The 57671-nt window shown below is 50.5% G+C and carries 54 protein-coding genes; 14 read left to right on the forward strand and 40 right to left on the reverse strand.

The annotated features are described in order from the left end of the window. A partial coding sequence (locus ACFRAM_RS05730) for a hypothetical protein (RefSeq protein ID WP_379464938.1) occupies positions 1–276 on the forward strand: 276 nt, incomplete at its 5' end. Position 277: 1 nt separating this feature from the next. Here ACFRAM_RS05730 and ACFRAM_RS05735 read toward each other — a convergent pair. Then, positions 278–532, reverse strand: coding sequence for an AbrB/MazE/SpoVT family DNA-binding domain-containing protein (locus ACFRAM_RS05735; RefSeq protein ID WP_066374154.1), 255 nt, complete (start codon positions 530–532; stop codon positions 278–280). Positions 533–950: 418 nt separating this feature from the next. Between ACFRAM_RS05735 and ACFRAM_RS05740 the strand changes: the two genes are divergently transcribed. Further along, on the forward strand, positions 951–1514 hold the full coding sequence (locus ACFRAM_RS05740; RefSeq protein ID WP_379464939.1) for a nitroreductase family protein: 564 nt from the start codon (positions 951–953) through the stop codon (positions 1512–1514). A 120-nt stretch (positions 1515–1634) separates the two neighbouring features. Here the strand turns inward: ACFRAM_RS05740 and ACFRAM_RS05745 are convergent, their stop codons facing one another. From ACFRAM_RS05745 to ACFRAM_RS05760, 4 genes are all read right to left on the reverse strand, one after another. After that, positions 1635–2639, reverse strand: a complete 1005-nt coding sequence (locus ACFRAM_RS05745) for a CapA family protein (RefSeq protein WP_483875008.1) — start codon at positions 2637–2639, stop codon at positions 1635–1637. Between the two features lie 165 nt (positions 2640–2804). Continuing rightward, positions 2805–3464 (reverse strand): class I SAM-dependent methyltransferase, encoded by a 660-nt coding sequence (locus ACFRAM_RS05750; protein ID WP_379464941.1) that lies wholly within the window; start codon positions 3462–3464, stop codon positions 2805–2807. Positions 3465–3701: 237 nt separating this feature from the next. Continuing rightward, positions 3702–4724: an SDR family oxidoreductase gene (locus ACFRAM_RS05755; protein WP_379464942.1), complete on the reverse strand. Its 1023-nt coding sequence runs from the start codon at positions 4722–4724 to the stop codon at positions 3702–3704. An 84-nt stretch (positions 4725–4808) separates the two neighbouring features. Further along, positions 4809–5831, reverse strand: coding sequence for a S66 family peptidase (locus ACFRAM_RS05760; RefSeq protein WP_379464943.1), 1023 nt, complete (start codon positions 5829–5831; stop codon positions 4809–4811). A gap of 145 nt (positions 5832–5976) precedes the next feature. Here ACFRAM_RS05760 and ACFRAM_RS05765 point away from each other — a divergent pair, with 145 nt between their 5' ends. Next, complete coding sequence (locus tag ACFRAM_RS05765; protein ID WP_379464944.1) at positions 5977–6861, forward strand: glycosyltransferase family 2 protein; 885 nt, start codon at positions 5977–5979, stop codon at positions 6859–6861. Positions 6862–6981: 120 nt separating this feature from the next. Here the strand turns inward: ACFRAM_RS05765 and ACFRAM_RS05770 are convergent, their stop codons facing one another. From ACFRAM_RS05770 to ACFRAM_RS05780, 3 genes are all read right to left on the reverse strand, one after another. Continuing rightward, a complete protein-coding gene (locus tag ACFRAM_RS05770; protein ID WP_379464945.1) occupies positions 6982–7170 on the reverse strand; it encodes a hypothetical protein in 189 nt (62 codons plus the stop codon). Then, positions 7167–7682, reverse strand: a complete 516-nt coding sequence (locus ACFRAM_RS05775; RefSeq protein WP_379464946.1) for a hypothetical protein — start codon at positions 7680–7682, stop codon at positions 7167–7169. The genes ACFRAM_RS05770 and ACFRAM_RS05775 overlap by 4 nt, the downstream gene beginning before the upstream one ends. Before the next feature lie 137 nt (positions 7683–7819). Further along, positions 7820–8299 carry a hypothetical protein gene (locus ACFRAM_RS05780; protein ID WP_379464947.1) on the reverse strand — a complete coding sequence of 160 codons (480 nt, stop codon included), beginning with the start codon at positions 8297–8299 and terminating at the stop codon, positions 7820–7822. Between the two features lie 207 nt (positions 8300–8506). On the opposite strand from ACFRAM_RS05780, the gene rfbG reads away from it, so the two are divergent. Genes rfbG through ACFRAM_RS05805 form a run of 5 tightly spaced genes read left to right on the forward strand, consistent with a single transcriptional unit; the run spans position 8507 to position 12793 of the window. Then, positions 8507–9610 carry a CDP-glucose 4,6-dehydratase gene (gene rfbG, locus ACFRAM_RS05785; protein ID WP_379464948.1) on the forward strand — a complete coding sequence of 368 codons (1104 nt, stop codon included), beginning with the start codon at positions 8507–8509 and terminating at the stop codon, positions 9608–9610. Then, the gene (rfbC, locus tag ACFRAM_RS05790; protein ID WP_379464949.1) at positions 9610–10164 is read left to right on the forward strand and encodes a dTDP-4-dehydrorhamnose 3,5-epimerase; all 555 of its coding nucleotides are present in this window, start codon (positions 9610–9612) and stop codon (positions 10162–10164) included. The genes rfbG and rfbC overlap by 1 nt, the downstream gene beginning before the upstream one ends. A gap of 16 nt (positions 10165–10180) precedes the next feature. Continuing rightward, positions 10181–10951, forward strand: a complete 771-nt coding sequence (locus ACFRAM_RS05795; protein WP_379464950.1) for a glycosyltransferase family 2 protein — start codon at positions 10181–10183, stop codon at positions 10949–10951. 21 nt (positions 10952–10972) lie between these two features. Continuing rightward, a complete protein-coding gene (locus ACFRAM_RS05800; protein WP_379464951.1) occupies positions 10973–11653 on the forward strand; it encodes a GNAT family N-acetyltransferase in 681 nt (226 codons plus the stop codon). Between the two features lie 12 nt (positions 11654–11665). Next, positions 11666–12793, forward strand: coding sequence for a DegT/DnrJ/EryC1/StrS family aminotransferase (locus tag ACFRAM_RS05805; RefSeq protein ID WP_379464952.1), 1128 nt, complete (start codon positions 11666–11668; stop codon positions 12791–12793). 224 nt (positions 12794–13017) lie between these two features. Here ACFRAM_RS05805 and ACFRAM_RS05810 read toward each other — a convergent pair whose 3' ends face one another. Both ACFRAM_RS05810 and rfbF read right to left on the reverse strand, forming a co-directional pair. Next, positions 13018–13998, reverse strand: a complete 981-nt coding sequence (locus ACFRAM_RS05810) for a glycosyltransferase family 2 protein (RefSeq protein ID WP_379464953.1) — start codon at positions 13996–13998, stop codon at positions 13018–13020. A gap of 5 nt (positions 13999–14003) precedes the next feature. Then, entirely contained in the window at positions 14004–14774 is a 771-nt protein-coding gene (gene rfbF, locus ACFRAM_RS05815) for a glucose-1-phosphate cytidylyltransferase (RefSeq protein WP_379464954.1), read from the reverse strand. A gap of 246 nt (positions 14775–15020) precedes the next feature. On the opposite strand from rfbF, the gene ACFRAM_RS05820 reads away from it, so the two are divergent. Beyond that, on the forward strand, positions 15021–15320 hold the full coding sequence (locus tag ACFRAM_RS05820; RefSeq protein WP_379464955.1) for a hypothetical protein: 300 nt from the start codon (positions 15021–15023) through the stop codon (positions 15318–15320). 105 nt (positions 15321–15425) lie between these two features. Here ACFRAM_RS05820 and ACFRAM_RS05825 read toward each other — a convergent pair whose 3' ends face one another. After that, positions 15426–15941 (reverse strand): MFS transporter, encoded by a 516-nt coding sequence (locus tag ACFRAM_RS05825; protein WP_379464956.1) that lies wholly within the window; start codon positions 15939–15941, stop codon positions 15426–15428. A 62-nt stretch (positions 15942–16003) separates the two neighbouring features. Between ACFRAM_RS05825 and ACFRAM_RS05830 the strand changes: the two genes are divergently transcribed. Both ACFRAM_RS05830 and ACFRAM_RS05835 read left to right on the forward strand, forming a co-directional pair. Continuing rightward, complete coding sequence (locus ACFRAM_RS05830; protein WP_379464957.1) at positions 16004–16339, forward strand: TetR family transcriptional regulator C-terminal domain-containing protein; 336 nt, start codon at positions 16004–16006, stop codon at positions 16337–16339. 161 nt (positions 16340–16500) lie between these two features. Next, complete coding sequence (locus tag ACFRAM_RS05835) at positions 16501–16836, forward strand: potassium channel family protein (protein WP_379464958.1); 336 nt, start codon at positions 16501–16503, stop codon at positions 16834–16836. Positions 16837–16990: 154 nt separating this feature from the next. Here ACFRAM_RS05835 and ACFRAM_RS05840 read toward each other — a convergent pair whose 3' ends face one another. The 21 genes from ACFRAM_RS05840 to ACFRAM_RS05940 all read right to left on the reverse strand — a co-directional run bounded on the left by ACFRAM_RS05840 (position 16991) and on the right by ACFRAM_RS05940 (position 42935). Next, complete coding sequence (locus tag ACFRAM_RS05840; protein ID WP_379464959.1) at positions 16991–18730, reverse strand: hydantoinase B/oxoprolinase family protein; 1740 nt, start codon at positions 18728–18730, stop codon at positions 16991–16993. Then, on the reverse strand, positions 18727–20778 hold the full coding sequence (locus ACFRAM_RS05845) for a hydantoinase/oxoprolinase family protein (RefSeq protein WP_379464960.1): 2052 nt from the start codon (positions 20776–20778) through the stop codon (positions 18727–18729). Before ACFRAM_RS05845 ends, ACFRAM_RS05840 begins: the two co-directional genes overlap by 4 nt. Before the next feature lie 165 nt (positions 20779–20943). Beyond that, positions 20944–21903 carry an ABC transporter ATP-binding protein gene (locus ACFRAM_RS05850; RefSeq protein WP_379464961.1) on the reverse strand — a complete coding sequence of 320 codons (960 nt, stop codon included), beginning with the start codon at positions 21901–21903 and terminating at the stop codon, positions 20944–20946. 7 nt (positions 21904–21910) lie between these two features. After that, positions 21911–22891: an ABC transporter ATP-binding protein gene (locus ACFRAM_RS05855; protein ID WP_379464962.1), complete on the reverse strand. Its 981-nt coding sequence runs from the start codon at positions 22889–22891 to the stop codon at positions 21911–21913. A 15-nt stretch (positions 22892–22906) separates the two neighbouring features. Continuing rightward, positions 22907–23821 carry an ABC transporter permease gene (locus tag ACFRAM_RS05860; RefSeq protein ID WP_379464963.1) on the reverse strand — a complete coding sequence of 305 codons (915 nt, stop codon included), beginning with the start codon at positions 23819–23821 and terminating at the stop codon, positions 22907–22909. A 41-nt stretch (positions 23822–23862) separates the two neighbouring features. Then, positions 23863–24888 (reverse strand): ABC transporter permease, encoded by a 1026-nt coding sequence (locus ACFRAM_RS05865; RefSeq protein WP_066374109.1) that lies wholly within the window; start codon positions 24886–24888, stop codon positions 23863–23865. Between the two features lie 4 nt (positions 24889–24892). Further along, positions 24893–26524 (reverse strand): ABC transporter substrate-binding protein, encoded by a 1632-nt coding sequence (locus tag ACFRAM_RS05870; protein WP_175374219.1) that lies wholly within the window; start codon positions 26522–26524, stop codon positions 24893–24895. 42 nt (positions 26525–26566) lie between these two features. Beyond that, positions 26567–28123 carry a hydantoinase/oxoprolinase N-terminal domain-containing protein gene (locus ACFRAM_RS05875; RefSeq protein ID WP_175374218.1) on the reverse strand — a complete coding sequence of 519 codons (1557 nt, stop codon included), beginning with the start codon at positions 28121–28123 and terminating at the stop codon, positions 26567–26569. Continuing rightward, a complete protein-coding gene (locus tag ACFRAM_RS05880) occupies positions 28120–29217 on the reverse strand; it encodes an S-methyl thiohydantoin desulfurase family protein (protein WP_379464964.1) in 1098 nt (365 codons plus the stop codon). The genes ACFRAM_RS05875 and ACFRAM_RS05880 overlap by 4 nt, the downstream gene beginning before the upstream one ends. Before the next feature lie 96 nt (positions 29218–29313). Further along, entirely contained in the window at positions 29314–30894 is a 1581-nt protein-coding gene (locus ACFRAM_RS05885; protein ID WP_379464965.1) for a hydantoinase/oxoprolinase N-terminal domain-containing protein, read from the reverse strand. Further along, entirely contained in the window at positions 30891–32000 is a 1110-nt protein-coding gene (locus ACFRAM_RS05890; RefSeq protein WP_379464966.1) for an S-methyl thiohydantoin desulfurase family protein, read from the reverse strand. The genes ACFRAM_RS05885 and ACFRAM_RS05890 overlap by 4 nt, the downstream gene beginning before the upstream one ends. Before the next feature lie 257 nt (positions 32001–32257). After that, positions 32258–33973, reverse strand: coding sequence for a sigma-54 interaction domain-containing protein (locus ACFRAM_RS05895; protein WP_379465523.1), 1716 nt, complete (start codon positions 33971–33973; stop codon positions 32258–32260). Between the two features lie 318 nt (positions 33974–34291). Next, entirely contained in the window at positions 34292–34651 is a 360-nt protein-coding gene (locus ACFRAM_RS05900; RefSeq protein WP_175374213.1) for an MmcQ/YjbR family DNA-binding protein, read from the reverse strand. Between the two features lie 516 nt (positions 34652–35167). Further along, positions 35168–35737, reverse strand: coding sequence for a manganese catalase family protein (locus ACFRAM_RS05905; RefSeq protein WP_066374095.1), 570 nt, complete (start codon positions 35735–35737; stop codon positions 35168–35170). 48 nt (positions 35738–35785) lie between these two features. Further along, positions 35786–36052: a spore coat protein CotJB gene (locus ACFRAM_RS05910; RefSeq protein ID WP_066374093.1), complete on the reverse strand. Its 267-nt coding sequence runs from the start codon at positions 36050–36052 to the stop codon at positions 35786–35788. A 3-nt stretch (positions 36053–36055) separates the two neighbouring features. After that, positions 36056–36271 (reverse strand): spore coat associated protein CotJA, encoded by a 216-nt coding sequence (locus ACFRAM_RS05915; protein ID WP_379464967.1) that lies wholly within the window; start codon positions 36269–36271, stop codon positions 36056–36058. 238 nt (positions 36272–36509) lie between these two features. After that, positions 36510–37862 carry a hemolysin family protein gene (locus tag ACFRAM_RS05920; protein WP_379464968.1) on the reverse strand — a complete coding sequence of 451 codons (1353 nt, stop codon included), beginning with the start codon at positions 37860–37862 and terminating at the stop codon, positions 36510–36512. An 18-nt stretch (positions 37863–37880) separates the two neighbouring features. After that, the gene (gene yfkAB / locus ACFRAM_RS05925) at positions 37881–39020 is read right to left on the reverse strand and encodes a radical SAM/CxCxxxxC motif protein YfkAB (RefSeq protein ID WP_379464969.1); all 1140 of its coding nucleotides are present in this window, start codon (positions 39018–39020) and stop codon (positions 37881–37883) included. A 282-nt stretch (positions 39021–39302) separates the two neighbouring features. Continuing rightward, positions 39303–40379 (reverse strand): HD-GYP domain-containing protein, encoded by a 1077-nt coding sequence (locus ACFRAM_RS05930; RefSeq protein ID WP_379464970.1) that lies wholly within the window; start codon positions 40377–40379, stop codon positions 39303–39305. A gap of 198 nt (positions 40380–40577) precedes the next feature. Continuing rightward, a complete protein-coding gene (locus ACFRAM_RS05935; RefSeq protein WP_379464971.1) occupies positions 40578–41405 on the reverse strand; it encodes an undecaprenyl-diphosphate phosphatase in 828 nt (275 codons plus the stop codon). Between the two features lie 90 nt (positions 41406–41495). Continuing rightward, positions 41496–42935 (reverse strand): bifunctional metallophosphatase/5'-nucleotidase, encoded by a 1440-nt coding sequence (locus ACFRAM_RS05940; RefSeq protein WP_379464972.1) that lies wholly within the window; start codon positions 42933–42935, stop codon positions 41496–41498. 432 nt (positions 42936–43367) lie between these two features. Between ACFRAM_RS05940 and ACFRAM_RS05945 the strand changes: the two genes are divergently transcribed. Together ACFRAM_RS05945 and ACFRAM_RS05950 are read left to right on the forward strand one after the other, a co-directional pair. Beyond that, positions 43368–44405, forward strand: a complete 1038-nt coding sequence (locus ACFRAM_RS05945; RefSeq protein ID WP_379464973.1) for an HD-GYP domain-containing protein — start codon at positions 43368–43370, stop codon at positions 44403–44405. A gap of 565 nt (positions 44406–44970) precedes the next feature. After that, positions 44971–45219 carry a DUF7667 family protein gene (locus tag ACFRAM_RS05950; RefSeq protein WP_379464974.1) on the forward strand — a complete coding sequence of 83 codons (249 nt, stop codon included), beginning with the start codon at positions 44971–44973 and terminating at the stop codon, positions 45217–45219. A gap of 1121 nt (positions 45220–46340) precedes the next feature. Here ACFRAM_RS05950 and ACFRAM_RS05955 read toward each other — a convergent pair. Then, positions 46341–48200 carry an ABC transporter ATP-binding protein gene (locus ACFRAM_RS05955; RefSeq protein ID WP_379464975.1) on the reverse strand — a complete coding sequence of 620 codons (1860 nt, stop codon included), beginning with the start codon at positions 48198–48200 and terminating at the stop codon, positions 46341–46343. A gap of 4 nt (positions 48201–48204) precedes the next feature. Then, positions 48205–49965, reverse strand: coding sequence for an ABC transporter ATP-binding protein (locus ACFRAM_RS05960; RefSeq protein WP_379464976.1), 1761 nt, complete (start codon positions 49963–49965; stop codon positions 48205–48207). Positions 49966–50401: 436 nt separating this feature from the next. On the opposite strand from ACFRAM_RS05960, the gene ACFRAM_RS05965 reads away from it, so the two are divergent. Next, on the forward strand, positions 50402–51034 hold the full coding sequence (locus tag ACFRAM_RS05965; RefSeq protein WP_379464977.1) for an HAD family hydrolase: 633 nt from the start codon (positions 50402–50404) through the stop codon (positions 51032–51034). A gap of 307 nt (positions 51035–51341) precedes the next feature. Here the strand turns inward: ACFRAM_RS05965 and ACFRAM_RS05970 are convergent, their stop codons facing one another. The 6 genes from ACFRAM_RS05970 to sufC form a co-directional block, all read right to left on the reverse strand. Continuing rightward, positions 51342–52265: a copper amine oxidase N-terminal domain-containing protein gene (locus ACFRAM_RS05970; RefSeq protein ID WP_379464978.1), complete on the reverse strand. Its 924-nt coding sequence runs from the start codon at positions 52263–52265 to the stop codon at positions 51342–51344. Between the two features lie 183 nt (positions 52266–52448). Next, the gene (sufB, locus tag ACFRAM_RS05975) at positions 52449–53846 is read right to left on the reverse strand and encodes a Fe-S cluster assembly protein SufB (RefSeq protein ID WP_175374200.1); all 1398 of its coding nucleotides are present in this window, start codon (positions 53844–53846) and stop codon (positions 52449–52451) included. 26 nt (positions 53847–53872) lie between these two features. Next, on the reverse strand, positions 53873–54301 hold the full coding sequence (sufU, locus tag ACFRAM_RS05980; protein ID WP_066374069.1) for a Fe-S cluster assembly sulfur transfer protein SufU: 429 nt from the start codon (positions 54299–54301) through the stop codon (positions 53873–53875). Further along, positions 54288–55511, reverse strand: a complete 1224-nt coding sequence (locus ACFRAM_RS05985; RefSeq protein WP_379464979.1) for a cysteine desulfurase — start codon at positions 55509–55511, stop codon at positions 54288–54290. The genes sufU and ACFRAM_RS05985 overlap by 14 nt, the downstream gene beginning before the upstream one ends. After that, complete coding sequence (gene sufD / locus ACFRAM_RS05990; RefSeq protein ID WP_379464980.1) at positions 55508–56809, reverse strand: Fe-S cluster assembly protein SufD; 1302 nt, start codon at positions 56807–56809, stop codon at positions 55508–55510. The genes ACFRAM_RS05985 and sufD overlap by 4 nt, the downstream gene beginning before the upstream one ends. A 27-nt stretch (positions 56810–56836) precedes the next feature. Further along, on the reverse strand, positions 56837–57619 hold the full coding sequence (gene sufC, locus ACFRAM_RS05995) for a Fe-S cluster assembly ATPase SufC (RefSeq protein ID WP_379464981.1): 783 nt from the start codon (positions 57617–57619) through the stop codon (positions 56837–56839). Positions 57620–57671: the final 52 nt, after the last annotated feature.

Below are 57671 nucleotides of genomic sequence, written 5' to 3' on the forward strand. Positions count from 1 at the left end.
GTTGGTGTTGGTGTTGGTGTTGGTGTTGGTGTTGGTGTTGGTGTTGGTGTTGGTGTTGGTGTTGGTGTTGGTGTTGGTGTTGGTGTTGGTGTTGGTGTTGGTGCAAATGTTGAGATTAAGTTGATGTTCATGCAAATATTGAGGTTGAGGTCAATCCATCAAGGGAGCACCCTGATATCCCTTTTAGAGCATGACAAAAGGCCGGTCAGCAAGCACAATATTGTGCTGCGAACCGGCCTCTTTAGGCTGAACATTCCCGGACTGGCCGGAAACTGAATTAGATTCTGTCGAAACTTGAAATTAGCTCATCGAGAACATCTTTGCTGACCATTTTACCTTTGAAGTTGATCAGGTTTTCCGCACTGCCGGAGAAGATGCAGGTAGGCTCATATTTTCTGAGAATGATCTTTTCGCCATCAACGAAGATTTCGAGCGGGTCTTTTATGTCAATTCCCATTGTTCTACGCAGTTCAATTGGAATTACGATACGTCCCAGTTCATCTACTTTTCTTACAATTCCTGTTGCTTTCATCTTAAGTATCCTCCCTTGAAATAACACCTAAATAATCACTAGAGTTAAAAGCTATCAAAGCTTCTATAAAGTAGTAATGATTACGCCATATCTGCATTGTAAGGTGCTATTTCTTTCCTGTCAATTTTATTTCTACATTTTTTGATATTTATCGACAACATTTTCGACAAAGATACGCGTTTATTCGACAAAGTTAAGATTTCGTAACTTATTTTATATGAAAATAGCTTTCATTGAAAGCTATTTATGGAAAATATATAAATTGCTCATACATCATTTACATTGCACTAGATAAATCTATTAAAACTGGATCGCTATCCATCTACTTCTCTCTCCGGAACTTTAGATCTCAAACCAATTCCTATAGTATAATTGAGAGAATCACTTTTATTACACGGGCATACAGGAGGCACAGAAAATGAATAACTCCCCCGCTTCTCCCGTTGCACAAGCGATCCGGGAACGTCGGAGTATCCGGCAATACAAGAGCACGCCTGTTCCACAGGAGCTGCTGCTCTCGCTAATGAACACCGCCAACTGGGCGCCTAATCACGCGCTACGGGAGCCTTGGCGATTTATCCAATACAAGGGCGCTGCCCGGGAGACCTTTACGGAAGCCGTGCTAGGCGCCATGTCGAAAGAAGAACGGCAGAAATACGAGATTCAGCGGCGGAAGGAGTATATGACGATCCCGGTTCACCTCATTGTCGTCATGCCGGAAGACCCGCGGGATAAGCAATGGACAGAGGACTTCGGCGCCGTGTGCAGCTGGATTCAGAGCTTTCAGCTCGCCGCATGGGAGCAGGGGCTGGGCGTCGTCTGGAAGACCAACCCCTACATGTTCTCCCCTTTCTTCCGGGAAGCCGTCGGCGTTGCTCCTGGCGAGAAAATCGTAGGCGTGCTGCATATCGGTTACCCTGAAGTGATCCCCCCAGCCAAACCGCGTACTCCCGCAGAAGCTCGGCTCACGGTGCACGAATAGGCACTCCAGCCGTAGAGCTGCTCGTACCGAGCAAAAGGGTGTCTCATCACCATTTATCATGGTAAATGAGGCACCCTCTTTGTCATTGCCGCTATAGTCCAAATTCCAGAGCAAAAATCCTTACTTCTCCCTTACCTCGCCTGACGAATCAATCTTCGCATTGTAAGAAAGTTTGTTGAGGCGCTGTATCGTCTGAGCATTGTAATCCGGCCCCATAAAATTGGGCTGACCCGCGATTATCTTCACGGGAGTGATCCGCCCCGTCATATCCGAGCCCTTGAGCTCAATGTTCAGCAGCATGGAATGAAGCGTCTTATCTCCTCCACGGGTGGAACGGTTAAACACAAAGTTGCCTAACGAATAATAGATGGGCTTGTGCTTGTAATACTCAATGCCCATCAGACAATGACTATGTGCGCCTACAATCATGTCCGCTCCGCTGTCAATGATCTGTTTAGCCAGGGTGCGGGCATATTTCTCCGGATAATCCTTAAACTCCTCGTTCCAGTGGATGTACACAACCGTGAAATCATTGACCTTGGATGAGACCCTGATCTCGCTCAGCAGGGGCTCTAGCGTATACGCCGAAGCCGCACCGGGGGTAGAAGGCCCCGCATACCAGGAAGGGCTAGGGAGCACACGGCTGACGCCGAGCACAGCGATCCTCTTCCCTTTCACCGTCTTCACAAAGGGCTTGAACGCTTGCTTGATGTCGGCGCCTGCACCGGTATGTCCAATTCCGTATTTGTCCAGATGAACCAACGTGTCCAGCATTGCCGTCTTGCCGTAATCCAGAATATGATTGTTCGCTAGAGTTACCCCGTCAATGCCCGCAAAGGTCAGCCCGTTCAAAGCTGAGGGATTGGAACGAAAAACAAAACTTTTCTGTGAGGGCGTCCCCCTGGTAGATACCGGTGTCTCCAGATTAGCGAAGGCCAGATCTGCCTTTCGCAGGACCGGCGCGACCTTCGCGAATGGATAATTCACCCCGTAGCGGGCAATTTGCTCGCCCACGAAGCCGTCCAGCAGGATATCGCCTGCAAAGGCCAGCTGAATGCGCTGTGGTTCCGCCCCCTCTCCGTTAGCAGGAGACGCGGCCGTAACAAGTAGTAGCATAATAATCATAAGGATTGCTGATCTGCGCAACAGTTTAACCCCTTTATCTTATTGTTTCACTGCAGTTTGATGCTATTCTACTATACAAGGCACAAACTTCCAGATAAAGGGTATAAAGTCCAATAGTCACCTTCAGAGGGTCTAGGCATATGGACCTGAATAAATCATTGCCTGTCAGATCTGCTGTTTTTTCAGCACAGCCCGGAAGCAATTCAAGCCACCCCACGCTTCCGTCCGTACGGCATCCGCAGGCAGTTCAAAGTCTGTTTCACCCCAGTACTGGAATCCCACCTCCAGCAGCAAGCCATTCATGAGCTGGAGATTTACTGTTGGGTAATCAAAGGTCAGGATTAAGAGACCCTCATCGTTCAAAATCCGGTGGAATTCTCCCAGTGCGCGATACTGTTCCACCAGCGGCAGATGCTCCAAGACAGAGATACAGAATACTATGTCAAAATATTCATCCTCATAAGGCAGCGCTGTCAGATCAGCTTGAGCCAGATGCAGACGTGTAGTCCGTCTAGCCTGTACCTGCCATGCTGCCTCCTCCCCAATATCGCGGGAAATCTCCGCCATTACAGCATCCTTGCTGACAATTCGTGCATCCACATCACAGGCATGAACCTCCTCACAGACGCCAGTGAGGTAGAACTTAAGCGGATGGGAAATACCGCAGCCTGCATCCAGCACCACATCATGAGCGGAGACAAAGTGCGTACACCATTCATATTCATAAGGGCGACTCCACCAGGATTCCGGCAAATCATAAATCAACTTATCGCGCCTTGCATCGGAGTTGACAAAGAAACGGGAGACATAGGGATGTTTTGGCATGGCCAGGACTCCTTTAACGGGAATTTCGGTAGTGAGAGTATATTCAAGATTCCCTGATTCATGCCTGAACCTCACGTAGAGGGAGGGGTACGCAGCACAAAAAGACGCTGATCCGCAAGGGTCCAGTCGTCTTTGGAAAGGGGCAGGGCCGGCATCACCTCTGGATCAGGTACAAGCATAGCCCTGCTTTATCACACCCTACCGGGCAGTGGCTTGCGCCATTGGGCTCGTTCCGCTCTAGGTATAGTACGAAATGGGCTTCGGCGCTGTACCATGTCTTTCGATCAGGTCATCCACAAGCGCCGACCATTCCGGGTCCACTGTGCAAAGCTCTGGGTGATTCTCAAACCAGGACAGTGAACGTTTGACGCCTTCGGTAAACGGAACTGTGCAGACAAAATCCGGTACCAGCGCCTTGATCTTGCTATTGTCGAATACGCTGCTCACCGCCTGGTCGCCAATCAAACCATCTGCGGTGCCGGGAGGCGTAAAGGCGGCTATGAAGTCTGTGGAGATATGCACCACCTGTGGCTCTGCGCCTGCCGCGGCGCCGAGCCCTGCATAAATCTGATTCCAGTTCAGAACCTCATCCGAGGTAATATGAATCGCTTCTCCCAGCGCTTCAGGATGTCCCAGCAGACCTACGAATCCTTTGGCAAAATCGGTATTGTGCGTAAGTGTCCACAGTGAGGTTCCATCCCCATGCACGATGATCGGCTGGCCTTTGCGGATACGGTCCACGAGCGTCCATGGATGCTCCCAGCTCGTCAGCGCCGCCGGAATCGCCGTCTCCCCGTAGGTATGAGACGGTCTTACAATGGTCACCGGGAAGCCGCTATTCCGGTATGCTTCCATTAACAACTGCTCACATGCAATCTTGTCCCGGGAATACTGCCAGTAAGGATTCTCCATTGGCGTTTCTTCCGTCACCAGATAACTGCGCTGCGGCTTCTGATAAGCAGAAGCGGAACTGATGAAGATATACTGCTTGGTCTTGCCGGTAAACAGCTCAATATCGGTCTGAACATGCTCCGGTGTAAAGGCGATCCAGTCCACCACGACATCGAATTCATGGTCCTTCAGCACAGCCGCGGCCTCAGCCTGCTGGCGGATATCTCCCGTGATTACCTTCGCGCCTTCCGGCACGAATTCATCCCGCTGTCCTCTATTGAACAGATATAGCTCTATTCCTCGCTCTACAGCCAGCTTGGATACAGCCTGACTGATCTGACCCGTTCCTCCGATAAACAATACTTTCATCTGACACAGCTCCTTTTTGTAGGAAATAAGTAACAGAAATAATCATTGGAAAATCCCTTGCCCACATCTATAAAGCGTTATCTCTTAAGGAAGAAAGTGCTGCCGTACGGTGCCTTTACCCTCGAATACCTCTATCTCTGCATAAGCTCCGTTAATAAGTGTCAGCTGCGGCGGGACATGCCCGAAATCCACCTCATAAATCACGGGCACGCCCAGTTCCCCGGCAAGCTCCCTGTACATGTCCTCAGCGGTGTATCCATCAAATGGAGTATTGGCCGCACTTCTGCCGAACAGTAATCCCGAGCAGTTACGGAACCAGCCTGCCAGCTTCATCTGTACGAGGGAACGACGCAAGTCTGCAGTGTTAAGCTCGCAATTTTCCAGATACCACAGAATAGGCTCGTCATGGATGACCCCCTTCTGAAAAGCTTCCACATCGCCATATGGTGTGCCGATCAGATGACGGATAACATCCACACAGCCACCAAGCAATCTTCCTTTGACCGTTTCCGGTGATCCTGAGACTGTCTTCCATTGCACGGGTTCCGTCAGATTGAAGACACTTGGCGAGGGTTCACTCTGTTTCTTCTCTTTATGATAACGGGGAGCAGAGTGCTGAATATTGGAGCCGCCTGCCTTCGTTAACAACACGGACAGCCATTGCCCGGTAGTCTCATCGCTGAACTCTCCCCGTAAATCATAGAAGCATGCCCCATGGGCTGTAGCCAGCCCCGTCTTCAGGGTCACCGCCAGCAGCAACGTGCCTATATCCGAATAACCCATAATCCATTTGCTTTGGCGTTCAATCTCTTCGAAATCGACAAACTCCAGCATTTCAATCAGCAACTCACCGCCCCAAGGCGGAAAAATCATCCCGATGGCTTCATCCCCCATCATGGCATTGAACTCTTTGCCACGCACCGGAGCTGGAGCCGACTTAGCCTTATGCTGTGTCCATACGGTATCTCCACAGACGACCTTAAAGCCCTTCTCTTCCATACGCTCACAAGCTAACTTGAACAGATCATGACCTTTTGCACTCACGCCTGATGAAGGCGCTGTCACTCCTATTGTTGCGTTCTTCTCTAAAAATGGATATCTGATCATATGTCTTCCTCCTGGGTCCATAAATCGGCCCTTTTCCACTGTGTTTGACTTTCGTCTAAGCAAAGCTGTGGAAATAGAATAAAATAAACTTAATTATACGACCTTTTGCAGAAGTTTGAAAATCGGTTGAGGGGGAGAACGCCGAATGCCCAAGATAACAGTATTAATGTCGGCTTATAACACCAGGCCTTATATTAAAAATGCGGTGGAGAGCATACTGAATCAGACCTGCCGGGACTTTGAATTTCTGATCATCGACGACTGCTCCACCGACGGTACACTGGAATATCTCCAGAGTCTGGAAGATCCGCGGATTCGTCTCATTACCCACAATTCCAACAAAGGGCTGGTTTATTGTCTTAATGAAGGACTGGACCTGTCCACAGGTGAATATATTGCGAGAATGGATAGCGACGATATCAGCGCGCCCCATCGTTTTGAGAGACAGCTACGATATATGGAAGACCACCCCGAGGTCGGTGTTCTCGGCACCTTCATCACCCTTTTTCACAATGGGGAGCTCGTCTCCAAACCTACAAGTCATGAAGATATTCGCTGCTGGCAGCTTTTCTATTGTTGTGTTGGACATCCTACCGTATTTATGCGGAGCAGCGTACTGAAGGAGCATGACATCCACTACAATCCAAGCTTTACACATGCCGAGGACTATGAATTCTGGAGCCGGCTGTCGGAACTTACACGGATCGAGAATCTGCCCGAATACCTTTTCTCCTATCGCGTGCATGAGGGGCAAATCTCTACCCAGCAGCATCTGGCCCAGCGTCTGACGGCGGACCGGGTGCGCAGGATGCTCCTGTATAACCTGGGTGTCTTTCCTACCGAGGAAGAATTCGACATTCACATGCAATTCTATCAGCGTACCATTCCTGTCCATAATTATGAGGGGTATTCACGAGCGCTCGCTTGGGCGCATAAGCTGCTAGAGCGGAACCAGGCGACCGGAATCTATGATCAAGAGACTCTTAACCGTATTCTGTCCACCTGCTTTACCTGGTCTGAAATCGCATGAATAACGTTTTAGAGAGCCTATCCTGCGCTTTCTAGACTACCATAGGATGTAAAAAGAGGAGGTGCCCCGGCACCCCCTCTTTTATATGACTACGGCTATCTCGCCGCCCTAGTTTACATGCTATAGGCTTTTTCTTACATAAGAAATTGCGTCGGTAAGAATGGTCACCCGATTGTCTTCCGCACCGTCTCTGTTAATCACGGTAAAGGTATCATCTGCGGATACAAGCTCACCGGCAAAGGTCTCCACTGCCGTTTCTACCTGAACGCTTTGCCCTACATATGCTTCGATCTTCTTGGAAAAACTCATTCTGCTTCCACCTCCGCTGGAATGCTAGGCTGAAACGCCAGTGTATTCCGGAAATTGACGATTACACTCGCGCCTCCCTCTTCGGTTAGCGCTGCATATCCGCCACCAACTTCAGTTACAATCCCTTCAATGATTTCCCGGTTTGTTGTGATCAGCACATTATTACCAATATTCTCACGGGCCAGCTCTACGAACGGGACAGCGCTGATTCGGCCCAAAGCGCCCAGGATTCCACCGATTACATTGCTGCGTGCGGATGGCGTTCTGGTGGATGTAGCTGTGGTCGATGAAGCTTTGGTCGATGAAGCTTTGGCAGATGACGTACCAGACGTCGAATCGGCCGATGCAGGATCACTAGCGGTTTGAGTCGGCTGGTCGGAGCCTGTCTTCAGAAAGTCTGCGATGCTTTTAGGAACGACGTTATCCTTGCCCAGAAGCTGAGGCAGCAGGCCCGGCCGGACCACTTTCTCGATCAATCCTGTCAAATCCTCCAATTTAAACTGTGCGGCCATTCGATCAAACCTCCAATTGTATAGAAGATATGAAGCTTTCATTTCCCTGCCTACTTAATAAGTCCATACACAAAAGGGGCTGCCCCGCAGTCAGATACGACCTTGTGGGGCAGCCCCTCGTCAGCCTATAGACGGCACTAGCGTAACCGGCTGCCTAGCAACTTTTGTACAGTATCAAGCACATTACTTCCGTTCAGATTCAACGAACCCAAGAACGGTTCAATCTGAGTCTTTGCTTGCTCAATGGTCCGGCTAAGCTCTCCAACTACTGTGTTCACATCCACATTAGAGCCTGTGAATGAAGATTGTAGGTTCCGGAGTCTGCCGAAGACATCGTCGACAAATTGACCAGCAGAAACACTGTTCACTCCGCCATCCACTTTACCAATTGCACCCAACAACTCGGATTTTGTAGCTTCATCCAAGTTCAGAGCGGCCATTTCGTCTTGCAATTGATTGAAGCTGGCTTGATCAATGTTGTCGCCCGCCGCAGTATCTACTTTGGATTGAACGGAACCCAGCTTTCTAAGAAATTGTCCCACCACATTGTCATCTTTCAAGACCAGCCCCTGTGCTTTCTCCAGAAACTGCGCCAGTTTGGCTTCCACATCACTCATTCTTTATCCCTCCTTTCCTGCTGCTATATTATGCAAGAATCAGAGGTGTGCTTGGATGGATACATATTTCCTGAAATTAATAGGTCTATAGATTAGTGCCAGTTTCAGGACCCTACCTTTTACCATATGCTGTCACAAACTTATATCTTCTATTAGGCAATGAGAGGAAGAGTTTTATTAATGCAGGCGAAGGAGGAAAGGAAGTCAATGATGCCCGCCCAGCAACAGGCAGATGCCGCATTCTGGAGGAACAAGAAAGTATTCATCACCGGACACACAGGCTTTAAGGGAACCTGGTTGTCTCTGTGGCTACATTCCCTTGGCGCCTCAGTAACCGGGTATGCTCTGAAGCCTCCCACCAATCCGAACCTGTACCATATTTGCCGCATGGATGAACTGGTTACTTCTTATCTGGATGATATCCGAAATTCTGCTTCCTTATCCAATGCCCTTGCGCAGGCTGCCCCCGATGTTGTGATTCATATGGCGGCCCAACCGCTCGTCCGTGAATCCTACATCCATCCTGCCGCTACCTTCGAGATTAATATGATGGGAACTGTGAATGTGCTTGAAGCGGTCCGCAAAGCCGTAGCGCAGGGGAGCCCGATCCGGGCTGTTCTGAATGTAACTACAGATAAGTGTTATGACAACCGGAACTGGAGCTGGGGATACAGGGAGAGCGACCGCCTCGGCGGCAGTGATCCCTACTCCGGCAGCAAAGCCTGCTCGGAGCTGATTACAGATAGCTACCGCAGAGCCTTCTTCCTATCGGGGAGCGGTGCTGCTAAGGTCGCTGTCGCATCAGCCAGAGCCGGCAATGTCATCGGCGGCGGAGACTGGAGTAAGGAACGCCTGATTCCCGATATTGTCCGGGCTGTACTGAGCCAGAAAGCTGTCCAGATCCGCTATCCGCAGGCAGTCCGGCCCTGGCAGCATGTGCTTGAGCCACTACACGGATATTTGCTGTTAGCGCAAAAACTGGTCGAGTCCGGTTCCCCTTATGATCAGGGATGGAACTTCGGTCCCGATGACGCCCACTCCGTGGAGCAACTGGTTCGCCAGTTATGCAACCTATGGGGGGAAGGGGCTAACTATGTTGTTGATCAGGAGACCACCCATCCGCCTGAGGCTCATTATCTACGGCTGGACTCGTCAATGGCGAAGCAGGAGCTTGGGTGGACTCCCCGCTGGAACCTGGAGAAGGCGCTGGCCCGGACCGTGGAATGGTACAAAGCGGACCAGCACCAAGAGGACATGCGTCAGGTCAGCCTGCAACAGATCCGCGACTATATGAAAGGAGTACATGGCTGATGATCATCAAGCCAGGCAGACTGCAGGGAATTTATGAAATCAGTCTCAGTCCGAGGAACGACCACCGCGGCCATTTCACGCGGATTTATGACCAACAGCTGTTCAAGGAGCATGGTTTGGACTGGAACTGGGTTCAGGAGAATCGCTCATTTTCAGGCAAGAAAGGAACAATCAGGGGTATGCATCTGCAGTATGGTGACCATGCGGAAACTAAGCTTATTCGGGTCACTCAAGGTGCCATCTTCGATGTCTTTGTAGACCTCAGGCCTGATTCCCCTTCATTTGGCTGCTGGGACTCTATACTGCTGACGGAAAGCAACAACAAGATGGTATATATCGGCAAAGGATTCGGTCATGGATTCTGCACCCTTCAGGACGATTGTGAAGTTGTGTACAAAGTAGACCGCTGCTATGCCCCGCAGCATGAAGGCGGCGTACGCTGGAACGACGAGACACTGCGAATTACCTGGCCGATTCTGAAGCCGACTATGTCAGACAGGGATATGCTTCTTCCCACCTTGGAGGAATTCAAGCGTCGTTTAGAACAAAATTAAAGGAGCGATCAGGCTTATGCAACCACTCGTTAGTATTTTGATTCCCACCTTCAATCGGCCCGACTATTTTGAACAGGCTCTAAGAAGTGCTCTTGCCCAAACCTATTCCAACTTTGAAATCGTCATTAGTGATAACAGCGACAATACACAGACTGAACAGGTAGTGGCCCGCTACCAGGCACATCCGAACGGCTCCAAAATACGCTACCATCGCAATCCCAAGAACATCGGCCCTATTGCCAACCAACAGCAATGTCTCAATCTTGCGAACGGGGAGTACATCAATTATTTAAATGATGATGATCTATTCCATCCCCAAAAAATCGAAAAAATGATGAATTTCATCTTGGGACACGCCGGCGTAGTCCTTGTCAGTTCCCAGCGGAGAGTCATTGATGCCAACGGCAAGCAAATTTATGTCCCGCCGGTCTTAACCTTCAGGAAATTCTCTACCCGGGATACCGTAATCAACGGCCGGGTGCTGACAGAGATGATGCTGCGCAACCAGACCAATTATCTCGGCGAGCCTACTACTGTACTGTTCAAGCGCAGTGCGCTGACAGAGCCTTTCGGTGTGCTCGCGGGTAAACAGGTCTTCTTCGCCGTGGATATGGCCAGCTGGGTCAACCTGATGACACAAGGCAATGCCGCGATTCTGGTTCAACCGCTTAGCTATCTCCGCTATCATTCCACACAGTTGTCACAGCATAAATATGCCAGAAAGGTCGGGGAGTTGGATATCAAGACCTTTGAACGATTCGCCAAGATCCATGGATATACCCAATAACCAACGAAGGGATTGTTCCGGATGAAGGAGCTCCTGCGATCCTACAAGCACGCAGACGTGCAGCAAACTTCCTCTTACTGTATCCCTATTGTAGTCAATGGTACCTTGCGCGGCAGATTACGTCCCATCACTGCAGAGGTTATTCACAACTCTGATGAGATCACGCAACTTACGGAATGGAGAAGTTCTTCCTCCTCCTGGTTCACTACCCAGTTCCCAGGGTCTGAAGATGGAACCCGGCGCTGGCTGGAGCATCAGGTGCTTGGCGCAGACGACCGGATTCTTTTCTTTGTCGAGGATGAAGAACACGCTCCTGTAGGACAGGTAGGCTTGCTGAATTACAACGAAACTGCCAAAAGCTGTGAGTTCGACAATCTCCTGCGGGGACGCAAAGGCGCGTTCGGGAATATCATGATCCACGCCCTCATTGCACTCGGTGAATGGAGTATTGAGGTACTGGGTGTCGAGACCGCCTGTATTCACGTGCTAGGAGACAATTACCGGGCGATGCGTATCTACAAGGGCCTGGGAGCGGTGGAATCAGAACGGGTACCTCTGCTCAAAGTGGAGGAAGAAGGCGTCATCCGTTGGGTTCCAGCCTCCCTTCCTCTGACCGAAGCGCCGGAGCGGGAACTGGTGACCATGACCATTACACGCGAAGCCTTTAGACAAATAATGAGCGCCGCATTCCATAAAAGATAAGGTGGGTATCACATGAAAATCAGACTGTTTAAGCCTTCTGTCGGTGAGGAGGAGCTGGCAAGCATCAAAGACTCGTTTGACAGCGCATGGCTTGGTCTGGGACCCAAGGTTGCCGAATTTGAGCGGCAATGGAGCCGCTATGTCGGCTCACAAGAATCTGTGGGCGTCAATTCCTGTACGGCTGCGCTTCATCTGGCGCTGTCTGCTTATCGATTCCCGGAGGGAAAAAAGGTGCTTGTGCCTGCACTAACCTTCGCCGCCACTGCCATGGCTGCGCTATATAACCGCCTTATTCCCGTATTCGTAGATATCGACGAACACACACTGGGCCTGGATCTTGAAGATCTGGAACGAAAATATGACAAGGACTGCGTGGCTGTCATGCCGGTGCATTTTGGCGGACATCCTGTGCCTATGGACAATCTGGTGTCTTGGGCCAAGGCACGCGGCCTGAAGGTGATTGAGGATTGCGCGCATTCGGCTGGCGGGAAGTATAAAGGCAAGACGCTGGGTACCTGGGGAGATATCGGATGCTACAGCTTTGAGGAGAAAAAATGCATGACCACCGGCGACGGCGGGATGATCTCCTCAGACGATACGGAGCTGCTGAAGCCGCTCCGGCATTCACGCTGGATTGGCATCAACAAAGATACCTGGGAGCGTTATGAGGAGTATCAGCTAGGTCAGCCAGATGTGAATAGCTGGTATTACGAGATCTCGGATATCGGCTACAAATATAATATGAATGATCTTATGGCCTCTATCGGCCTTGTTCAGCTCGGCAAGCTCGATCGTATGAACCGTAGAAGAGAAGAGATTATAGGACAGTACACTGCGGGGATTCAAGGCTTGACGAAGGTAACATCCGCCATTCCTTATGATCTTCACGACTCCTCATACTGGGCCTTTGTTGTACGGGTTCAGGAGCGGGAGCGGTTTATCGCCGCCATGCAGGCCCGCGGCATCGCTACTGGTGTTCACTATATGCCACTGCCGATGCAGCCTCTGTTCATGAAATACGCTTCGGAGAATCCGGTGGCCACCAGGATCTGGCGTGAACTTGTGACTCTTCCGCTGTTCCCTGACCTGACACCGGAAGAGGTCGAATATGTGATCTCAGCCGTTCAGGCGTACCAATAAGCGAAACCGGCACGACCATGTTCTGAAAAAGGATTGACCACCTTCTACGCCCGTCCCCCGGGACGGCAAAGCAGGGGTCAATCCTTTATTGGCTGGAGGCGGGATCATTCCACCGCCTCCTATGTGCCAGCCTGACCGCTTCCTGCGGCCAGGCACAAAATAACCCGATCCTGAATCCCTTAGAATAGGGGATCAAGTCCGGGCTATTTTCATAATAACGTGTGTCATATTCTTCTCAGCAGCTCCCTGAACTCCTGGCCTGCTGCATGCAGATTAGCATTTACCGCACAAATCTCCGCCAATTGTGTGATTCTTGAGACAAACTCGTGGTTAAACAACCGATGGGTCTGCGCATTCCACATTGGAAACTGGTTCACGGCCACCCCCTTGAGCGCCAATATTGTCCGCACCCATTCTTCGTCTTGAGGTAGTATTCCCGTATGAGTGGCAAGCAGGATATGATCTACCCAGTCGCAGATCTCGCCCATTTGGGACAACGGACTGACCGATATTTGTGTTGAATGCCTGCGAAAAGAACTTAAAGGATCTGTAATATACACCAAATCGCCGCGGGACAGCAGGGTCAGCCAGGTCGCTACATCGACATTATTGAAAGCTTTACGGCCATAGAAGACACCGAAGGGCTCTGCCAGATCAGCTTTCCGGAACAATCCGGTCGTCGGTTCCCCGATATAATTGATCCGATCGCGCAGCATGGTGGCCATCGCAGCCCTTCCACTAACAAACGTTTCATAACCATTGAAATTAGCAAAAGGCACCGTGTCCGGCGAAAGCTGGGTCACACGGTTGGCCCTGTCGATAATGCTTTTCCGTGATGATACTAGCGTGACTCCGGGAAATCTTTTTAAGTAAACTGCCATTCTCTCAATCTTGACAGGATCAAACAGATCATCATCCATTAAATAGTTGACGTATTCGCCACTAGCCAGCCTCATGCATTGCAGTTGGTTGGCCACTGGACCGATGTTGCGTTTGTTCTTTACATAACGGATGCTCGAAATACCAAGCTCTGACTGGAAATGGTGAACCAAGTGCTGGGTATGGTCGTTGTCACTGTTGTCGCTGATGATAATCTCGATGTTCGGGTACGTCTGGGCTAAGGCACTTCTTAATGCCTGCTCCAGATAATGAGGCCGGTTGTAAGTTGGAATCAGAATGCTTACAAGCGGAGTTATCGCACTCATGCTCATCACCACAGCTTCCAGGGGGCTTGCCCGGAATCCCACAGCGCTTGCAGATGATTCTTGTCTCTGAGCGTATCCATCGCATACCAGAAGCCATCATGCCGGAATGCATGCAGCTCCCCTCCGCTCGCCAAGTTGATCAAAGGCTCTTGTTCAAAGATCGTATGGTCCCCTTCTATATAATCAAAGACTTCCGGCTGCAGCACCATAAATCCCCCGTTGACCCACTTGCCGTCCCCCTTCAATTTTTCGTGAAAATCATTGACCCTGTCCCCCGCACCAAGACCCAGCGCACCAAATCTCCCAGCCGGCTGCACAGCGGTGACCGTAGCCAGCTTGCCATGCGCCTTATGAAACTTCAGCAACTCCTGAAAGTTCACGTCACACAAACCGTCGCCGTAGGTGAGCATAAAAGGTTCATTGCCAATATAACGTTGAATGCGCTTGATCCTCCCACCTGTCATAGAATCCTTACCCGTGTTCACCAGTGTGATCTGCCAGGGCTCGGCTCCCTGCGAATGGTACTGGGAATCACCGCTTCTGTAGTCCAACGTAAAATCCGACTCGTCCCGGATGTAGTTGGCGAAATATTCCTTAACCACATGCCCCTTATACCCCAGACAAATCACAAATTCATTAAAGCCATAATGGCTGTAAGTCTTCATAATATGCCACAGAATCGGTCTCTCACCAATCGGGATCATTGGCTTGGGTCTCGAATGTGTCTCTTCACTGATTCTTGTCCCGTACCCGCCCGCCAGAATTACGACCTTCATCCTCATTCTCCGTTCTATATATAGAATTAATAAGCTATAAGATAGTATATGTGAAGGATGTGGGGATGACAGGTACAGGTACTGCTACGGGTGGAAGTATAGGTGTTTATTGCTGCTGTACGAGTTGAGGTAAAGGAATTAAGTCTCTCATAGGAGGCTGGAAGGATAGACCTTAGCAGAGATGCGAGGTAAAATCTAATTAAATTGTAAAATTTTCCTCCATTTAGAAAGGAAATCTCTGTTCCCATGATGAAAACCATCAAAATAGTCTATTTATTATTTTCGATAGTCGTAGGAATAGCATGCTTCTATGGTTTATTAACCATTGCGTTCAGTACTGGCGACGGGTTGTTATCACATAAAGATCCTGCTCTTGCCACTTGGACTGGAATAGCAGTCGTGCTGGGTGTTGGTGGTTATTTGTTTTTGGGGATAAAGCTCGACAGAAGGCTATTGCCATCAGCGTTGGCTCTCATGATATTCGGTTTGTTTGCCGGCTTGCCTGCCTTGCAACTGTTCGATAGCCTGAGGGATTTGTGGAAGTAAAACTATGCTTCCGGGCATGAAGACACTTAGATGAACGGCGGCATCAGTAGGAGTGCTGTGCCAGCAAACGACAACCAGCCCACGCTAAGCGGGGCTGGTTGTCGTTCATTTTTTAAATGGAGGGAAAGCGTGTTTTTTGCCACCCCAAGCCACAAGAAGTGCGATGAATATGAGAATGAACAATGCCCACGAAAAAGATTTGGCACCAAAGGTATCAAGCAACAGTCCTCCTGCTACTCCTCCGCCGGCGATAGCTAGATTCCATACTGTAGTATTAATCGGCATGACCATATCCACTTTGCTCTCCCCTGCAGCCTCAGCAAGCGCCGTTTGCAGCAGTGTTGCTGCCCCGCCAAAGGTTAATCCCCAGACCGTAACAATGATATAGATCAAAAGGCCATTAGAGTTGCTAAAGCTCATGGCAAGAGAGATTAAGAGAAAAGCACTCAGACTAATCAGAACAAGCTTCCGCAGGGAGCGGTCGATGAATACACCAGTTATCCATATGCCTACCAGTGCCGCAACGCCGAAGAAAGCCAGCGCCAGACCCACTCTCTCACTCATGCTATTAGCTGCAAGAAACGGAGCAATATAAGTGTACAGAATATTATGGGCTGTCATCCAAGTCAGTACAACCAACAGGATGGGCCTAATTCCCGGTGTAAGGAAAACAGCAGTGATCGATGACTGCTTCCCGGTGGATTGTCCTGCAAACTGAACAGACCCATCCCTTGGGTTGTTTAGTCATTTTGTCTGCAAATACGTGTTCACCTGAAAATAATCATATTCGTGAAATATTAACTCTTGAAAGAGCCACGACAAGGAAAAAGTTCCATACTTGTATTGAACGAGCGATCCAGACCGGAGAACTTAAAGAAGGCACAAATGTTGCAATGTTAACCACATTATTTGTTACCTTTTTAGAAGGAATATCTACGGAAGCCAGAGATGGTGTGCCCCTCGACAGCATTAATGCAGCAATTACGAAATTGATGGAACTATGGGATTCTTGTGCCTGAAGCTCCAGTCTCTATTAACACTGCGCAACCACAACCACCATCCCATATGATTGACGGTGATTTGCTATGTATGCTCTAATACTAAAGGGTGTATTGGACTTAGGATGGGATTTTCTCAGCTCACTGCCGGGACCACCACTATTTGTGAAGGGTGGAGCTACATGCTTTCATTGTTACTAACATTAAAACGATTATTTTCAGGTTTATGGAGAGCATTCAAGCGTAAAAATTTTCAGGTATTATTTCTTCTGGTTATGATGACGCTGTTGTCCGGAACCATTTTCTATGTCAAACAGGAAGGCCTGTCTATCATTGATGCTGTTTATTTTTGCGTTGCCACGCTGAGTACATTAGGACATCCAACGTTCGTTCCCCAGACAGATCTCGGAAAAATATTTACGATCGTATACATTATTGCGGGTACAGGATTGTTCTTGGGAATGATTGGGTATATTGCCTATGAGTTGATCAAACAAACGGGGAAAAATGGAGATTAATACGAAAAGGCCTTGTTTAGTAAAGCTAACAAGGCCTTTCTTTGTTGAATATGAAACGATAATAATCATCAAATTGCGGCAAGCTATCCTCTCCATCTTGCTCGCAATTCCTGTCCTACGCCCGCCACTTGGTCGTCAGCGATTCCCCCGCTTCTCAGCCCAGCGCAGCGCGGGCAGCAGTAATCTGCTCCAGATGTCCCGTAGCAGGATCAATCACAAGCCCATATAGATCACGTGCTTGCTCCAAGCTGATATAGCCGTCCTTCCAATCGGCCAACACCTTGTCAGCGGGACGCAGTAGCGGGTTGCCGTATCCGCCGCCCGTAGCCGTGATCAAGCGTACCACGTCTCCTTGATCAAGGGGAACTCTGGCGCAGATGCCCAGTTGCTGCACTTGCCGGCCATCCGCCTTCCGGATTTCAATGACGTTGCCTGATCCTGCAAGTCCGCCATTTAAACCCCATGGGACAATCTCATGCCGCCCAAAGGTACCCGAGAAGGAGTGCCCATCACTTAAAGTACGATAGGTACGGATCACTCCGCTCCCCCCACGGAACTCCCCGGCTCCCGCACCGTCAGCAGTCAGACTGTATTCATCAACCCTGATCCCATAGCGCGCTTCCGCCACCTCAACCGGAACGTTATAGGTTTCCCCATCCCCGATACAGAATTGACCGGCCAGCCCATCCATGTCACTGCCTGCTCCCCAGCCGCCTACGGAAGGCTCAACGATCAGATAAGGCTCCTGTGTAACGGGATGGACGCCGCTTAGTATAATCCCGCAGACCGAGAGCAGATGCCCCGCGTTCAAACGGTCCGGAATGACCGGGGCCAGCGCCTTCCAAACCAGCTCCGCCCCGAACTGCATGCTCTCCCAATAGGTTGATACCGCCGCTGGCCGCTCCGCCGACAAAATCGATTTCCGGTCGGTAATGACACGCAGCGGACGGAACACCCCGTCATTCACATCCTGCGAAGGATTGGTCACTGCCAGAAAAATCGTCCGTACCGAGGAGACAAGCGCAGTATAGGAAGCATTCATCGGCCCTTTCACCTGCGGATGACTGCCGCGGAAATCGCAGATGAACTCATCGGCGGTAATCGTCACCTTGACCCTTACCGGAAACGGCCCGTTGCCGAAGCCATCATCCTCCACCTCATCTTCCGCTTCATAGACCCCTGCCGGCAGCAAGCTCAGTTGTTGTCTGGACACTTGTTCCCCATGATCCAACAGAAAGTCTATCGATGCTTGCACCGTCTGCTTGCCGTATTTATTACAGAGCTCGCCGAATCTTCGCTCCCCCGTCCGCAATCCGGCAATTTGGGCCCACATATCTCCAAGCGACAAGTTCGGAAAACGTACATTTGCTTCGATCAGATCAATGAGCGCCTGATTAATCTCCCCTTTGTTGAACAGCTTGATTGTAGGGAATTGCAGACCTTCCTGATAAATTTCAGTGGAATCGGTCGTCCATGAGCCAGGATCTTTACCGCCTACCTCTGTCCAGTGCGCTTTATTGGCCGCAAAGGCCACCAGCTCCCCTTCATGGAAAATAGGCATGACCAGTCCGACATCCGAAAGATGCGAACCGCCGCCGCCATAGGGATCATTCAGAATAATGACATCTCCGGGATGAAGTCCCTCCGGACCAAATTTGTCCAAGGTATTCTTCACCATAAAGGTAAGCATGCCGATGAAGCCTGTAACCCCGTTCCCCTGGGTCAGCAATTGACCTTTGGCATCGGTTAGTCCACTGGCGAAATCCAGCACCTCATAGATGATCGGGCTCATGGAAGTGCGGGCCAGCGAATAGAACATCTCCTCGCCAATGGCGACGAGCGAATCTTTGACAATCTCTCGGGTAAAAGGATCAATCATGCTGCCAGTCGTCATCTGCTATGCACCTCCGTCTCAATGATCAAATTTCCGTAGCCGTCCATAGCGAGCCGCTGCCCCGGGTACACGACAACCGATGAAGAAGGCTCCTCCACAATGGCAGGCCCTTCGATCTCATTCCCCGGCTGAAGTTTATTTCGGTTATAGACCGGAGTATTCAGCCAATTAGCCTCATCGAAAAGCACTGGACGGGTTCCTGTATGCGCATCAGAAGCATCAGAACCATGTCGGCCCAGCGGCTTCGGTACAGGCTTGCGCACAGAACCGATGGTACTGACATGCAGATTCACTATCTCAACAGGTACCCCCTCCAGGCGGAAAGTATACTCCCGCTCATGGATCTCGTGGAATTGGCTGCTCAGCTCCGCCAGCAGTGCTGCGGTCAAATCCTCTTCAGGCATGATTACCTTCACGGTATGTTCCTGACCCAGATAACGCATATCTGCATAACGTACCCAGGCAATGTCCTCGCGGCGCAAGCCTTCATCAAGATAAGCCTGGAGACCCGATTCCTGAATTTGCGCCAATATCCCGTTCAATTCCGCAAGATCCAGACGCTCAATGCGCCGAATATACGTCTGGATATGGTCCTTCCGCAGGTCGGTCATGAGCATTCCCCAAGCCGAAAATACGGACGAGGCAAAAGGCACGACCACCTTGCGCACACCGAGCTCCCTGGCCAGCGCCGCCGCATGCAGCGGTCCGCCGCCACCGAAGGCGATCAGGGTGAAATCACGCGGATCATAGCCTCTGCGTACCGATACTAGCTTGAGTGCATTCAGCATATTCGAATTGGCAATCCGAAGAATCCCCAGCGCAGCCTCATCAGCAGAGAGGCCGAAGGGTGTGGCAATCTGTTCTTCGATTGCTTGCCGCACTGTCTCCATACTGGCGGGAGAAGCGAAGTTGTCCAGCGATAAGCGCCCGGTCAACAGGTTGGCATCCGTCGTGGTCGGCGCTTGACCCCCACGGCCGTAAGCTACCGGACCTGGCAACGCCCCAGCCGACTTAGGTCCTACGCGCAGCGAGCCCCCTTCATCGATCCAGGCAATCGAGCCTCCGCCAGTCCCGATCTCTACAATATCGACCACAGGAACCTTGACCGGATAGCCGGCATTGCGCTCGTTCTGCTCAATTTTATAATCCGTAGTCACCTTCACTTCACCCTTGTCGATCAGCGAGCACTTCGCAGTCGTTCCTCCGATGTCAAATGCGATAATGTTCTCCTCGCCAATCCATTTCCCCAGGATCGCTGCACCAAAAATCCCCGCCACCGGACCTGACTCAACCATCTGGATCGGAGTCTGCTTCGCCTGTCTGAACGAGGTCATTCCCGCATTGGACTGCATTACATACCTGCGCCCATTCACACCCTCCGCCGTTAGCCGCTGCTCCATATGGTCAATGTAAGCGGCTGCGGTTGGCTTTACATAGGAGTTCAGCACAGCAGTATTGGTGCGCTCATATTCGCGCCACTCCTGAGAAATCTCATGCGAAGCCGTAATTTGGACCTCAGGCCACCATTCGGCAATCAACCGCAGCGCCTCCTGCTCGTGGGCGGGATTGGTGTAGGCATGCAGGAAAGAAATCGCTACAGCCTCTACTCCCTCAGCCTTTAGCTGCTGCACAGCAGCCTTCAATTCCGCTGCAGCCAGCGGAGCTACGACAGCGCCTGTATAATCCAGACGCTCGCTCACCTCCAGCCGAAGATGTCTCGGCACGAACGGAGCGGGCTTCAAGTAGCGCACGTTGAACAGATCAGGACGGTTGCCGCGGGCGATCTCCAGCACATCGCGGAAGCCTTTGGTTGTAATCAGCCCGGTCTTCGCCCCTTTGCGCTCGGTCAGCGCATTAATGATCACGGTAGTACCATGAATAAAATCGTCAATATGATATGGGTTCACACCGCTCCGCCGAATGACGTCGAGCACCCCCTGCTCAAATTGGCCGGGGGTGGTGTCACTCTTCGCGACACCGATCTCACCGGCATCATTCACATAGACCAGATCGGTAAAGGTACCTCCGATATCTGTGGCAATACGCATCGTTTCCCCTCCTCGAATCATAAGATTTCTGAACACAAACAATAAGCACCCTGCAGGGCCTACTTGGCGGCAATGACCTGCAGGGTGCTCTCTCACTTGCGGGACTGCCTTTTCACTCCACGGATGCCTATTCTATCTAGTGCCCGCAGAATTGGACGTGCACGTCTACATGGCCAGATGGCAGCGGACGGATCGGTCTCCGTCCAATTCCCTCAGGCTCTGATTCTCCTGGGTACATTTCTCAGTTACATGCGGACAGCGCGAGGCGAAGCGACAGCCGACCGGAGGATCGATCGCTTTAGGCATCTCTCCGTCATAGAATGTCAGCTCCGCATTCCCCTCAATATCAGGGACTGCTTGCATTAGCATACGGGTGTAGGGATGGAGCGGATGGGCAAAAATCTGCTCGGTTGTCCCGGTCTCCACGATCTGTCCCAAATACATAACCGCCATACGGGTGCACATATGCCGCACCACGCTGAGGTCATGCGAAACGAACAGATACGTAAGCTGCTGCTCCTCCTGCAAATCCTTGAGCAGATTCAGAATCTGCGCCTGAACGGACATATCCAGCGCGGAGGTCGGCTCATCCAGGATGAGCAGCTCCGGCTGCAAGGCAATGGCTCTGGCAATTCCGATGCGCTGCCGCTGCCCTCCACTGAGCTGGCTCGGGAACCGGCGGGCAAAGTCGGCGGGCAGACCCACCTGCTCCAGCAGAATAGCAACTTTCCGGTTACGCTCGGCGGCCGACAGCTTCGTATGTGTCCGCAGCGGCTCGCCGACGACATCCCCGACCCGCAGCTTCGGATTCATCGACCAATAGGAATCCTGAAACACCATCTGTACGTTCCTGGTATTCCGGCGCCGCACCCGCCGTGTGACGGACGAGATATCCGAGCCTGCAATCCGGATTGTTCCCGAGGTGGGCGCATACAGTTGGAGCAGCGTCCGTGACAGCGTGCTTTTGCCGCAGCCGGATTCCCCAACCAGACCAAAGCACTCCCCCTTATGCAGGCTAAGACTGACGTTGTCCACGGCATGCAGTGTCTTACTGGCACCGAACCAGCCGGAGCGTACAGTGAAATATTTACTTAGGTTATCGATTTCGACTAGAACTTCTGTCATTCTCTCCTCACCGCTCCTCTTCCCAAGGATGAAAGCAAGCTATCTCATGGCTGGAGACCACAGCCCTAAGCTGGGGCTTCTCCGCCGTGCAGCGCTCAGTCGCCCGTGGGCAGCGTCCAGCAAAGCTGCAGCCTTGTCCGCCTGCCGCCTCCTTCAGCACCGCAGTGCCAGCGATTACGGGCAGCCGGTCCCGGCGCTCCCGGAGTTTCGGTATGGCGTCAAGCAGTAGCCGGGTATACGGATGACGGGGAAACCGGAAAACTTCATCCGTCCGCCCTGTCTCCACGATACTTCCGGCATACATCACTGCGATGCGGTCAGCCATCTGCGAGACAATCCCCAAGTTGTGGGTAATGAAGAGCACCGACATGCCTTCTTCTTCCTTCAATTTGTTGATCAGGTACAGGATTTGCGATTGGATGGTCACATCCAGTGCTGTGGTTGGCTCATCGGCAATTAACAGCTTAGGCTTACAGACCATTGCCATAGCTATGGCCACCCGCTGACGCTGTCCGCCGCTAAGCTCGTGCGGATAGCGGCGCATGATGCCGGACGGATCCGGCAGCCCTACGAACTTCAGCGACTCTTCCGCCAGTTGCTTAGCCTGTTTTTTTCCAGCACCCGTGTACCTGCGGATAATTTCTAGCATCACCTTGCCGATGCGGAAAACCGGATTCAGCGAGCTCATCGGGTCCTGAAAAATCATCGAGATTTCTTTCCCGCGAATGCCATTCATCACGCTGGGTGATGCTTCCAGCAGGTTGGTACCATTAAACAGCACCCGGCCTCCAGTAATCCGGGCTGCCGCTGTTGGGAAAAGCTGCAGGATCGACGATGCCGTCAGGGATTTACCCGATCCCGTCTCCCCCACCAGTGCGAGCATCTCACCCTTTTGCAAAGAAATATGGTCCAGATCCAGCGCGGTGACTTGACGCTCCCGGGTCTCGATACGGACTCGAAGCTGCTCCACTCTCAGCAGTTCATTCATGGATACACCTCTTTTCTAGCTGTTTCTGGTCTTCGGATCGAGATAATCCCGTAGCCCGTCGCCCAGAAAATTAAAGGCCATGACCGTCAGCAGAATGAACACGCCCGGAAACGTAACATACCACCAATTGGTCAAGAAGTAAGCCCGGCCTGTACTTATGATCAGTCCCCACTCCGGTGTCGGCGGCTGCGCGCCAAGCCCAAGAAAGCTGAGCGATGCTGCCGTCAGGATGACCGAGCCGAAGGCCATCGAAATCTGCACAATAATGACAGAAAGTGAATTGGGCCAAATATGCCGAAAAATAATGACCAGCGGATGAACGCCCATCGACTTGGCCGCCTCCACAAAGCCCCGCTCTTTGATCGCAACCGCCTCACTACGCATTAACCGCGCGAACCAAGGCCACCACGACAGGGCAATGGAGAGCATCATATTATTAAGCGATGGCCCGAGCAGGGCTACAATCGAAATAGATAGCAGCATCGACGGAAAGCTCAGAAACACTTCACAGACCCGCATCATCACATTGTCCACCCAGCCGCCGAAATAGCCGGAGATCAGACCATAAGGAATCCCGAGCAGGATGGACAATAAAATAACCGAGATGCCGATCTGAAAAGACAATCTGGTGCCGTAAATGGTCCGTGTCAACAGGTCTCGTCCCAATTCATCCGTCCCGAATAAATGCGCCCAGGAAGGGGGCAGCAGCTTGTTCTCCAGATGGACTGCTTTGTAGGCATCATCAGGATAAGGAGAGATCAGGGGACCAATCACGGCAATAATAAGCAGAATCACAATAATAGATAGGCCGATAGCCGCTAGCTTGTGAACCCGCAGAAACAGGATAAACTCCTTGAGCTTATAGCCCCGTCCTGCAGATGTCTCTTCGATCACCGGAGGAAGCGGCGCCGGCAGCGAGTTTGAATTCATCAGTCGTTTTCCTCCTAATCATGTAATGGAGCATAGCTGCTCTAAGCGTTCTGATACAGCTTAATCCGGGGATCGAGCATAGCAACTACAACATCAACAAGCAGATTAATCAGAATATAAGTCACGGTAACGAGAAATGTAATCGCCATCGTCACCGGATAATCATTAGCCAAAATCGCCTGTGAAGCATACATGCCGAGACCTGGCCAGCTAAACACCGCTTCGATCAGAAACGTGGAGGTCAGCGCGTAGGCAAAGGTCAGACCCAGCGAGGTCGCCGTAGGACCCAGGGCGTTTTTAAGCCCATAGACAAAGACTCTGCGCCAAGCCGGGATACCATAGGCCTTCAGCACACGGATATGCTCCTCGCCAAGCACGTCAATCATCGACGAACGGATCATGCGTATAACCAGTCCCAAGGGATACGCCGCCATGGTCAGCGCGGGCAGTACCAGATGCAGCGCTGCATCCTTGAAGAAATCAAAGTTGCCCTGGAGCAGGGAATCCAGCAAATAGAATCCAGTCCAGTTATCAATAGGATACAACAGCGAAGTATTTGTGCTTACCCGTTCTCCAAGCGGAAAAAGACTTAGCTGACGGAAAAATACCAACTGTAAGATCAGACCCAGCCAAAAGGTAGGAATGGATACACCCCCAACACTGAAAGTGCGGGTTAGCTGGTCAATCCAAGAATCCTTTTTAACCGCTGATATCACTCCTAATGGAATGCCGATGACTACTGCTATTAGCATCCCCGCCAGAATCAGCTCCAAGCTGGACGGAAGAAAGGACAATAACTCTCTCAGCACCGGCTGGTGGGTACGGATCGAGGTTCCCCAGTCTCCTGTGAACAAGCCCTTCATATAAGTGATGTATTGCTGCGGCAGCGGCTTGTCGAGACCAAGCTCGATGCGTGCCGCCGCAATCTGCTCCGCATTCGCGCGCGGCCCCACCCAACGTGCAGCGGGGTCAGACGGAACCACACGCGCAACTGTAAATGTAATCACGGAGACTCCTGCCAGGACAAAGAGTCCCAGCAAGAGTCTTTTAATGATAAAGCGGATCATCAGCCTATTCCCGGTAAGTGTCGTAGAAGAACACTACGTTGGCATAATAAGGGTTGCTGCTGAAGCCCTTGAAGTTATCACGCAAAGCATAACCGTACTTCAGATCAAAAATAGAAATACCCGGAGCATCATTGATCAGAATTTCTTGGGCTTGCTTGTACAAGGCAGTTGCTCCGTCGCGGTTGGAACCGGCGCTTTTCCGCGCTTGGTCAATCAAGCTGTCAAACTTGGGATTGCTGTAATAGCCTAGGTTATAGACAATTGGATTTTCAGTTTTGTAGGCAATGCTGAGGTAGCCATAAGGATCCGAATAACCCGACCAGTAGTAGAGCAGGAACAAGTCCTGACGCTGGCTGGCATCCGGAGACTTGGCCAGATCCCATTGAGCATCCCAAGTCATTCCTTTAATCTCAAGATCCAATCCGACTTTGGCCAGCTCAACCTTCAGCAGTTCAGCCACTTGACGCTCAGCCTCGTCACCGGACAAATACGTGATTGACAGTTTCCCTCCGGATACACCTGCTTCTTTCAGTAGCTCTTTCGCTTTGTCCGGATTGTAGGAGTATTTGAACAGACTCGAATCTTGGCCCCATAGACCCTTCGGCAGGTAACCAGTCGACTGCTCTGCCATGCCGCCCATAATATCTTTGACAATGCTGTCGTAGTTGAGAGCATAGGCCAGCGCCTGACGCGCCTTCGGATTGTTGAATGGTGCTTTCAGCGTATTCATCTGCAGCGTCAGGTTCTGGAACGCCTCTGTCTTCAGAACTTGAACTCCAGGTTTGCCGTCCAGAGATTTCAACATTTCAGGGGTAAGCTGGTTAGTGATATCGACTTCGCCTGCTTCCAACTGCTGCTGGCGGGTATTGGCTTCCGGCGTCGTTTTGAACACTACCTTTTCAAAATTTTTAGGCGTCCAGCCTTTCCAATATTCAGGATAGCTGGTCAGGACTAGATCGCTGCCCTTGGTCCACTTCTGAACAGTGTAGGGACCGGAACCTACGTCATGACCTTCGTTGATCCAATCTTCACCGTTCTTATCCAGCGCGTCAGCATCAAAGATAAAGGCGGAGTAGCCCGCAGAAACCACGTTATCCAGTGCTTCGGCATATTTCAGCTTAAACTCTACCGTGTATTGATCGACTACGTTGATTTCCTTAACGGATTCCCAGATGTAGGAAGCGCCCTTACCTCTCTTGATGGTTCGCTCAATGGACTTCTTAACCAGATCTGCACTCAGTTCTGCTCCCGTATGGAATTTAATACCTTTGCGCAGCTTGAAAGTCCAAGTCAGGCCATCCGCCGATTTGCTATAATCTTCAGCCAGCACCTTGTCGAAGGTCTTCGTTTGCGCATTGTAGCGCAAAAGCGTTTCGTACATATTGTGCATCGCGATAATCTCATTACTGAAGCTGTCACTCGGGTCCCAGAAGGTCATCACATCGCTGTTCACGCTGTAAACGGCAATTCCGCCTTTCGGCGCATTTCCGCTCGAAGTGTTGCTCCCTGTATTACTTCCAGTATTGCTGCCTGTGTTAGCTGCCGTTGTATTACCCTTGCTGCCGCAGGCTGATAACACCAACATTACACTTAGCATCAGCAACAGCAGCGTATTTCTTGATCTCTTCTTCATCATTCTCTTCTCCCCGCTTTCTAATCTCCTATTGGCAGTCCTAATCTATATTGTGAGCTGACCGACAGCCTTCACCCGGATACGTACAGCATTCCCTGGCAAGTAAGCCAATGGCACCTCTTCAATATCAACAATCTCGACGGAATCAGCACTTGCGCCTGCCGCTTCCGCTTCACCGGCAGCCAAACGTTTGGCTTCCTCCAGCGCCTGGTCTCGTCCCCATTCCTCCAAGGAATAGATTTTCTCTACCTGACCGCTCACTTCAGCAATGGTCACACCAATGGCATTTGCCACCTCGAAGTGGAGCGGGCGAATGACTTCGGACACACCAGTCAACTGATCGGGAAGAATAATGCTGCCTCCACCGACCACGATGGCCGGAATATCATCAGATGTGGTCTTCATCTTGTCGATAGCTTCCTCCACCAGATCAATCATCGTTGCATAAGCCGACTCCACCAGTTGCGGAGACAAGCTGCCCAATTTACCGCGGTCCCCCAGTTCAGTCAACCCCTTTGCGACAGCTATGTCAGTCGCTGTGAGATCCGTGCCGCCGAAGACCAGCCCTTTCTCAGGCAACAGATAACCCACACTGTCCGGTCCGACAGTCAAGGTATCACCCTCTCCGCGAATCCGAGTTCCACCGCCAAGCCCAAAGGACAGCAAATCCGGCATTCGGAAGTTCGTCCGTACGCCGCCAATCTGAGCGACCAAAGACGATTCACGCGGGAAGCCCTGAACTAGCACACCGATATCCGTCGTTGTTCCGCCTACATCTAGCACCAGCGCCCCCTTGGCATCAGTCAGATAGGCTGCACCTCGGATGCTGTTTGTCGGACCGGAAGCAATGGTCAGCACCGGGAAGCGGAGCGCGTAATCCGAGGTCATGAGCGTACCGTCATTCTGACCGAGGAAGATTCTCGCCCCACGAATGCCATTCTCAGCCAGCGACTCCTCGAATCCCCGTACCATCAAGCGCGCCACATGAACCAAAGCCGCATTCAAGATCGTGGCATTCTCACGCTCGATCAGTCCGATGCTGCCAATTTCGCTGGACAGCGAGTAATGGATGTCATCGCCGAGAATCTCCCGGAAGATCTCTTGTGCGCGCTGCTCATCGCCGGAGTCTACCGGTGAGAAAATAGAGGTTATAGCTACCGCCGCCACCTTGCCCTTCCATTCAGCGGCCATCTCACGTAGTGCAGCCTCATCCAACGGAGCGATTCTACGTCCGTCGAACTCATGGCCCCCACTGATAATATGGCTGCCGACGAATACCTTATCGAGCAGTTCCTTCGGCCAGTTCAGGAACGGGGGAATCGCCAGGCTCGCTGGCGCGCCAATTCTCACGACTCCAATTTTGGCCAGATTCCGGCGTTCGACGATAGCGTTGGTACAATGTGTTGTTCCCAGCATAGCGAACTGAATTTCGCGCGGGTCTAACTCGCTCTGTGTAAGCAGGCCGGCGATGGCGCGCTTAATACCTGACCCGATGTCTTCGGTTGTGGGCACCTTTATTTTGCTGACCAACTGCCTGTTGTTATCCATAATGACCGCATCAGTATGCGTACCACCAACATCAATCCCGATTCTGTAGCTCATTGAAGCACCCTTCTTTCCTTGCTTTCTTCACCCAACGGGATGTAATCTACGTTGTATCCGAAATAACGCGGACCCGCCGTTTCAATCCCCTTCACCGTTCTCCATTTTTCGTTGCAGGGAATAGCAATTACCGCTAGCCGGTTGCCGTAACGCAGGGATTCGGTAGTCACCGGAACCCCTGTCTCTACATCCACAACGGTCAGCAGATCCGGTGTGGTTGCCACCACTTCTCCGTCAGCCTCTGCCACCAAAAATTCATTCTGGAAGTACAGGGTGAACGTCCGGCCTTGATCCTGCCCCAGACCGCTTAGACTCACTTCGCCTTTGGTGAACCCTCCACTGTTCCGGCGCAACAAGTTGTTGACCTTGCCGGTGAACAGCAGCGTTCCCGCTACTTCTTCTACCAGCGCCTCGACCGGGCTTTGGTTCCGATGCTTCAGACTCCGAACCGTCTCCCCGATACGCTGTGCCAAGCTAAAGGTATGATGAATGCCTGCTTCCTTGAGCTGGAAGCCCTGCATCAGATAATCGCAGGTCGTCACCGAGCCGCCCATCGTAGTCAGTGCTTGGCGGCCGATCCGCTCACTCCATACACTATCCACACCATTCACGATTACGGAATTCCCTTTCTCGTCAGCCATCGCCACCGGACCGGAGGGGATATCTACCAGATGGAAGGTAACCATCTGCAGCTCCGGGAATGCACGACCCATGCCGTCAATATCCACCAGCGGCAGTCCGGTTGTTGCGGCCAGAATAACCGGAATCAGGGAATTAATCCCTCCGATTTCAATCGGAAAAATCGCGCTGATCTCCTTTCCGGTATGCGCCTTTAGCGCTTCAAAAGCCTGCAGCGGCTCTTGGCCGCCGGGGATCTTCTCCACGACTACCGTGGGCGCTCCCATCATGCCAACGGATACTACCCAGGCATCATCTTCCAGCTCCTCCGGTGAGATCAAGGTGACCGGGCCATATTTCTCAATGGCGGCCATAGCCATCAATTGCCCCACATAAGGGTCGCCTCCTCCACCGGTACCCAGTACAGCAGCCCCCAGTGCAATATCTTCCAAATGGTGCTTTTCAATCTTGCGCATACGCTATTGGCTCCTTCATTTGTCTTATCTGTTTTCTAGCAAATCAGTCCTGACTGTGTCGTTCAGATCATCAGCGATCTCCATTCATGCAGCTCTTCACAGCTCCAGCTGTCCTACCGCTCTAATTCGAAACCGGATCACTTCTCCTGAATAATAGTCAAACGGAATCTCTTCCATCTGGACAAAAGAAATGCTATCCTCCCTGGCCCCGCCCTGCAGCAACTGCTGGATCGCCTCCTGCTTGACCTTCTGCAGCGCAGCCTCCTTGGTCTCGTTCTGCAACCAGCAAATCCGGTCCAGCTGCACCCCTACCGGCGCTACACAAGCGCCGACCGCAGTGCATAACTGAAATGCCGGCGGCTGCACAAGTTCACCGTATTTATAGAACAGCTTCTCCTTCAGCAGGGCGCTGCCTCCCCCAACCAGCACGACCGGCAGCTTGTCCCTGGCGGTCTGGAGCTGCTCAATCGTCTCGCGCAGCGCAGCAATAGTGCGGCGGACCACTTGTTCGGCATCTTCTTCCCGCCAATGCCCAAGCGGCTTGCCGTATTCCTTGCGCAAGGGATGTTCCTCCGGCAGCCGCCGCAGAAAAGCCTCGGTCAAGCTGCCCGCCGCTGCTTCCGTCAGTTCCCCCTTTAGATGTCCAGGATGGGCAAGGTTCGTTTCTGATCCCGAAACGGGCCAGTCATGCCCAACAGTAATCTCTCCATCTCGGATATACACCGGGCTCTCGCCGCCAAACGGCAGGGTCACCACCTTTGGCAGCCGCAGATTAACACGGATGCCGAGAAGCCTGGCGCTTTTGATATGCTCCTGCGGTTCTCCACCGATGATCAGCCCAACCTCTGTTTTGCTGCCGCCCATATCCACAACAACGCAGTCAGGAATGCCGGTCAGGTAGGCGCTGCCACGCAAGCTGTTGGCAATTCCTGATGCTACGGCAAAGCCGGGAAAAGCAGCCGCGCGATCAAGGGAGAGAATCGATCCATCGTTCTGTGTGAACCAATACGGACAATGCAACTGCTTTTCACCGAACAGCCCCGAGAGTTGCTGGATCGATTCTCCCATGACCCGGGAGAGCATGGCATTGATCAGTGTCGCATTCTCGCGCTCCAAAAACCCTACACTGCCAATCTGGTGCGACAGTGAGATGGAGAGCTTCGGCAACGCCTCTCGGAGCAGCGCCGCCATTCGTTGCTCCTCTTCCTCGTAGAGCGGAGCGAAGGTGCCTACGATAGCGACTGCGCCAACTTCACTCTCTGCCAGACGCCGGATAAGCCGGTCCAGCTCCGGTCGCTCACTTTCCCTGCTTAGCTTCCGGCCCGTAAAATCAAACCCGCCTGGAATCTGCTCCATCCATTTCACATGCTTCAGGAGTGCTGGCGGCCAGCCCAGTCCGTAATGGATTTTGGAAGGAGAACAGATCCGTACGAGCGCTGTATCCGTAATTCCTTTTCCATGGGACAAGACGTTCAGCAAATGAGTGGTTCCTATGAAAATCCCCTTGACTTGCTGCGGCTCTATTCCACTCTCTACTAGCAACTGTCCGATTACAGTCCGGATGCCTGACAAGATATCTGCAGTTGTCCTGGACTTGGCTTGCCCAAGCAGCCTGCCTGATTGGCTAATGATTACAGCGTCTGTGTATGTGCTGCCCACATCAATGCCCATTCTCATTCCAGCCACCCCTTGCCAGCCAGCCATTCAACGGGTGCATAAGGTTCTATAATTCCATTGGCCTCTGGACCGATGTAACTCAATAATTCACCTGTCCGCAGGACATTGGGTGCAGGAATCCCCATTACCGTCACGGCCACGCCTTCTTCTATTTCATCCACCATACAGGGTGACAACCGTTCTTCATCAAGTACCAGTAGCAAATCTGGGGTGAGACACACATATGAGTCACCCTGGCGGGCTGATAAATACTCATTTTTATAGCGAATCTCCAATGTAGTTCCTTCATATCGGCCCGTACCGGCAATTTGAAAGCTGCCCTCCACCAGTCCGTCTACAAACTGCCGTAGCACTCCGTAGATTTTGCCTCTAATCAGCACATGCGGACGACCGTAGATGGAGTTGGAGAAGCAGGTGAAGAAATCGTGCAGGCACTGCGACACATCGCTGGTCTCATGGGCAATCCGGCCAAGCTCGCAGCAGGTGCTTAATGTATGCGGAATAATGGCAGTGGATAACGCCTGTCCGCCAACGCCTAATCCGGCAAAATAAGCAACCCCCCCCATGTCCTGTGTCGTCTGTGACGCAAGCTGCGATAGCAGAATATTATCCGGTTCGTTCAAATACACGGTTTCTCCGAATAAGCTGGTCATGGCCATCGAGTTCCCTTGAACCCCAGCTAAATGCAGTGAAGACATATGCACTTCGGGAAAAGTCCGGGCCATGCCATCTCCATCCACCACAGGCAATCCGCACTGGGCTGCCAGAATCAGTGGAATAAGTGCGTTCGCGCCTCCAATATTAAGCGGCATAACAGCAGTCGCTCGTCGGCCGATACGTTCCTCATAAGCACGGAGTGCGGTAACTACCTCCTGTCCCGAAGGAATCATCTCTTCGCACAGAGCAGCCGATCCGGTAGCTCCGATGATCACGACATAATCTTCGGGCCCCAATTCATCAAAAGACACAACATCAATCCCTTGCTGATCAATCACCGACTGAGCCAATGCCTGAAAAGTGTAAGTATCTCCGCCTCCGCCTGAACTAAGCAGGTTCGCGCCCAGCCCGATATGTGCCAACTGCTCTCCGGTAATCCTCCAACCCATCTCTCCCGCCTCCTTTCCTCCGCTCCTCCTTAGTACAGAAAACGGATTAATCTAACAATCCTTCCAACATCCACGCTTGATTTTGGAGTCTATTCATTTTTATCAATTTAATTATCACATCTAATCATTTAAATTAGTTTAAAAACAACAATTAATTAAACTATATCTTCTATTTTCTCTGTTTTTATCTTTTTTTCTCATTTTTTAAATACAATAAAAAACCAACAATTGCTAGCCCTGAATTTTTCAAATCTATGTTATTTAATTTTTAACTTCTTGATTTTGCGATAGAGCGTCGGCAAGCTGATCTGCAGCTTCTCCGCAACCATTCGTTTGCCTTCTGTATCCCGCCCAAGCTGATTCAGCAGTTGAATAATACTCTCCTTCTCGTGGTTCTCCTCCAGATGACGGCCACCCCGTCGTCCCGGAGCTACCATACCTGGAATTTGCCCGCGGATTTGAGCCGGCAGACTCTGTAGCGTAACCAGATCGCCAATCTCCAATTGCACAAAATGCTCTACCACGTTCTCAAGCTCACGCACATTGCCAGGCCAGTCATATAGCAGGAGCCGTTCCAGCACCTGTGGTGAGAGCCGTTTCGGCAAACGTCCGTATTTTAGCGAAACGTTCTTCATGAAATACTCAAGCAACAACGGGATGTCTTCCTTCCGCTCACGCAAAGGAGGGATATGCAATGGAATGACGTTCAACCGATAGTATAGATCCTCGCGGAATTTCTCTTCGGCCACCATTCTGTCCAGATTACGATGTGTTGCGGCGATAATACGTACATTCACATCAATCGGCTCCATGCCTCCCAGCCGCTCCACCTTGCGCTCCTGGACTACCCGCAGCAGCTTACCCTGCAAATGCAAAGACATGTCCCCGATTTCATCAAGGAATATCGTTCCGCCGTCAGCCAGCTCGAACCGTCCAGCTTTACTCTCATTCCTGTTTCCGATAAAGGCGCTGCTCTCGTATCCAAAGAGTTCGCTCTCCAGGAGCGTATCAGGGATCGCTGCACAGTTGATCGCGATGAACGCGCCATCCTTCCGGGAACTGGCTGCATGAATTGATTGGGCAAATACTTCCTTGCCGGTTCCGCTCTCTCCCAAGATCAGCAGATTCACCTCGCTTAAAGCCACCCGCTGCGACATCTCCTTGATCGTACGAATCGGGGCGCTTGTGCCCTTGATATCCTCGAATCGATAAGTAGTCTGCTTTTGAAAAGGATACTTCTTCCCTTCCAGCTTCTCGGGTTCGACTTGAAGCAGAATCGTAGCGGGCTGCCCTCCATCATAGACAGGCTTCACGCGTACCTTCCAATTGGTCCTGCTGCGGCCTGCCCGCTCAGGAACGATCGTCCGCTCCTCTAAATCCCGGGCCGCTCTGAGATGATCCCAATCCTCAGGAGAAACCCACTCCTGAATAAAGCTCCCCAGGACCTGTGTTCGGGGCAATTCCATAAGACTGGACATCGCCGGATTTAACTCTACGATTCTTCCATCCGGGTCCAGCACCAGCAGCGCCTCCTGTGCCACAGAAAGCAAGGCACTCAGCTCTTTCTTCAGCAGGCTGCTCTCCGCGGCATGCTTGCGGCTGCTCTCGCTCCCAGCTATCATATATCTGAGAGACCGGGCATAGCCGCTGATGACTGGAAGATTAGCAGCAAGCCACGCCGCGGCTTTCGGGTTATCCGCCTTCACCCACAACACAGCTGTAGCATTCAGTCTATGCCATAGGGCGCGCAGCCCTTCTGACTCCGCCCCTGCTATTGCAGCAGAACCGTAATTATCATTCTCCTGAATAACCAGGCTTTCGACATTAACCTTCAATTCTTGAGCAATGAGTACAGTATCATAATGGCCTCCACTGTTCCATTGCTTAATTTCCAGATTTACAGGCAGGAGGCTCGATAACTGCTCTGCCAGATCATAAAGGCTCTGCCAGCTATTAGCCTCCAGTTGTTCCATACTCAATCCTAAGCACCCTCTCATGAACAGAACTCTCTAGTACACTCTACTAGATTAAATGAATTCCTGTATACATGATTAGAAATATTGAATTCATTCTCGCATTTTTTGTCGAAAGAGTCCAGATGTTTTTAAATAATTCCTATGAGTATTATTGGAATTAAATTTCACCAGTGTTTTATCAACTGCTTTCATTTCATTAAATTCAATTTCCGCCCAATTCAATGCTGTAATTGTGAAGCATTAAAATACAAAAAATCCCGTCGCCCCTTGGATGACAGGATTTCTGGATCTGATTGCCTACCGATAGTTCTTTATTTAGTTCATTTCTGCTATAGATTCTCTGAGGCGCTTAGGAAGCTTTTTGAAAACCATATCGTAAGAGTGATCAATCATATCGAAGATATCCTGCTCTGGTAAAGAACCATCTATCGTGATTGAATTCCAGTGCTTTTTGTTCATGTGATATCCCGGCCGAACGCTCTCATGCTGCTCTCTCAAGTTTTCCGCAATAACCGGGTCGCATTTGAGATTTAAACGAATATCCTTGCCCTTTTCCTCAAAAATAATCGCGAACATTTTATCAGCAACTTTGATCACGACTGGAGTGAATCCAAAGGGATAATCCTCGGTCGCTCCCTGCTTCTTTAAGCAATACTCGATAATATTATTTTTCAAATCAGTCTCTCTCCTTCACCTTTCAACAGCCTTCAATATGGTAATTATAAGAACTGTTGTTCCGTTAATCAAGTTAGTATTATTTTTCTTTAGCTAATTTTGGATACCCAAAACTGCTACATAGGAAGTTACTACAGGTGAGTTCGACCTAATTAAGGGTGATATCATGGTATGTATGTAGAACGCATTAAAACAACAATCATAGTCCAGAAAAAATAGTTTATATAAAAAGGCTCAAAGTGTGATTAACGGCATTTTTGTACCTTAAATCATCTGCAACTGAGGGTTACAGGAGATTAAGTTCAATATTGTACCTTAAATATTCCGTAATACCCCATTAAGCATGCTTTTTAGGAAAATAAGGTACAAAAATGCTCTTAGTTGGGGAGGTGGCTCCTCTTTTTTACTGTTAAGACGATTGTTGAAGAGGAATTTACCACTTCTAGTGTTTACAGCCTAAAATTAAAAAGAGTAAAGCGAACTATGCAGTCGCTTTACTCTTTTTTATTATTCCACTCAGAAAATCTTCTTCTTTCCCCGATCATCAATCAGAATCTGCACCGACTCTTTAAACCGCAGCGCATGCACAATCTCCCGCTCCCGCAGGAACTTCAGACTGTCTTGCAGATCCACATCATCTGTCATGTCGATCAGCCACTGGTATGTAGCCCGCGCCTTTTCCTCAGCCGCAATGTCTTCGTAGAGATCAGCGAGCGGATCTCCCTTGGCCGCGATGTAAGTTGCAGTGAACGGAACACCGGCGGCGTTGTTATAGAACAGGGCGTGATCCCGGGTCGCATAGTTCGGACCGAGACCGGCGGCTTCCAGTTGCTCAATCGATGCGTCTTTTGTCAGCTTATAGATCATGGTCGCAATCATCTCGAGATGCCCGAATTCCTCAGTGGAAATATCGGTTAACACTCCAATTACTTTGTCAGGAATCGCATACCGCTGGTTCATGTAACGCAGCGCAGCGGCGAGTTCACCGTCCGCTCCACCATATTGCTCCATCAGATAACGCGCCATCCGCACGTCACATTTGCCGACTCGTACCGGATATTGCAATTTCTTTTCATAAATCCACATTCGGGACGCTCCCCTCCTTTAGTGAACTGCTGCTATCCTATCAGACCGCTACACTTGCCAAGGCCAAGGGGGCTGGTTCCACTCCCACGGGCATTTGGAAAAGGCACGCCCAAAATTCTGTAGCGGTCCATACAGCTCCTGAAAATGGCCTGCCAGCCGTGTCCGTTCCTGGGTAAGCTGGTTGAACTGCTCGATCGCCTTTAGATCCTCGGGGTGAGTATCCAGATAGAGATTCAGCTCCACGAGCGCAAAATCCAGAACCTGCAGCTGCTCCAGCAATTCGTAATACCGTTGGTCGCATGGCTGTGCCTCCATGGCTTATTTCCCTCCTTTCGACTTGGACTCATACGGACTGAACAGCGCGGGCCACAAGGTTCCGTACCTTAACGCTTCCGGCAGACTGAACTGCGGAAGATTCGGCGGCTGAAAGTTGATGAACTGGTTGGGGGGTACGACGAACGTCTTGAACGGTACCGGTGGGCAGGGATCAAACGGCCCCCTAAACGGCGTATGCACACGCTCCTGGGAATTCAATATAAACATCCTCCTTTGCTCATTTCACTGCTGAGTGCAGCAGTTATTCTGAACGCTTACCTTCGTAACTAATTTATGATAGGCAAAGGCGGAATAAGACGGTTTGTGAAAAAAAACTCTCTTGATGTCCATATACGACAAAAAAAGCCTTCCCCTTCGTGCATAATACATTGCGCGATAGGAAAAGGCTTCGTTTATAACTGAACTATGGTTAGTACTCGTTTCTTCAAATCCATGCTTACTTCTCATCCGCTTCAGAAGATTCCTCTTCATCCTTCGCAGGCGCCTCACGGTGAATGTTTATCCGGGTAATCCGCAGCCGGGTAGACTCTTCGACCTCAAAGACGACCTCGCCGACAACAACGCGTTTGCCTTTGGATGGATTGCCTTCCAGCTCTTTGAACAACCAGCCACCGATGGAATCCACTTCATCGTCTTCAATGACTACACCGGTCAAATCGTTGACATCCTCGATAAGCATACGGCCTGCGACTGAAATGTACTCTCCATTCTGCTCCACGCTAGGACGTTCATCCTCGAACTCGTCGTGCAGATCCCCGACGATCTCTTCCAGAATCTCTTCTGCAGTCAATAACCCCGCAGTCCCGCCGTATTCGTCGACGACAAGCGTCATCTGAATCTTGTTCTTCTGCATCAGCCGCAGCACATGACTGATCTCCATCGACTCTGGCACGTTCGGAATCGGGCGGACTAATGTAGTCAAATCATTCTGCTGTTCAGGCGGTGCGAAGAGTAGATCGGTAATGTGAATAAAGCCAATAATCCGGTCTTTATCCTCCATCGCTACCGGGTAACGCGAATGCTTGGTTTCCGTAATAATGCGCATGTTATCTTCCAGGGAAAGGTTGCTGTACAACACATCCATGTCGGTACGCGGCAGCATAACCTCACGGGCCAACAGGTCGGAGAACTCGAAGATATTATCCATAAGCTTCATCTCATCTTTATCAATAACGCCACTCTTGGCACTCTGATTCATGAGAATACGTATTTCTTCCTCCGAATGCGCAGCCTCTGCCTCACTGGCAGGCTCCACCCCGATCAAACGAAGCAGACCATTCGCGGATGCGTTAAGCACCCAGATGAACGGCAGGAATAGATTATAAAAGAACATCAGCGGTGCGGACAGCAGCAGCGCTGAGCCTTCTGTTTTTTGAATCGCCAATGACTTGGGTGCAAGCTCACCAAGCACAATATGTAAGAAAGTAATAATGGAGAAGCCAAGCACCAAAGATACGGTGGAGATCAGCGTATGGTCTGTAACCCCAAGCTTGAACATCAGAGGCTCTACCAGCAGCTCCGAAATGGCGGGCTCTCCTACCCAGCCGAGACCGAGCGAGGCAAGTGTAATCCCGAATTGGGTCGCAGACAGATAAGCGTCCAGCTTCTTGTTTACTTTTAGCGCGTATCCAGCCATCTTGTTGCCCTCACTAACTAGCTGGGTCAGGCGTGACTGCCTGACCTTCACCAGTGAGAACTCTGCGGCGACGAATATGCCATTTAATAATACGAGCACCAGAACAAGCAAAAGATTAAGCAGCAATCTCCCTACTTCAAATTCCGTATGCACAATAACAACGCCTCATTTCTACAGATTGATCGCTTTTCTTGATTTGAAGTCAACACCCGGATAATACATATCCGCTACCAGAAGATTCGGTCCGCAGCAGCTAGCTGCGTCACAGTGACAGTTCACTTCTTGGTTAAGCGGGTGCTGGGTCTGCCAGTCTGTAAAAATATCATCCAGCTTGTTGCTGCTGATGTTGCCAAACGCTGCGATATCTGCAAAATCCGTAACGAATACATCGCCGGTGAACATGTTTACATTCACACGGTTGCGTCCGTCCGGATCATTGCGAAGCGTAACATTCTTCTCGGAACGCAGTCGCTTCAGGAGCTTCTGGTCTTCTTCCAGGAAGCTGCAGGCGAAGAATGGAAGCGTGCCGAACAGCATCCACATCTCGGGATCACGGTGGTCCAGCAGATCATGAATAGCAGCCTGCATATCCTTAAGCGACAGAACCGGCAGCGCGGAGGCAAAGCTTGAAGCGTACATTGGATGCACCTCATGGCGTTTTGCTCCCATATCGCCGATCAGCCGGTGAATCTCCGGCAGCTTGGTATGCGTGCGATAGTTAATCATGGATTCCGCAGAGATGAGCATGCCGTCATCACTGAGTCTGCGGGAGTTCTCGATCATCGTATCATACAAGCGGTAAGCCGCTTCCTTCGCTACAGGATGGCCGCTGTTTGCAAAGCCAACTTCATGAAAATCATCACCATTAACATAGTTGAAAGAGATATGCATAACGTCCAGATAAGGAAGCAGCTTCTCATAACGGGAATATGGCATGGTTAGATTGGAATTGATTTGCGAGCGGATTCCCCGCTCCTTGGCATACTTGAGCAGCGGGACAATCATATTGTCTACGGTGGAAGCGCGGAACATCGGCTCTCCGCCGGTAATGCTGATCGTCTGCAGGTGCTCGACTTCTTCCAGCCGATCAAGCATATTCTTAAGGGGCAGCATCTCTCCTTCTTTCATGGTGAGGCTGTCACCAACGGCGCAGTGCTCACACCGCATATTACATAAATTCGTAACCGTCATCTCCACACTGGTCAGTACATGCCGCCCGTACTGCCGCAGGGAAGTGATGGGATCCCAAGGGTCATAGCTTGGGGATAACTCCTTCTGCGGGGATAATGACATTGGTCTTATAACATTCATTTGTGATAGCTCCTTTAAAGCTTATTCCTTATTATTAACCTAAAAATCATCCGTATGAACGGATTATTATCCTATATCATACCACGAAGAACGAAAAAACTGCACTTTTGAGTTGTACTTGCTTGCTATTTACTGATATTTTCTGAAAAAAACAGCATGCAGCGAAAAGATATCCGGGCCATGTGCACCTTACGTGCCCACCCGTGTATCGATCTCGCTGCATGCCTGAGAGGCTGGAATTGCCTCATTGAGAAGTCTATGAAGCGGTGCCAGCCGGCACCCTTAATTGGCTACATCCACAATAACTACAGAAAGCATCACGGCAAGGTCCATCTCGAACGGAACCACTGGCTCTCCTTCGGGGCCGGTAAGGATGCGAACCACCGGACGGTGTGGTGTGGTGGAGTCTATTTTGACCACAACTCCGCTCTGACCCGTGCTGAGCTTCACTGTAAGACCCAGTGGATAGATTGCCACACGGTCCCGGAACAGCTCCAGCTGCCGCTGCTCATACAGTGTGCCGGAGCCTACGTAGAGCGCTTCTACCGCCTGATGGGGGAGCATTGCTTTTTTGTAGACACGACTGGAGGTCATCGCATCATAGGAATCGGCCACGCCAATCCATTTGGCGTACTCATGAATTTCCCCTCCCTTGAGTCCGCGAGGGTAGCCGGAACCGTCAATCCGTTCATGATGCTGCAGCGCACAATGGGCGGACAGCAACGGAATATTCGGCTCGTCCTTAAGAATCCGGTAGCCGATTTCGGTATGGGCCTGCATCTGCCGGAACTCTTCATCCGTCAGCTTGCCGGGTTTTTGGACAATCTTGACCGGAATTTGCGTCTTGCCGATGTCGTGCAGCAACGCACCCAGACCAATGACCCGCAATTCCGCTTTACTGTACCCGTGAGCGATAGCCATAACAAGTGTATAGAGGCAGACATTTAACGAGTGGACATAAAGATAATTATCCGCTGTATGCATTTCCAGCAGCATTATCATAGGTGTCTCCTGGGCAGACATTTCGTCCAGAATCGAATCCATCACGCCCGAGAATTTTTTATCCAGATGATAAAAGCCTTTGGTAATGCCGGAAGCACCGGACATGTCCTGAAATTGTGTCTTAATAACCTTGAGCGCCTGGTTGCGCGTCTCATCCTGCAGCATCCCCTCAATCACTACATCTTCAGTGAGGGAATCTTGCACATATACATAGCCGATGTCGATTCTGCCGAGGCGTTTGATCAGTGAATCGGTAAGCTCTACGCCGTCGGAAAGCAGAATCATGCCTTCATCGCTATAAATTTTTTTGCCCAGCCTCATGCCCGGTTGAAGCCGGCTGACGGATACTAAACGCACTCTGGTTCACTCCTGCCTTTAACGGTAGATTGCTATTCTGCTTAAAAACTTTGGGTCTCACACCGTGTCTATACCGTTACCTTTGGAGAACAGGCAAGCACACCTACATCGGTTTGCCCCGGACAACGCTTCCTTGGATACACCTCCAGGAAACAACCATAGCCGGGTACCGCTGTACCGATGGAATCTTGGAAATGATTAACGCATAATAAATAGCCAGAAAACAGCCGCTAAAATAAAGCGGTAAATCGCAAAATGTGTCAATCTGATCTTTTGAATCCATCGCATGAACAGAATAACTACAAGGTAAGCCACTGCGAATGAAATCAGGAAGCCAATGACAAAGTAACCAATGGTCTCACTGGTAAAATCGCGGTAAGCATCCAAAAGCTCATACCCGGAAGCCGCACACATAATCGGAATCGCGATCAGAAAAGAGAAATCGGCTGAGGCCTTATAGCTGACCCCGCTGAGCATCCCCCCCGAAATTGTGGAGCCTGAGCGGGAAAAGCCTGGCCATAATACAGAGATAATCTGGTACAAGCCAATGGCTAGCGCCTGTCCATAGGACAGATCATCCAGTTCGTGGGCGGTAATACGGATCTTGCGGCGGTTGACCCACTCGGCAACAATCATTAAGATCCCTCCGGCTACTAGCGCCCAAAGCACCGTACTGGCTCCGAAGAGACCCTTGATGAAGTCACGTGCAAAAAAAGCCACGGCCAATGCCGGCGCAATCCCCAGGATCACATGAATCAGATTAAGACGGGACTGCGGCATCACGCCTCCCCGATTACTCCGACTGCGCCCGATTCCCAGCAGGTTAAGCACCCGATGACGGTAGACCAGCGCGATAGCCAGAATAGCACCTAATTGAATGACAATCTCATAGGTCTTCATAATCGATTCCTGCTCGGCAAAACCCATCAGCTTGGCCGTCAAGATCATATGGCCTGTGGAGGATACAGGGATAAACTCCGTGATTCCTTCAACAATGGCCAAAATAATGGCTGTAATAGTGTCCATACAATCCTCCTGTTTGTGGCGGAATGAATATCGGGTACAACTTTGTTATTTTAAAAAATCATACAGCATAGCCATCATTCAGGCCTTCCCTTATGTAGTACCGTTGTTCCAACGGGAAATGAAACTCTCCTCAAGACTGCCCGGCCGCTGCAGCTCCATCCGCAGCAGATCACGGAGGAAATGCGGAAGAAGATACACCGCATCCTTGCCGTTGGCGAGCGTCTCATAACCGATCCGGAAAGTGAACATATCCAGCGTCCCAACCTCATACTCCTGGTCATCTTCCAGAGGCTGCCCTTCGACAAAAACTGCAATATCGTTATCATACGGCAAAACAAGTGAATCGTACAAGATATTTAAGCCATCTACTGCAAGACTGCCCAGCTGTTTTCCCCGGAAACCATAGCCGAAGATAGCTTTATTACGGAATTCTTCCGTCAAACTTTGCTCCAGAGCTATGCGGATATCCCGCCCTTTAAGCTTCACTATGCAAGGATTGATCGGCGAAGGACACAGTCCATGCAGCATCCCCAGTGAAATATCCCCCTCTGGCAGTGGTCCCAGAAGCTGTCCGGTATTGACAATCGCTATCTTGGCGCCGGTGAATCTGCGCACAGCCTGAGCGAGAAAATTACCGAATGGGGATTCCCCCTGATAGTCAACCGGAAGCTCTCGGTCTGTAATGGCCACCGATTCATGCAAAGCTTCTCTTCCCCGTTCCAGATGGGTGACGGCCGCGGAATGAACCCGTTCCTCCCTTAGCTCAGGGGAAACGGCGAGGCATTCTCCCTCTACGAGTCTGAAACCGAGATCCGGCTCCTGCCGCTCAAAAACAAGCCTGCCCAAATAATTACCAAACTTGCCGGCGCCGCAGACGGCAGTACCAGCAATAATCTGTGGACGCTCCAGCAGATGGTGAGTATGTCCACCCAAAATGGCATGAACGCCCTCCAGGTTCTCTGCCAGCCGCTGATCTGTAGGCAGACCCAGATGAGACAGCACGATCAAAATGTCTACCTGTGGAGCCAACAGACTGCATTCCTTACGAAGTGCCTCTTCCGGGTCTAGTGCATCCCAGCCCAGCAACGCATAGAACGAAGCAAAAGCCGCTGTCGCTCCAGTCACGCCTATGCGGATGCCGTCACGCTCCAGGATAACATGGCGCTTCATCCAGTGCGGCGGCTCTCCAGTCGCAGTCTCTACAAAGTTGCAGCACACTACCGGACACTGAAGTCCGGAGAATACCGCAGAGAGCATGTCGGCTGTGAAGGTAAGCCCCTCATTATTACCAATGGTGACCGCATCGTATCCCGTCAGATTCAGAATATCAATGTTCGCCTGTCCCATCGTTCCTTCCGTCTCTATGGCCGCTCGATCCATATGGTCGCCAATATCCAGCAACAAAAGTGGTTCATCGCCCGCTGCGGCCCTTTGCTCAGCAATGACTGCCGCAAGTGGGCTCATCATGTCGAAATGACTATGTATATCATTAGTATGAAGTATTGTCAGTCGCTCTGATATAGGCTTCATCAATAACATCCTTCCCACCTGTGTAAGGCCACCTTTTTTGGAAGCGTAAGGCGCTTGTTCTTTCAGAGTTTAGCATAACATTTCCAAGCTCAATATGGTATATTTCAGTACTTACAATACCATTATACCAAGGCCTGCAAGTGCTGCGAGGCCTGCATTTCTGTACCTCTCTTTGAACCAGAATCAAGAGGATGGCTGCGCCTCCCCTTCTCCTTTTAAATACCTTGTTAGTTCGCAATCATACATTATATAGGTCTTAAAACCTACAGAATATCCTTAGAGAAATTATTGTAGTCGTCCAGTTAGCTATAGTCAGAATAAACCGAAACTTCGATGCATATCTGAAGATTGTGAATATTAATTGTTAACCATTGAATGTTTGTCCTTTTCTTGCTATGCTGAGAAAAATTGACACATAAGGTGGCATAAGCATTGAGAGTACACGTCATGGATGTTAAGCCGGGGGATTATCTCGGAACAGACACCTTCAACGCCCGCGGACTTCATGTTTTGTCCAAGGGAACCCAGTTGCGCATGGATGAAATATCCAAGCTGTTGCAACACGGTATTGATTACATTGATATCGAAACCCTGGAAGGAACACTCTCCCCGCCCCATAAACCGTCCGTTATTCAAACCGTTACGGCAAGCTTTGATACCATGATCGACGGTTTCGAGACCCTTTATTTAGAAGCGTTAACCAAAGGCAGCTTTAATCCATCCGTCGTAGACGATGTTCTTCAGCCAACCCTGCAATCCCTGGACAAGCATAAAGACGTGGTAACCCTCCTTCTACTGCTGGACCGGGAGGATGAATATACCTATAATCATTCCCTTCAGGTAGGTATGCTTTCCTATTATATTGCAACTTGGCTCGGTTATTCCAAGCAGGAATGCTATGAGATCAGCCGGGCTGGTTATCTGATCGATATCGGTAAATGCCGAATCTCACCCGATTTGCTGAACAAGCCGGGGAAGCTGACCGTCGAAGAATTTGAAGAAGTGAAGCGACATACTACATACGGTTACGAAATTATCCGCAATTCCATGAACGACCCTACCGCTGCACTGGTTGCTCTCCAGCACCATGAACGGGAAGACGGCTCCGGCTATCCTACCAATTTAACCAAAGCGGAGATTCATCCCTATGCACAGATTGCCGCTGTGGCTGACGTGTATAGTGCCATGACTTCACCCAGAGTCTATCAGTCCAAGCAAGAACTGATCTCGGTACTGCACGAATTACATAACCTCAGCTTCGGCAAGCTGAACGGCAAGACCGTTCATGCCTTTATCCAGCATTTGATGCCGAATTTCATCGGCAAGCGCGTCCTTCTTGACACCGGTGACATGGGCGTCATCGTCATGAACAACCCCATAGACGTGTTCCGTCCACTGGTGCAGGTCGACCATAAATTCCTCGACTTGTCCCGTGAGCGGAGTGTGTCGATTGTGGAGATCTACACATAGGGGCGCTCGCCATCCCTCCCAAACCCTCCCTTCCTAAGGGAGGGCCCCAAAGGCGCTGCCCTCTGGACACCCGAAGGAACTGCGTGGTTGGCGGGATGACGGGGCGTCTGCGGACAGATGTTTTGGAGGGTGGGGGTGCTCGCCCTTGAGCAGTCCTTGTCTTGCTCCGCAAGATACAGGACGGCTCAAAGCTTTACGGCGCAGGCCGCTCCCCGGGTAATGTGACCCGGGGGGCGGCTTTTTCTGGCCTCCGCTGTGCCCTGCGGAGGCGGGCTGCGCCTTGAGTTCCCCCTGCTTTGCTGCGCAAAGGACCGGGGGGTACCTCAAGGCTACTTGGGAGTGGCCTCCACGGTGCCCTCGCGGAGGCGGGCTGCGCCTTGAGTTCCCCCTGCTTTGCTGCACAAAGGACCGGGGGTACCTCAAGGCTATCCGGGGGTGGCCTCCGCGATGCCCTCGCGGAGGCATTGCCATTGCGGAGGCCGGCCTAGTTTATGGCCGGGGGCATTCGGTTAGACTGATCAATAGAGTAAAACGTTGATCAGACTAACCTGAAAGGATGAAGCCTATGCTGCCGATTCACGGGCGCCTTGCTGAGCTGTATTCACTGAGCCGCCAGCGGAAGCTGACTGAATCTGAAGAGCTGGAGCAGCAGCACTGCTTGCAAGCGAATGCAACTTACTGCTGGGAGATGGCCCGGCTTAACAATGAAGCCATACTGGCGGCGCGAACGCAAGATATCAACTGGCAGCAGAACATCGGCGCACAGATGGTTGAGCTGCGCACGTCTGGCCGGATATCAAAACGTCGTAAGTAAGGCGGCATCGTAGAAAACATACGAGCTCTCCTCTATAAATTGAACTGTAGCATGAGCGAAAAGGAAATATATAAGCCGAACAAAAAAATGAACAAACAACAACGAGGAGCGAAGGGAGCTTGGAACTGTAGGCGCAAAACGCTCGCCTGAAAGCTTCCCATAAGAAAGCTAGCACCGGATCATAGTTGTCGACAGCAAGACCTATATCCAGAGCTGTTCAAAACCAGCGATATCAATAGAAGCAGTAAATTCCCCTTCACCAGTCGTCTTAACAGTAAAAAAAGAGGGCCACCGCCCCAACTAACGGCATTTTCGTACCTTATTTTTCTTGAATATAGGCAAATGAGGGAAACAAGGGCATTATTGTATCTTATTTTTCGGAAAAGCACGCTGGATGGGGGATTCTGGAACAATTAAGGTACAATATTGCACTTAATCTCCTCTAACCCTTAGCTTCAGAGGATTTAAGGTACAAAAATGCCGTTAATTACACTTCGAGACTTCATGTATACGCTCTCTTTTTTACTTGGCTTTGTAAGCTACTTTGCGTTCTATTTGGAGAAAAAATTCGATACGTTGATACGATAGTATTTAGAGGTAATAGCATGTAGAGGCGATAGCATGTAGATGTAATAGCATCCACCTGAAAAAGGATCAGCGGATAACAGCTTAGGTTTTGAAGTTGATCACATGCATGAGTAGAGTGGAGGGTCGGGGGATTCTGGAGAAACGGTAGTGGTCGCCTTTAAAGCCCGATTTCAACCTCTAATTCCTTTTACAATCAAGAAATCGGGCTTTAACAGCGATCGGAAGAACCCCCGACCCGCAGCGGCTTCACTCCGCCTGAACCACTGTTTTCTCCTTTGATCCTGAGAACGAACAGCAAGATACTTCCATCCTGTTCCAAATCACCAGCGTCCTAGCCAAAAAAGCCCCCAACCCCACAATAAAGTGGAGCTGGAGGCTTCTTTTTGATGTCATCTTTTGAGCTCTTCTTCGCTTCTTCTGAGCTCTTCTTTTGAGCTCTTCTTCTGAGCTCTTCTTCTGAGCTCTTCTTTTGCATGAATCGATTTATCAACTTGCCGTTAAAAGCGTTCTTCAGTTGCTTGCTACCTAGGCACCTACAGGAACCGGAACTGTGCTTCGATTAATCCGTTGTAGACACCGTCATGAGCAGTCAGCTCGCTGTGGTTGCCCTCTTCCTTGATCTCGCCGTGATCCAGTACCACGATCTTGTCAGCGTGGCGGATGGTGGACAATCGGTGAGCGACGATAAAGGAGGTCCGGCCTTGCAGCAGGGTTTTTAGAGCTTCCTGAATCTTGAGCTCGGTCTCTGTATCGATACTCGCTGTAGCTTCATCCAGAATCAGAATACGTGGGTCCGCCAGCAGCGCTCTGGCAAAGGATAACAGCTGACGCTGACCCATGGACAGCGCACTACCCCGTTCTTCGACCTCTGTATCGTACCCGCCAGGCAGTTTAGTGATGAAATCATGGGCATCTACCGCTTTGGCGGCCTCCTCTACTTCCTGATCCGTGGCATCCAATCGTCCGAAACGGATGTTGTCACGGATCGTTCCCGAGAAGATGAATGTGTCCTGTAGCACGGTACCGATCTGTCCGCGCAGGCTGTCCAGGGTGACATCACGGATATCTTTTCCATCGATCGTGATTTTACCGGTGGTGATATCGTAGAAGCGGCCAATCAGGTTGATGATGGTACTCTTACCTGAGCCGGTATGCCCTACTAGCGCAATGGACTGTCCGGCCTTTACATCGAGATCAATGCCTTTGAGGGCCGCCCGCCCCTTCTCATATTCAAAGATGACCTTTTCAAACTTGATATCGCCTTGAATGGTTGGCAGCGGAGTCGCACCCGGCTTATCGGATACGTTAGGCTTCTCGTCCAGATATTCAAAGATTCGCTCCGAGGAGGCCATAGCCACCAGAAGCTGGTTGTACATTTGGCCCAGACGATTGATCGGATCCCAGAAGTTGCTGACATAAGTACTGAAAGCCACCAGGAAACCAACAGTCAGTTCACCCGACTGGATCAGATAAGCACCAAGCCAGAACAGAATCAGGGTACCGAAGCCACCAGTGATCTCGATAATTGGACCGAATGCCTGGTTCATCGCCGAGGCTTTATCCCATGATTTCTTACTTTCGCTATTCATGGCATCGAAGTATTTCATGTTCTCTTGCTCTTGCGTATACGCCTGAGTCACTCTGATCCCCTGAATGGATTCATTCAAGTGAGAGTTGATCCGCGAGTTCTTCATCCGTACATCCTGCCAGGCAATACGAATCTTCTGCCGCAGCTTGGTGGAGACAAAGAACATAATCGGTACAGTAACCATTACCGCAAGGCCGAGCTTCCAATTGATGAAAAGCAAGATGACCATAATTCCGACAAGCTGCACACAGTCAATCATCAGGTTGACGACCCCGTTGGTGAACAGGTCCTGCAAGGAATTGATGTCATTCGTAACCCGTACCAGCACTGAACCTGCCGGGCGCTTGTCGAAGAAGTTAAAGGACAGCTTCTGGATGTGTCGGAACAGATCTGAGCGCAGGTCATAAATTACTCTTTGCCCAATGATATTGGTGAATTTGATCCGGTAAATTCCGGCAATCCATTGAATCAGATACAGGACCACCACGCTCGCCGTAAGGGTGTAAAGGAGCGTTAAGCTTGGACTTCCTGTCTTCGGTGCGATCGCCTTGTCTATCGCCATACTGGTCAGGAACGGCACCGTAAGCTTGGTGACGGTTCCTAGTACCATCATTACCAGTACAAGTGGCAGCATTTGCTTGGCATAAGGCTTCATGTAGCTAAACAGCCGTGTGAATTGCTTCCAGTCGAATGCCTTGTCAATGATATCGTCGTCTTTGTAGACAAACCGTTCGTCCAGCGTTTGTTCCGGTGCCGTTTTTTTCTTTGTAGTGGCTCCTGCACCCGGGTTGACTTGAGGTTCCATAACTTTACGCCTCCTTTCCTTCGGTTACTTTAGTGAGGTAATCTGCATATTGAATCCGGTACACATCCTGGTAAGGTCCAGGCACCTCGATTAACTCTTTATGGGTTCCCCGTTGCTGCACATGTCCCTCGTTCATCACGATGATCTGGTCAGCATGTCGCAGGGAGGAAATCCGGTGGGCAATAATCAGCGTAGTGCGTCCACGCATAACCTCTTGGAATCCACTCTGAATTTCATGCTCGGTCTCCATATCCACAGCGCTTGTCGCATCGTCAAGAATGAGAATCCGCGGATTCTTAAGCAATGCTCTCGCGATAGCGATCCGCTGCTTCTGACCGCCGGAAAGGCCCATTCCCCGCTCCCCGACCACGGTATCATAGCCTTCAGGCATTTCCATGATGAAATCATGGGCTTTCGCCAGCTGAGCTGCACGGATGATCTCTTCCATGCTCACATTTTTCAGGCCATAGGCAATGTTGTTGCGAATGGAAGAGGAGAATAAGAACGTCTCCTGGAACACGGTCGCAATCTGTGAACGCAGACTGCGGACATTGTATTCCCGGATATCCACCCCATCCAACGTAATATGGCCTTCGTTCACGTCATAAGCGCGCATCATCAGTTGGGTAATCGTCGATTTCCCGGAGCCAGTGCCCCCAAGGAAGCCGATGACAGACCCCGCTTTAGCTTCAAAATCAATATCCGTAACCGCCGGCATCTTATTACCGTATGCAAAGGTAACATGATTAAACGCTACATCGCCTCTGACTTCGTTATGAACCAGCTCCCGGGCGGTTTCGCTGTCCTTGACATCGATCTTTTGGTTCAGCACTTCAAGCACGCGCTCCCCTGAAGCCTTAGACTGCGTATAGTTGTTGATATGGAAGCCCAGACCCCATACCGGACCAATGATATACCAGATCAAGCTGAAGAATGCAACCAGCTCACCCAGTGACATTTTCTCGTGAATGACCAGTGTGCCGCCTACTCCGAGCAGGATCGCCACGCTGACCGATGCCAGCAGCTCCATCGCCGGGAAGTATTTACTCCACAGCACTGCGGCAAAAATCTGATTGTCCTTGTACCGTTCATTCCGGTGCGAGAACTTTTCGACCTCATGGGCTTCTCTGGCAAAAGATTTGACTGTCCGCACACCCGTCACGTTCTCTTGAACCGCTGTGGTCAAAGAGCTTAGCGCCAGGCGCATCTCCTGAAAAGCAGGGTGGATCTTGGACTCAAACTTAAGTGCGACAATAGCCAGGAACGGCATCGTGATCAAGGTGATCAGCGTCAGCTGCCAATTGATCGAGAACATCATAATGGAGCCGAATAATACCATAAAAAATACGTTAAGCAACTGGGCGAATCCGAAGCCAATGAACATCCGGATTGCTTCCAGGTCCCCGGTCAGCCGGGACATCAGGTCGCCTGTCTTCGCCGTATCATAATAACGGAACGACAGGAATTGCAGTTTTTCATAACAGGCATTGCGTAGACGATACGCCAGGAAATTTCCCAGACGCCCGCCAAAGAATCCGTGTGCAAATTGCAGGCATGCTTTTACAATTACAACAACCAGCACGGTGAGAGCCAACACAGGCACCTCGGTAAATTTCATTGGAACAATAACATCGTCAATCAACCTTCTTAACAAATTGGGGGTTATAAGCCCCACTGCAGTTGCGGCAGCCAAGCATACAATCGAAAGAATCAATAAGTGCAGTTTCTCCCGATAAAAGCCCCGCAGTTGCCTGAGAACATCCATGTCTCTCCTCCTTACGCTTTACGAAGCGTAGCTGGCTTTCATTCTTAAGCCGGCTTCACAAGTATTTTTTAGCGCTTCCATTTTAGTGACTTTATGCAGTTTATCATCCATGTTTTAATGCGGCAAAGGGGAGAATCGACCGTATAACCCGTTATTTGCAATGAAAATGACATTTTCATAAAGGAAAAGGTCGCCTATGTCTTTAAATGCTTCCATTTCCTCTTGAATACTGTTGAATTAAGAATAAGCGAAATTCTTAGCACATGGACTTCCCGTCGGCATCTCCTTCTCTCCTCTTTACATAATGGGATTTACTAGCTGGAAAATGTAAAATTCTTCATCTTCCTTCCAAGTAAAAGAACAGCATGTAGCGGAACCACGTCACCCTAAGATATACTCGATCATGAACCCATACCAGTTGGAGGGATGTAAGTACATGTATAAGACCATTATTTTTGATGTAGATGGAACATTAATTGATACAGAGATCGCCGTACTAGGTTCACTCCAAGCAATGCTTAAGTTCGATTACGGCAGGGAAAGTAATGCTGAGGAATTACTGTTTGTTCTGGGGATTCCAGGTTCTACTTCGCTGCCGCAGCTTGGCATCCATAATATTGATGAGGGTATGCAGCGCTGGAACGAACGGATGAAGGATTTTTACGATTCCATCAAAGTGTTTGAGGGCATTCCCGAGGTGTTAGAAACGTTGAAGAACGAGTCCTTTGTCCAGGGCATAGTGACTTCCAAGACCGCCGAAGAATTGCGAGATGACTTTATTCCATTTGGTCTAATGGATTATCTGGACCATTCGGTCTGTGCAGATGATACGGAAAAACATAAGCCCCATCCTGATCCGTTACTTGAATTTCTGAAGCGCTCTGGCGCTGAGGCAAATTCCTCACTCTATATCGGGGATACCTTGTATGATTATGAATGCGCCCGGGATGCCGGCGTAGATTTCGGACTCGCCCTGTGGGGCTGCAAGAAGCATGACCACATCCTGGCAAAATATAAATTTGAACGTCCACAGGACATTCTCCGCCTGGCAAAGATTCCGTTAAAGTAAGCCGCCATCATCATAAAATGCCCCCGTGTCCCGCGCAATCCGGCGTTGGACACAGGGGCATTTTTATTTTAAGTGGGGGCACCCTCCCAAACCCTCCCTACAGGGAGGGCCCCAAGGGCTGCCAGCCCTCTGGACACCCGGAAGTGTACACCCGCAGGCAGTGCGGCAATCGCGGACAGAAGCAGACGGAAGTGGTAGGCCCGGCCTTTTAGGCCTCGTCATGAGGCGAAGGCGAACGAGTTACGGTGATGCGGGGGAGCTACTGGCGACGGGACTGCCGCGGCTCTCCTTCTGAGAATCGCCTTACTCAACGAGCCTCTGAAGCTTCGCCGTTAATATCATAGAATCCAATCCGCGAAGAACGCTTTTGCCCGGATATCGTCATTTGTCCCTTCCCGTCGATCATACCAAAGGTTGTACTGGCCTTGGGATAATCATATTCAAAAAAAGCGATTTTACCGCTAATAGCCGGTATCTTTCCATCCTGGAGCCTTACGGGATAAGGTAAGAAGCTTAGCTCAGACGTGCTTGTCTGGTCTTCCAGATCAAGGGTAGCCGTCCACTTCAGCACACTCCGGTTATCAGTGATTTCATAGTAGCGGATGTAATCGGCCGTCCGGATGAAGAATTTTCCGGCTTCTCCCTCGGGAAAATAATAATGATCCGTCAGATCATCCTCATACCGGCTGCTCACGGCCAGGGACTTGAGCGCTTCGATCCGCGGAAACTCGATCGCAGCAGCACGGGCTTCAGCCAGCTTGGAGCCCGACAGCCTTGTAATCAGGGCATCCGATGCTTTGGCCACGTAGACCGTATGTTTTCCCGGTACCCACTGTACATAAGCGCCTGCGGCCTCAGAGATAAAACGCAACGGCACCATCACACGGCCCTGCTCCAATGATACAGCCACAGGCAATGTGAGTTTCTTGCTGCCTACCACCACTGACTCTTGTCCCGGAACCAAAGTGATTTTCTGCGACTTATTTGTAATCGTTATGGTCTTTGTGCTGTTGTTCCAGGCAATGCTGACGTTTGGGAGCTTCTGCACAACGCCAAGGGGAACAATAACCGTATCATTCTTGATATAACTTTGAACATCTGTGTCGGCTGTTTCATTGTTGACAATCACAGAGATGGGAGATTCGGCAAAAGCTTTGTGCTGTAAGGAAAAAGACAAAACAGCAGCTAATACCACTGCATATCCGCAAGTGAGTAGAAGTTTTTTTAACATGAGGCCTCCTTGATTAAACACTATAATTAAACAGTACACGCTGTCTGCATTAATGAAACATCTAATATTTGGCATGATGACAACAAACAACAAACAAAAAACGTGTCCGCACAGCCTGGACGTTTGCACCTCCAAGTTGCTGCGGACACGTTTTATATGCCAAATCTTAAAGACAGCTCTTAATTAACCGATACTGCCTTCCATCTCGAACTTAATGAGACGGTTCATCTCTACCGCATATTCCATCGGAAGTTCTTTGGTGAATGGCTCAATGAAGCCCATGATAATCATTTGAGTCGCTTCGGCTTCCGAAAGACCACGGCTCATGAGGTAGAACAATTGCTCCTCAGATACCTTGGATACGGTCGCTTCATGCTCCAGGATGATGTTATCGTTCTTAATCTCATTGTATGGAATGGTATCCGAAGTGGATTCATTATCCAAAATGAGTGTATCGCACTTAATGTTCGATTTCGCACCTTCCGCCTGACGGCCGAAGGAAGCCAGACCGCGGTAAGTTACTTTACCGCCGTGCTTACTGATCGATTTCGAGACGATAGTGGATGTAGTGTCTGGAGCCAAGTGGATCATTTTGGCGCCGGCATCCTGATGCTGATCTTTACCTGCTACTGCGATCGAAAGAACGGAACCTTTCGCTCCGCGGCCTTTAAGCACAACAGCTGGATATTTCATGGTCAGCTTGGAGCCGATGTTGCCATCTACCCATTCCATAGTCGCATTTTCTTCTGCAACCGCACGTTTAGTAACGAGGTTGTAGATGTTCGGCGCCCAGTTCTGAATCGTAGTGTAACGAACACGTGCATTCTTCATGCACAGGATTTCAACAACCGCACTGTGCAGGGAGTTCGTGCTGTAGATCGGTGCTGTACAGCCTTCTACGTAATGCACGAAGCTGTCTTCGTCAGCAAGGATCAGCGTACGCTCGAATTGTCCCATGTTCTCGGAGTTGATACGGAAGTAAGCCTGCAATGGCACTTCACATTTCACACCCTTAGGAACATAGATAAAGCTTCCGCCGGACCATACGGCACTGTTCAATGCAGCGAACTTGTTATCCGCAGGCGGGATAATGGTTCCGAAGAACTTCTTGAACAATTCCGGGTGCTCACGCAGTGCTGTGTCGGTATCGGTGAAGATAACCCCTTGATCTTCAAGGCTCTTCTGCATGCTGTGGTAGACAACCTCGGACTCATACTGTGCCGAGACACCCGCCAGGAACTTCTGCTCCGCTTCCGGGATACCTAGCTTGTCGAAGGTTTCCTTAATCTCGGAAGGAACTTCCTCCCAAGTCTTTCCTTGTTTCTCGGAAGGTCTTACATAGTACTGGATATCGTCAAAATCGAGATCATCCAGGTTGCCGCCCCATTTTGGCATCGGCATTTTGTAGAACTGTTCCAGCGATTTCAAGCGGAATTCAAGCATCCACTCAGGTTCATTCTTGATCGCTGAAATTTCACGTACGATCTCGGGAGTCAGCCCTTTACCGGACTGAAAGATCGACTTGTGCTCATCGCGGAAACCATACTGGTATTCCTCCATATCAGGCGCTTTCTTAGCCATGGTGTCAGCCTCCTTGTTTGCTGTTATTAATGTTTCTCTTCTTCGTCTATACCTTTACGAAGCGCGTTCCAGGCCAATGTGGCACATTTGATCCGCGCTGGAAATTTATTCACACCCGAGAGGGCCTCGATGTCTTCATAGCCTTCGAACTCCACCGGTTCGCCTTTCATGAGGCCGGAGAAACGATCCGCCATATCCAGCGCAACCGCTACGGTTTTGCCTTTAACAGCTTCAGTCATCATTGATGCCGATGACATGCTGATTGAGCAGCCTTCACCGTTATAACGTGCATCCTTGACAACACCATCCTCCACCTTGAGCTGAAGCGTAATGCGGTCGCCGCAAGTCGGGTTGTTCAGTTCAATCTTCAAGGCATCGTCCTCGAATGAGCCGCGATTCCGTGGGTTCTTGTAGTGGTCCATAATTACGCGTCTGTACAAATCATCCAAGTTCATAGGTGAAATACTCCTTTGCCTTGATTAACGCATCCACCAGCCGGTCTACATCCTCTTCGGTGTTGTAGAGATAGAAGCTGGCCCGAGCCGTTGAGCTGACCTGCAGCCAGCGCATGAGCGGTTGGCAGCAATGATGGCCTGCACGAACAGCTACGCCTTCGGCATCCAGGACAGTCGCTACATCATGGGGATGCACATCCCCGAGATTGAAGGTTACAACGCCAACCTCGCGGTTGCGGGGTCCATAAATCGTCAGATCGTCGATTTGGGACAACCTCTGCTCAGCATAAGCGGCAAGCTTCATCTCATGACGGTGGATGGCATCCATCCCGATTTCCTGCAGGAAATCAATTGCAGCCCCCAGTCCGACAGCGCCAGCGATGATCGGTGTACCGCCTTCGAATTTCCACGGAAGCTCTTTCCAGGTGGATTCATACAGGCCCACATCATCAATCATTTCACCGCCGAATTCTACGGGTTCCATGGCTTCCAGCAGCGCTCTCTTTCCGTAGAGGGCACCGATGCCGGTAGGTGCGCACATTTTATGCCCGGACAGTGTGTAGAAATCACAATCCAGATCCTGCACATCAACCTTAAGATGCGGAGTACTCTGTGCACCATCCACGACAATCACTGCACCATGACGGTGAGCGATAGCAGCAAGCTCCTTGATCGGATGGGTAACCCCCATAACATTGGACACATACGCGATTGCCACGATCTTAGTCCGGTCTGTAATGGTTTTCTCCGCATCCTCCAAGGTTATGTTGCCATCTTGTTGCAGCGGGATATACTTCAGAGTTGCTCCTGTCTTCTTAGCAAGCTGCTGCCAAGGGATCAGGTTGCTGTGATGCTCCATTTGGGTGAGCACAATCTCATCGCCTTCGCCAACATTGGCAGGGCCATACGAGGAAGCAACCAGATTCAGAGCAGTCGTGGTACCACGTGTGAAAATAATTTCCTTCGTGCTCCGCGCATTGATGAACTTGGCAAGCTTCTCACGCGCGCCTTCATAGGCATCCGTTGCCCGGCTGCCCAGAGTGTGCACCCCGCGGTGCACATTGGCATTGTCCCATTCATAATAATGCTTGAGCGCCTCAATCACCTGGCGCGGCTTCTGCGAAGTTGCCGCACTGTCCAGATACACGAGCGGATGCCCGTTAATATTCTGGTTCAGGATGGGGAACTGTTCGCGGATGGTGCTATTCATTGTCCTAACTTCCTTTCCACTAGGGATTGGAGCTGGGTCCGCAGTCCCTCCAGTGGAATTTGAGACACGACAGGTGCCAGGAAGCCGTAGATGATCAATGCTTCCGCGTCACGTCTGGAGATTCCGCGGGACATCAGGTAGTAGACCTGCTCGGGATTGACCTGTCCTACGGAAGCGGCATGGCCTGCTGTAACATCATCTTCATCTATCAGCAGAATCGGGTTAGCGTCGCCGCGTGCTTTTGGACTCAGCATCAGGACTTTTTCTGTCTGCTGACCGTCTGCACGGGTTGCGCCCTTCTCGATCTTGGTAATTCCGTTAATGATCGAATTAGCTTCCTCACGCATTACTGCACGAGTGATCATGTCACTTGGTGTGTTTTTTCCAAAATGCTGTGCTTGTGTAGTATAGTTCAGCTTCTGTGAACCAGAACCTACAGCAATAACTTTAGCATCGGAGCTTGAGCCATTACCCTTCAGGATCGACTTAGTGTCACTTGCGGTATGGCCGTAGTTCATCTCGCCCACGATCCATTCAATCGTTCCATCGTTATCCACAATAGCACGGCGATAGGTAATATCCGCAGTATCTGCACCCAGTTGGTGAACGGTAGCATAACGCACATGCGCACCAGCACCAACGAACACTTCCACAGCACCGTTATGCAGACCGGCTTCCGCCTTGTCCGATACATAGTTGTCGACGTAGGTTACAGAACTGTTCGTGTCCGCAACAATCAGGATGTGCGGAACGAAGGCTGCTTCTGCGTCATCTGTAAGCAACACTGCCTGCAATGGCGTTTCAATAACGACATTCTTCGGCACGTAGAGGAACACCCCTCCGTTCCAAAGTGCAGCATGTAGCGCCGCAATGGAGTGCTCTTCAGGCTTCACGGCTTGATGCAGGTACCGCTGTACCAATTCACCATGCTCTCTAGCTGCAGTCTGCAGATCAGTAAAGATCACACCTTGTGCTGCGAGTTCTGGGGAGAGGTGAGTGTACACTGCACCAGAGTTGCGCTGAATAATCAGGTTGCCCTGCTCCTGGTCCTTCACCAGTTCTGCAATAGAAGCTGGGACTGCACTCAGGTCAGTCAGTGTTTGACTTGATTTATAGGTTCCGTAATTGTCCACATTCCATGGATCAATCTTGGTTTTTTCGAGTTTAGGCAGTTCAAGTTCGGCTGCCAGTTCCAGTGCACTCAAACGGCTTGCTTGAAGCCAGTTTGGTTCGCCGTTGCTTTGCGATAGTTCGCTCAGGGCTTTGGCGTCCACCGGAAGAATGGTTTGCGTCGTCATAAGTGGTCTCCTCCTTCCTGGCGTCTCTTAAGCTTCTTGTCCTACAGTCTCGTCTTCAATGCCCAGCTCTTCCTTAATCCATTCATAACCCTCAGCTTCAAGGCGCTGTGCCAGCTCAGGACCACCGGACTTCACGATACGGCCTTGCATCATTACGTGTACGAAATCTGGTTTGATGTAGTTAAGCAAACGTTGGTAGTGAGTAATAACCAGGAAGCCGCGCTCTTCGCTACGCATAGAGTTAACGCCTTCTGCTACGATTTTGAGTGCATCGATGTCAAGGCCGGAGTCAATCTCATCCAGCACGACAATCTTAGGATCCAGCATCATCATTTGCAGGATTTCGTTACGCTTTTTCTCTCCGCCGGAGAAGCCTTCGTTCAGGTAACGGTGCAGGAATTCAGGGTTCATTTCGAGTTCCTTCATCTTAGCTTCCATTTGACGGATAAAGCGGATCAGTGAAATTTCGTTGCCTTCCTCACGACGTGCGTTGATTGCACTGCGCAGGAAGTCGGAGTTAGTTACTCCGGAAATTTCGCTCGGATATTGCATTGCCAGGAACAGACCGGCGCGTGCGCGCTCGTCTACAGCCATCTCCAGAAGGTCTTCACCTTCAAGTGTTGCTGTTCCTTCAGTTACTTCATATTTAGGATGGCCCATCAAAGCGGAAGCCAGTGTACTCTTACCTGTACCATTCGGACCCATGATCGCGTGAATTTCTCCACCCTTCATGGAAAGGTTAATTCCTTTCAAAATCTCTTTCCCTTCAATCGTCGCTTTCAATCCCTCGATGACAAATTCTGCTGCCATAACTGTTATTCCCTCCATTTTTCGTGATTTGCGAAATCAGAAAGCTGCATGT

Source organism: Paenibacillus sp. NPDC056722 (assembly GCF_042790635.1).
In the GTDB taxonomy this organism is placed as follows: Bacteria; Bacillota; Bacilli; order Paenibacillales; family Paenibacillaceae; genus Paenibacillus_AQ; species Paenibacillus_AQ agri.

Coding starts and splice junctions, on each gene's coding strand:
- ACFRAM_RS05735 (WP_066374154.1), bottom strand. CDS start 532: ATGAAAGCAACAGGAATTGTAAGAAAAGTAGATGAACTGGGACGTATC.
- ACFRAM_RS05740 (WP_379464939.1), top strand. CDS start 951: ATGAATAACTCCCCCGCTTCTCCCGTTGCACAAGCGATCCGGGAACGT.
- ACFRAM_RS05745 (WP_483875008.1), bottom strand. CDS start 2,639: ATGATTATTATGCTACTACTTGTTACGGCCGCGTCTCCTGCTAACGGA.
- ACFRAM_RS05750 (WP_379464941.1), bottom strand. CDS start 3,464: ATGCCAAAACATCCCTATGTCTCCCGTTTCTTTGTCAACTCCGATGCA.
- ACFRAM_RS05755 (WP_379464942.1), bottom strand. CDS start 4,724: ATGAAAGTATTGTTTATCGGAGGAACGGGTCAGATCAGTCAGGCTGTA.
- ACFRAM_RS05760 (WP_379464943.1), bottom strand. CDS start 5,831: ATGATCAGATATCCATTTTTAGAGAAGAACGCAACAATAGGAGTGACA.
- ACFRAM_RS05765 (WP_379464944.1), top strand. CDS start 5,977: ATGCCCAAGATAACAGTATTAATGTCGGCTTATAACACCAGGCCTTAT.
- ACFRAM_RS05770 (WP_379464945.1), bottom strand. CDS start 7,170: ATGAGTTTTTCCAAGAAGATCGAAGCATATGTAGGGCAAAGCGTTCAG.
- ACFRAM_RS05775 (WP_379464946.1), bottom strand. CDS start 7,682: ATGGCCGCACAGTTTAAATTGGAGGATTTGACAGGATTGATCGAGAAA.
- ACFRAM_RS05780 (WP_379464947.1), bottom strand. CDS start 8,299: ATGAGTGATGTGGAAGCCAAACTGGCGCAGTTTCTGGAGAAAGCACAG.
- rfbG (WP_379464948.1), top strand. CDS start 8,507: ATGATGCCCGCCCAGCAACAGGCAGATGCCGCATTCTGGAGGAACAAG.
- rfbC (WP_379464949.1), top strand. CDS start 9,610: ATGATCATCAAGCCAGGCAGACTGCAGGGAATTTATGAAATCAGTCTC.
- ACFRAM_RS05795 (WP_379464950.1), top strand. CDS start 10,181: ATGCAACCACTCGTTAGTATTTTGATTCCCACCTTCAATCGGCCCGAC.
- ACFRAM_RS05800 (WP_379464951.1), top strand. CDS start 10,973: ATGAAGGAGCTCCTGCGATCCTACAAGCACGCAGACGTGCAGCAAACT.
- ACFRAM_RS05805 (WP_379464952.1), top strand. CDS start 11,666: ATGAAAATCAGACTGTTTAAGCCTTCTGTCGGTGAGGAGGAGCTGGCA.
- ACFRAM_RS05810 (WP_379464953.1), bottom strand. CDS start 13,998: ATGAGTGCGATAACTCCGCTTGTAAGCATTCTGATTCCAACTTACAAC.
- rfbF (WP_379464954.1), bottom strand. CDS start 14,774: ATGAAGGTCGTAATTCTGGCGGGCGGGTACGGGACAAGAATCAGTGAA.
- ACFRAM_RS05820 (WP_379464955.1), top strand. CDS start 15,021: ATGATGAAAACCATCAAAATAGTCTATTTATTATTTTCGATAGTCGTA.
- ACFRAM_RS05825 (WP_379464956.1), bottom strand. CDS start 15,941: ATGACAGCCCATAATATTCTGTACACTTATATTGCTCCGTTTCTTGCA.
- ACFRAM_RS05830 (WP_379464957.1), top strand. CDS start 16,004: ATGACTGCTTCCCGGTGGATTGTCCTGCAAACTGAACAGACCCATCCC.
- ACFRAM_RS05835 (WP_379464958.1), top strand. CDS start 16,501: ATGCTTTCATTGTTACTAACATTAAAACGATTATTTTCAGGTTTATGG.
- ACFRAM_RS05840 (WP_379464959.1), bottom strand. CDS start 18,730: ATGACGACTGGCAGCATGATTGATCCTTTTACCCGAGAGATTGTCAAA.
- ACFRAM_RS05845 (WP_379464960.1), bottom strand. CDS start 20,778: ATGCGTATTGCCACAGATATCGGAGGTACCTTTACCGATCTGGTCTAT.
- ACFRAM_RS05850 (WP_379464961.1), bottom strand. CDS start 21,903: ATGACAGAAGTTCTAGTCGAAATCGATAACCTAAGTAAATATTTCACT.
- ACFRAM_RS05855 (WP_379464962.1), bottom strand. CDS start 22,891: ATGAATGAACTGCTGAGAGTGGAGCAGCTTCGAGTCCGTATCGAGACC.
- ACFRAM_RS05860 (WP_379464963.1), bottom strand. CDS start 23,821: ATGAATTCAAACTCGCTGCCGGCGCCGCTTCCTCCGGTGATCGAAGAG.
- ACFRAM_RS05865 (WP_066374109.1), bottom strand. CDS start 24,888: ATGATCCGCTTTATCATTAAAAGACTCTTGCTGGGACTCTTTGTCCTG.
- ACFRAM_RS05870 (WP_175374219.1), bottom strand. CDS start 26,524: ATGATGAAGAAGAGATCAAGAAATACGCTGCTGTTGCTGATGCTAAGT.
- ACFRAM_RS05875 (WP_175374218.1), bottom strand. CDS start 28,123: ATGAGCTACAGAATCGGGATTGATGTTGGTGGTACGCATACTGATGCG.
- ACFRAM_RS05880 (WP_379464964.1), bottom strand. CDS start 29,217: ATGCGCAAGATTGAAAAGCACCATTTGGAAGATATTGCACTGGGGGCT.
- ACFRAM_RS05885 (WP_379464965.1), bottom strand. CDS start 30,894: ATGAGAATGGGCATTGATGTGGGCAGCACATACACAGACGCTGTAATC.
- ACFRAM_RS05890 (WP_379464966.1), bottom strand. CDS start 32,000: ATGGGTTGGAGGATTACCGGAGAGCAGTTGGCACATATCGGGCTGGGC.
- ACFRAM_RS05895 (WP_379465523.1), bottom strand. CDS start 33,973: ATGGAACAACTGGAGGCTAATAGCTGGCAGAGCCTTTATGATCTGGCA.
- ACFRAM_RS05905 (WP_066374095.1), bottom strand. CDS start 35,737: ATGTGGATTTATGAAAAGAAATTGCAATATCCGGTACGAGTCGGCAAA.
- ACFRAM_RS05910 (WP_066374093.1), bottom strand. CDS start 36,052: ATGGAGGCACAGCCATGCGACCAACGGTATTACGAATTGCTGGAGCAG.
- yfkAB (WP_379464969.1), bottom strand. CDS start 39,020: ATGAATGTTATAAGACCAATGTCATTATCCCCGCAGAAGGAGTTATCC.
- ACFRAM_RS05935 (WP_379464971.1), bottom strand. CDS start 41,405: ATGGACACTATTACAGCCATTATTTTGGCCATTGTTGAAGGAATCACG.
- ACFRAM_RS05940 (WP_379464972.1), bottom strand. CDS start 42,935: ATGAAGCCTATATCAGAGCGACTGACAATACTTCATACTAATGATATA.
- ACFRAM_RS05950 (WP_379464974.1), top strand. CDS start 44,971: ATGCTGCCGATTCACGGGCGCCTTGCTGAGCTGTATTCACTGAGCCGC.
- ACFRAM_RS05955 (WP_379464975.1), bottom strand. CDS start 48,200: ATGGAACCTCAAGTCAACCCGGGTGCAGGAGCCACTACAAAGAAAAAA.
- ACFRAM_RS05960 (WP_379464976.1), bottom strand. CDS start 49,965: ATGGATGTTCTCAGGCAACTGCGGGGCTTTTATCGGGAGAAACTGCAC.
- ACFRAM_RS05965 (WP_379464977.1), top strand. CDS start 50,402: ATGTATAAGACCATTATTTTTGATGTAGATGGAACATTAATTGATACA.
- ACFRAM_RS05970 (WP_379464978.1), bottom strand. CDS start 52,265: ATGTTAAAAAAACTTCTACTCACTTGCGGATATGCAGTGGTATTAGCT.
- sufB (WP_175374200.1), bottom strand. CDS start 53,846: ATGGCTAAGAAAGCGCCTGATATGGAGGAATACCAGTATGGTTTCCGC.
- sufU (WP_066374069.1), bottom strand. CDS start 54,301: ATGAACTTGGATGATTTGTACAGACGCGTAATTATGGACCACTACAAG.
- ACFRAM_RS05985 (WP_379464979.1), bottom strand. CDS start 55,511: ATGAATAGCACCATCCGCGAACAGTTCCCCATCCTGAACCAGAATATT.
- sufD (WP_379464980.1), bottom strand. CDS start 56,809: ATGACGACGCAAACCATTCTTCCGGTGGACGCCAAAGCCCTGAGCGAA.
- sufC (WP_379464981.1), bottom strand. CDS start 57,619: ATGGCAGCAGAATTTGTCATCGAGGGATTGAAAGCGACGATTGAAGGG.